Annotated in this window: 62 protein-coding genes (2 of these 62 only partly in view); 5 read left to right on the top strand and 57 right to left on the bottom strand. The window is 48.7% G+C overall.

Translation table 11 applies throughout. The features are described from left to right. From GPK90_RS06410 to GPK90_RS06395, 4 genes are all read right to left on the bottom strand, one after another. Positions 1-257, bottom strand: partial view of an HD domain-containing protein gene (locus tag GPK90_RS06410; RefSeq protein WP_118298154.1) — the 5' portion only. 250 nt of this gene lie to the left of the window's left edge; the window shows 257 of its 507 coding nt (coding positions 1-257); it begins with the start codon at positions 255-257; its stop codon lies off the left edge, out of view. 21 nt (positions 258-278) lie between these two features. Continuing rightward, complete coding sequence (gene recG / locus GPK90_RS06405) at positions 279-2,342, bottom strand: ATP-dependent DNA helicase RecG (protein WP_483879999.1); 2,064 nt, start codon at positions 2,340-2,342, stop codon at positions 279-281. 211 nt (positions 2,343-2,553) lie between these two features. Further along, entirely contained in the window at positions 2,554-4,260 is a 1,707-nt protein-coding gene (locus GPK90_RS06400; RefSeq protein WP_118514091.1) for a DAK2 domain-containing protein, read from the bottom strand. A gap of 16 nt (positions 4,261-4,276) precedes the next feature. Beyond that, positions 4,277-4,633, bottom strand: a complete 357-nt coding sequence (locus GPK90_RS06395) for an Asp23/Gls24 family envelope stress response protein (RefSeq protein ID WP_015554579.1) — start codon at positions 4,631-4,633, stop codon at positions 4,277-4,279. A gap of 252 nt (positions 4,634-4,885) precedes the next feature. Here GPK90_RS06395 and rpmB point away from each other — a divergent pair, with 252 nt between their 5' ends. Next, on the top strand, positions 4,886-5,071 hold the full coding sequence (rpmB, locus tag GPK90_RS06390) for a 50S ribosomal protein L28 (RefSeq protein ID WP_015554580.1): 186 nt from the start codon (positions 4,886-4,888) through the stop codon (positions 5,069-5,071). Between the two features lie 110 nt (positions 5,072-5,181). Here rpmB and GPK90_RS06385 read toward each other — a convergent pair whose 3' ends face one another. From GPK90_RS06385 to GPK90_RS06245, 30 genes are all read right to left on the bottom strand, one after another. Further along, positions 5,182-5,439: a hypothetical protein gene (locus GPK90_RS06385; RefSeq protein WP_118532737.1), complete on the bottom strand. Its 258-nt coding sequence runs from the start codon at positions 5,437-5,439 to the stop codon at positions 5,182-5,184. 347 nt (positions 5,440-5,786) lie between these two features. Further along, positions 5,787-5,924: a hypothetical protein gene (locus tag GPK90_RS06380; RefSeq protein ID WP_021904979.1), complete on the bottom strand. Its 138-nt coding sequence runs from the start codon at positions 5,922-5,924 to the stop codon at positions 5,787-5,789. A gap of 807 nt (positions 5,925-6,731) precedes the next feature. Continuing rightward, on the bottom strand, positions 6,732-6,929 hold the full coding sequence (locus tag GPK90_RS06375) for a hypothetical protein (protein ID WP_118532741.1): 198 nt from the start codon (positions 6,927-6,929) through the stop codon (positions 6,732-6,734). Positions 6,930-6,990: 61 nt separating this feature from the next. After that, positions 6,991-7,989, bottom strand: a complete 999-nt coding sequence (locus tag GPK90_RS19535; RefSeq protein WP_147352741.1) for a DUF4367 domain-containing protein — start codon at positions 7,987-7,989, stop codon at positions 6,991-6,993. Positions 7,990-7,992: 3 nt separating this feature from the next. After that, positions 7,993-8,478, bottom strand: a complete 486-nt coding sequence (locus GPK90_RS06365) for a sigma-70 family RNA polymerase sigma factor (RefSeq protein WP_346011216.1) — start codon at positions 8,476-8,478, stop codon at positions 7,993-7,995. 177 nt (positions 8,479-8,655) lie between these two features. Further along, on the bottom strand, positions 8,656-8,793 hold the full coding sequence (locus GPK90_RS06360; protein WP_166462275.1) for a hypothetical protein: 138 nt from the start codon (positions 8,791-8,793) through the stop codon (positions 8,656-8,658). 103 nt (positions 8,794-8,896) lie between these two features. After that, complete coding sequence (locus GPK90_RS19530; protein WP_346011214.1) at positions 8,897-9,388, bottom strand: PD-(D/E)XK nuclease domain-containing protein; 492 nt, start codon at positions 9,386-9,388, stop codon at positions 8,897-8,899. After that, on the bottom strand, positions 9,385-9,813 hold the full coding sequence (locus tag GPK90_RS19525; protein WP_346011213.1) for an AAA family ATPase: 429 nt from the start codon (positions 9,811-9,813) through the stop codon (positions 9,385-9,387). Before GPK90_RS19525 ends, GPK90_RS19530 begins: the two co-directional genes overlap by 4 nt. 99 nt (positions 9,814-9,912) lie before the next feature. Next, positions 9,913-10,314, bottom strand: coding sequence for a GerW family sporulation protein (locus tag GPK90_RS06350; protein WP_015554583.1), 402 nt, complete (start codon positions 10,312-10,314; stop codon positions 9,913-9,915). A 17-nt stretch (positions 10,315-10,331) separates the two neighbouring features. Beyond that, complete coding sequence (locus GPK90_RS06345) at positions 10,332-11,498, bottom strand: hypothetical protein (RefSeq protein ID WP_118532745.1); 1,167 nt, start codon at positions 11,496-11,498, stop codon at positions 10,332-10,334. Further along, positions 11,495-11,815 carry a hypothetical protein gene (locus GPK90_RS06340; RefSeq protein ID WP_118532747.1) on the bottom strand — a complete coding sequence of 107 codons (321 nt, stop codon included), beginning with the start codon at positions 11,813-11,815 and terminating at the stop codon, positions 11,495-11,497. The genes GPK90_RS06345 and GPK90_RS06340 overlap by 4 nt, the downstream gene beginning before the upstream one ends. Before the next feature lie 53 nt (positions 11,816-11,868). Continuing rightward, entirely contained in the window at positions 11,869-12,606 is a 738-nt protein-coding gene (locus GPK90_RS06335) for a nicotinamide-nucleotide amidohydrolase family protein (protein ID WP_021904975.1), read from the bottom strand. Next, positions 12,606-13,148 carry a CDP-diacylglycerol--glycerol-3-phosphate 3-phosphatidyltransferase gene (gene pgsA, locus GPK90_RS06330; protein ID WP_015554586.1) on the bottom strand — a complete coding sequence of 181 codons (543 nt, stop codon included), beginning with the start codon at positions 13,146-13,148 and terminating at the stop codon, positions 12,606-12,608. The genes GPK90_RS06335 and pgsA overlap by 1 nt, the downstream gene beginning before the upstream one ends. Continuing rightward, complete coding sequence (gene rimO / locus GPK90_RS06325; protein ID WP_118532749.1) at positions 13,132-14,469, bottom strand: 30S ribosomal protein S12 methylthiotransferase RimO; 1,338 nt, start codon at positions 14,467-14,469, stop codon at positions 13,132-13,134. Before rimO ends, pgsA begins: the two co-directional genes overlap by 17 nt. A 182-nt stretch (positions 14,470-14,651) precedes the next feature. After that, the gene (gene rpoZ / locus GPK90_RS06320) at positions 14,652-14,969 is read right to left on the bottom strand and encodes a DNA-directed RNA polymerase subunit omega (protein ID WP_118298144.1); all 318 of its coding nucleotides are present in this window, start codon (positions 14,967-14,969) and stop codon (positions 14,652-14,654) included. 148 nt (positions 14,970-15,117) lie between these two features. Next, entirely contained in the window at positions 15,118-15,744 is a 627-nt protein-coding gene (gene gmk, locus GPK90_RS06315) for a guanylate kinase (RefSeq protein WP_118298143.1), read from the bottom strand. An 85-nt stretch (positions 15,745-15,829) separates the two neighbouring features. Continuing rightward, positions 15,830-16,708, bottom strand: a complete 879-nt coding sequence (locus GPK90_RS06310) for a YicC/YloC family endoribonuclease (RefSeq protein ID WP_118298142.1) — start codon at positions 16,706-16,708, stop codon at positions 15,830-15,832. Between the two features lie 262 nt (positions 16,709-16,970). Beyond that, on the bottom strand, positions 16,971-17,636 hold the full coding sequence (locus tag GPK90_RS06305) for a cupin domain-containing protein (RefSeq protein ID WP_243022350.1): 666 nt from the start codon (positions 17,634-17,636) through the stop codon (positions 16,971-16,973). Positions 17,637-17,668: 32 nt separating this feature from the next. Further along, positions 17,669-18,556 (bottom strand): Rossmann-like domain-containing protein, encoded by an 888-nt coding sequence (locus GPK90_RS06300; protein WP_118532753.1) that lies wholly within the window; start codon positions 18,554-18,556, stop codon positions 17,669-17,671. 34 nt (positions 18,557-18,590) lie between these two features. Then, a complete protein-coding gene (locus GPK90_RS06295; RefSeq protein WP_118532755.1) occupies positions 18,591-19,391 on the bottom strand; it encodes an ABC transporter ATP-binding protein in 801 nt (266 codons plus the stop codon). Then, a complete protein-coding gene (locus tag GPK90_RS06290) occupies positions 19,388-20,416 on the bottom strand; it encodes a FecCD family ABC transporter permease (RefSeq protein WP_118532757.1) in 1,029 nt (342 codons plus the stop codon). Before GPK90_RS06290 ends, GPK90_RS06295 begins: the two co-directional genes overlap by 4 nt. Further along, complete coding sequence (locus tag GPK90_RS06285) at positions 20,413-21,615, bottom strand: ABC transporter substrate-binding protein (RefSeq protein ID WP_118532759.1); 1,203 nt, start codon at positions 21,613-21,615, stop codon at positions 20,413-20,415. The genes GPK90_RS06290 and GPK90_RS06285 overlap by 4 nt, the downstream gene beginning before the upstream one ends. A 279-nt stretch (positions 21,616-21,894) precedes the next feature. Further along, a complete protein-coding gene (locus GPK90_RS06280; protein ID WP_182426843.1) occupies positions 21,895-22,449 on the bottom strand; it encodes a Crp/Fnr family transcriptional regulator in 555 nt (184 codons plus the stop codon). A gap of 217 nt (positions 22,450-22,666) precedes the next feature. Continuing rightward, complete coding sequence (locus tag GPK90_RS06275; protein WP_118532765.1) at positions 22,667-24,148, bottom strand: leucyl aminopeptidase family protein; 1,482 nt, start codon at positions 24,146-24,148, stop codon at positions 22,667-22,669. After that, the gene (locus GPK90_RS06270; RefSeq protein ID WP_118532767.1) at positions 24,145-25,080 is read right to left on the bottom strand and encodes an ABC transporter ATP-binding protein; all 936 of its coding nucleotides are present in this window, start codon (positions 25,078-25,080) and stop codon (positions 24,145-24,147) included. Before GPK90_RS06270 ends, GPK90_RS06275 begins: the two co-directional genes overlap by 4 nt. Beyond that, positions 25,052-26,155: an ABC transporter ATP-binding protein gene (locus tag GPK90_RS06265; RefSeq protein ID WP_118532769.1), complete on the bottom strand. Its 1,104-nt coding sequence runs from the start codon at positions 26,153-26,155 to the stop codon at positions 25,052-25,054. The genes GPK90_RS06270 and GPK90_RS06265 overlap by 29 nt, the downstream gene beginning before the upstream one ends. 13 nt (positions 26,156-26,168) lie before the next feature. Then, positions 26,169-27,149 (bottom strand): ABC transporter permease, encoded by a 981-nt coding sequence (locus GPK90_RS06260; RefSeq protein WP_118532771.1) that lies wholly within the window; start codon positions 27,147-27,149, stop codon positions 26,169-26,171. After that, a complete protein-coding gene (locus tag GPK90_RS06255; protein WP_118532773.1) occupies positions 27,149-28,093 on the bottom strand; it encodes an ABC transporter permease in 945 nt (314 codons plus the stop codon). The genes GPK90_RS06260 and GPK90_RS06255 overlap by 1 nt, the downstream gene beginning before the upstream one ends. Beyond that, the gene (locus GPK90_RS06250; protein WP_182426844.1) at positions 28,094-29,995 is read right to left on the bottom strand and encodes a peptide ABC transporter substrate-binding protein; all 1,902 of its coding nucleotides are present in this window, start codon (positions 29,993-29,995) and stop codon (positions 28,094-28,096) included. Positions 29,996-30,035: 40 nt separating this feature from the next. After that, the gene (locus tag GPK90_RS06245; RefSeq protein WP_207663840.1) at positions 30,036-31,940 is read right to left on the bottom strand and encodes a peptide ABC transporter substrate-binding protein; all 1,905 of its coding nucleotides are present in this window, start codon (positions 31,938-31,940) and stop codon (positions 30,036-30,038) included. A 328-nt stretch (positions 31,941-32,268) separates the two neighbouring features. Between GPK90_RS06245 and GPK90_RS06240 the strand changes: the two genes are divergently transcribed. Further along, positions 32,269-33,285, top strand: coding sequence for a LacI family DNA-binding transcriptional regulator (locus GPK90_RS06240; protein WP_118532777.1), 1,017 nt, complete (start codon positions 32,269-32,271; stop codon positions 33,283-33,285). A 397-nt stretch (positions 33,286-33,682) separates the two neighbouring features. Here GPK90_RS06240 and GPK90_RS06235 read toward each other — a convergent pair whose 3' ends face one another. From GPK90_RS06235 to citD, 4 genes are all read right to left on the bottom strand, one after another. Beyond that, a complete protein-coding gene (locus GPK90_RS06235) occupies positions 33,683-34,435 on the bottom strand; it encodes a hypothetical protein (RefSeq protein WP_118532779.1) in 753 nt (250 codons plus the stop codon). A gap of 84 nt (positions 34,436-34,519) precedes the next feature. Next, positions 34,520-36,088: a citrate lyase subunit alpha gene (gene citF, locus GPK90_RS06230; RefSeq protein ID WP_215702525.1), complete on the bottom strand. Its 1,569-nt coding sequence runs from the start codon at positions 36,086-36,088 to the stop codon at positions 34,520-34,522. A 1-nt stretch (position 36,089) separates the two neighbouring features. Then, the gene (locus tag GPK90_RS06225) at positions 36,090-36,989 is read right to left on the bottom strand and encodes an aldolase/citrate lyase family protein (protein WP_021904969.1); all 900 of its coding nucleotides are present in this window, start codon (positions 36,987-36,989) and stop codon (positions 36,090-36,092) included. Continuing rightward, entirely contained in the window at positions 36,989-37,288 is a 300-nt protein-coding gene (gene citD, locus GPK90_RS06220) for a citrate lyase acyl carrier protein (protein WP_118321028.1), read from the bottom strand. Before citD ends, GPK90_RS06225 begins: the two co-directional genes overlap by 1 nt. A gap of 285 nt (positions 37,289-37,573) precedes the next feature. On the opposite strand from citD, the gene GPK90_RS06215 reads away from it, so the two are divergent. The 3 genes from GPK90_RS06215 (at position 37,574) to GPK90_RS06205 (ending at position 40,933) form a co-directional block, all read left to right on the top strand. Continuing rightward, positions 37,574-38,467 carry a LysR family transcriptional regulator gene (locus tag GPK90_RS06215; RefSeq protein WP_118532785.1) on the top strand — a complete coding sequence of 298 codons (894 nt, stop codon included), beginning with the start codon at positions 37,574-37,576 and terminating at the stop codon, positions 38,465-38,467. Positions 38,468-38,474: 7 nt separating this feature from the next. Continuing rightward, positions 38,475-39,071 (top strand): citrate lyase holo-[acyl-carrier protein] synthase, encoded by a 597-nt coding sequence (gene citX / locus GPK90_RS06210; protein ID WP_252197357.1) that lies wholly within the window; start codon positions 38,475-38,477, stop codon positions 39,069-39,071. Between the two features lie 119 nt (positions 39,072-39,190). Beyond that, on the top strand, positions 39,191-40,933 hold the full coding sequence (locus tag GPK90_RS06205; protein WP_215702524.1) for an Rqc2 family fibronectin-binding protein: 1,743 nt from the start codon (positions 39,191-39,193) through the stop codon (positions 40,931-40,933). Between the two features lie 7 nt (positions 40,934-40,940). Here GPK90_RS06205 and GPK90_RS06200 read toward each other — a convergent pair whose 3' ends face one another. From GPK90_RS06200 to cobJ, 19 genes are all read right to left on the bottom strand, one after another. Next, on the bottom strand, positions 40,941-41,624 hold the full coding sequence (locus GPK90_RS06200; protein WP_252197372.1) for a precorrin-8X methylmutase: 684 nt from the start codon (positions 41,622-41,624) through the stop codon (positions 40,941-40,943). Further along, positions 41,624-43,243, bottom strand: coding sequence for a cobyric acid synthase (locus GPK90_RS06195; protein ID WP_215702523.1), 1,620 nt, complete (start codon positions 43,241-43,243; stop codon positions 41,624-41,626). Before GPK90_RS06195 ends, GPK90_RS06200 begins: the two co-directional genes overlap by 1 nt. An 84-nt stretch (positions 43,244-43,327) precedes the next feature. Beyond that, positions 43,328-43,867: a hypothetical protein gene (locus tag GPK90_RS06190; RefSeq protein WP_243022352.1), complete on the bottom strand. Its 540-nt coding sequence runs from the start codon at positions 43,865-43,867 to the stop codon at positions 43,328-43,330. Position 43,868: 1 nt separating this feature from the next. Continuing rightward, positions 43,869-44,270 (bottom strand): ATPase, encoded by a 402-nt coding sequence (locus GPK90_RS06185; protein ID WP_118532791.1) that lies wholly within the window; start codon positions 44,268-44,270, stop codon positions 43,869-43,871. Next, a complete protein-coding gene (locus GPK90_RS06180; protein ID WP_215702522.1) occupies positions 44,260-44,712 on the bottom strand; it encodes a DUF4869 domain-containing protein in 453 nt (150 codons plus the stop codon). Before GPK90_RS06180 ends, GPK90_RS06185 begins: the two co-directional genes overlap by 11 nt. A gap of 19 nt (positions 44,713-44,731) precedes the next feature. Continuing rightward, positions 44,732-45,727: an adenosylcobinamide-phosphate synthase CbiB gene (gene cbiB, locus GPK90_RS06175; protein ID WP_215702521.1), complete on the bottom strand. Its 996-nt coding sequence runs from the start codon at positions 45,725-45,727 to the stop codon at positions 44,732-44,734. A gap of 92 nt (positions 45,728-45,819) precedes the next feature. Beyond that, on the bottom strand, positions 45,820-46,110 hold the full coding sequence (locus GPK90_RS06170; protein ID WP_118298130.1) for a hypothetical protein: 291 nt from the start codon (positions 46,108-46,110) through the stop codon (positions 45,820-45,822). A 13-nt stretch (positions 46,111-46,123) separates the two neighbouring features. Further along, positions 46,124-46,756 (bottom strand): histidine phosphatase family protein, encoded by a 633-nt coding sequence (locus tag GPK90_RS06165; protein WP_215702520.1) that lies wholly within the window; start codon positions 46,754-46,756, stop codon positions 46,124-46,126. Then, entirely contained in the window at positions 46,757-47,509 is a 753-nt protein-coding gene (locus GPK90_RS06160) for an adenosylcobinamide-GDP ribazoletransferase (RefSeq protein ID WP_215702519.1), read from the bottom strand. Further along, complete coding sequence (locus tag GPK90_RS06155; protein WP_252197356.1) at positions 47,506-48,681, bottom strand: nicotinate-nucleotide--dimethylbenzimidazole phosphoribosyltransferase; 1,176 nt, start codon at positions 48,679-48,681, stop codon at positions 47,506-47,508. Before GPK90_RS06155 ends, GPK90_RS06160 begins: the two co-directional genes overlap by 4 nt. A gap of 14 nt (positions 48,682-48,695) precedes the next feature. Beyond that, on the bottom strand, positions 48,696-50,273 hold the full coding sequence (locus tag GPK90_RS06150) for a cobyrinic acid a,c-diamide synthase CobB (protein WP_215702518.1): 1,578 nt from the start codon (positions 50,271-50,273) through the stop codon (positions 48,696-48,698). 130 nt (positions 50,274-50,403) lie between these two features. Next, positions 50,404-50,805, bottom strand: coding sequence for an ATP-binding protein (locus GPK90_RS06145; protein WP_252197355.1), 402 nt, complete (start codon positions 50,803-50,805; stop codon positions 50,404-50,406). Positions 50,806-51,005: 200 nt separating this feature from the next. Then, complete coding sequence (locus tag GPK90_RS06140; protein WP_142411514.1) at positions 51,006-51,671, bottom strand: 3'-5' exonuclease; 666 nt, start codon at positions 51,669-51,671, stop codon at positions 51,006-51,008. Between the two features lie 103 nt (positions 51,672-51,774). Beyond that, a complete protein-coding gene (locus GPK90_RS06135) occupies positions 51,775-52,281 on the bottom strand; it encodes a hypothetical protein (protein ID WP_215702517.1) in 507 nt (168 codons plus the stop codon). A gap of 138 nt (positions 52,282-52,419) precedes the next feature. Next, entirely contained in the window at positions 52,420-52,566 is a 147-nt protein-coding gene (locus GPK90_RS06130; protein WP_215702516.1) for a hypothetical protein, read from the bottom strand. Between the two features lie 72 nt (positions 52,567-52,638). Further along, positions 52,639-52,944, bottom strand: a complete 306-nt coding sequence (locus GPK90_RS06125; RefSeq protein WP_346011215.1) for a DUF5684 domain-containing protein — start codon at positions 52,942-52,944, stop codon at positions 52,639-52,641. Between the two features lie 177 nt (positions 52,945-53,121). After that, positions 53,122-53,919 carry an HAD-IIA family hydrolase gene (locus GPK90_RS06120; protein ID WP_118513382.1) on the bottom strand — a complete coding sequence of 266 codons (798 nt, stop codon included), beginning with the start codon at positions 53,917-53,919 and terminating at the stop codon, positions 53,122-53,124. After that, on the bottom strand, positions 53,906-56,152 hold the full coding sequence (gene cobK, locus GPK90_RS06115) for a precorrin-6A reductase (protein ID WP_215702514.1): 2,247 nt from the start codon (positions 56,150-56,152) through the stop codon (positions 53,906-53,908). Before cobK ends, GPK90_RS06120 begins: the two co-directional genes overlap by 14 nt. Next, positions 56,149-56,757: the 3' portion of a precorrin-3B C(17)-methyltransferase gene (cobJ, locus tag GPK90_RS06110; protein ID WP_118321017.1), read on the bottom strand. The gene runs 132 nt beyond the window's last position; 609 of the gene's 741 nt are visible here — the last part of the coding sequence; its start codon lies beyond the right edge, outside the window; it ends in the stop codon at positions 56,149-56,151. The genes cobK and cobJ overlap by 4 nt, the downstream gene beginning before the upstream one ends.

The following is a 56,757-nucleotide window of genomic DNA, read 5'->3' as shown; positions in this document are numbered from 1 at the left end:
ATCGTCCGTGCCTCTCCCGGACCTTCCATCTCCTGATATTTTCCGGTATTCCGTCCATATTTCTCTTCTGCCTTGTGAATTCCGATATCATGAACGATCGCTGCGGCCTCCAGGACCTCCTGGGTGTATGGATCGAGGTTCTCCGCGAGACCGATCAGTCTCGCAAACTCATGCACCTTTAAAAAGTGCTGGATCCGTCGTACATCCTTATCGTCATAGCGTGTCATTTCATATAAGAGTTCATCAAGTCTCGTCATGTGTGTCATTCTCCTCTTTTTCTATAAATTCAGCTTCTCGTACTTCTCTTCCATAAACCGGTCAAGCCGCTTTCTCAGTTCCCGGTTTTCTTCCTCTTCCAGGTTCTCATCCCTCGCCAGAAGCCGGTTCACATCCTCGGACACCTTTTTCAGTGTCACGGCATCCGTATAGATATCCGCCAGCTGGAATTCGAGATCGCCGCTCTGGCGGATCCCGAAGAGATCCCCCGGACCCCTGAGTTTGAGATCCTCGGAAGCGATGTAAAAGCCGTCGTTGGATTTATTTAGGACCTCCAGACGCCGGTTCTTCTCCTTGTTTCCGGACGCGTTGACCATGATGCAGTAGGACTGCTTGTCTCCGCGCCCGACGCGCCCCCTAAGCTGGTGGAGCTGTGCAAGACCGAACCGTTCGGCATTCTCGATCATCATCACCGTTGCGTTCGGCACATTGACGCCGACCTCGATAACGGTGGTGGAGACTAGGACCTGGATATTCCCTGCGGCAAATTCTTCCATGATCTTATTCTTCTCTTTTCCCTTCATCTTTCCGTGGAGGTATTCGACCCGGATCCCCGGCAGATTTTCCCTTAAAATCTTCGTGTAGTCCAGGACATTCTCCGCCTCGATCATCTCGCTCTCCTCCACCATCGGGCAGATCACGTATGCCTGGCGCCCATTTTTTACCTCGTTTTCGATAAAACGGTAGGCGCGCGGGCGGTAGCTCTTGTCGACCACGCAGTTTTTGATCGGGAGACGGTTCGCCGGAAGTTCATCAATTACAGAAATGTCGAGATCCCCGTACAGGATGATCGCCAGGGTCCTCGGGATTGGCGTCGCGCTCATGACGAGCACATGCGGCAACTGTCCCTTGCTTCCAAACATTTCCCGCTGGGCGACGCCGAAACGGTGCTGCTCATCCGTGATGACGAGCGCCAGATTGTCATAGACGACCTTCTCCTGGATCAGGGCATGCGTGCCGATGATGATATCTGCTTCGTGCGAAGCAACCTTTTCGTAGGCAAGCCGTTTTTCCTTTGCCGTCATGGATCCGGTGATGAGCACCACTTCCTTTTCGACTCCATGTGCGGCAAACAATTCCGCCACAGACTCATAGTGCTGTCTCGCGAGGACTTCAGTCGGGACCATCAGCGCGCCCTGATACCCATTTTCACAGACCGCCAGGAGTGCCAGGACCGCGATGATCGTCTTGCCGGAACCAACGTCTCCCTGGATCAGGCGGTTCATGACGGAGCCGCTCTTTAAGTCTCCCAGCACCTCCTCCAGGGTCCTCAGCTGGGCATTCGTGAGCCTGTACGGCAGATCTTTCAGGAGTCTTCTGCATTCTTCCTGCTTTTCTACATGAAACGGGCTCCGGATGTTCTGGCGTTTTTCCTTTAAATGGCGCACAGCCAGAAGAAAGAAGAAGAACTCGTCATAGACGAGCCGCTTTCTCGCAAATCTCAGGTCTTCCTCGTTTGCCGGAAAGTGGATGTGCTCGATCGCAAAATTATACTCCGCAAGTTCGTTGGAGATCCTTAAGCTGGCCGGAAGATAATCCCTCTCCAGGGTGCGGATCGCGAGCGCCTGTTCGACTGCGGAGGTGATCGTCTTATTTCCAAGACCTTTTGTCTGTGCATAGACCGGGCGCATGCTGGATAAAAGTTCCTCATATGCCTCCGGTTTAAACATCTGGGGCTGTTCCATTGTGAGACCGTTCTTCTTCCGGATCACACGTCCGCGGAAAATAAAGTGACTGTCCGGACGGAGCGTATTTTTCAGGTACGGCATATGATACCAGACAAGGCGCAGTTTCCCTGTCATGTCGCTGATCGTCGCCTGGACGATCGAGAGCCCATTGATATGGACGCCGGTCGCTCCGCTCTTTAAAAAGCCCTCTACAGCGCCGGTCTCATCCTCGGAGAGCTCGCCGATCGCCTTCGGCTCCCCGTACGTGTCATATCCCTTCGGATAGTAATGGAGCAGGTCATCGATGGTGCGGATCCCGACTTTCTCAAAAAGTTTTGCTGTTTTTTCTCCGATCCCTTTTAAGGTCTCTATGGACTGGTCGTTTGCCATCGGTTTCATGCTCCTTTCTCATTTCTTCTGGCCTCATATCTGCATGCCAGGATCCGCCGCGGACTATTCCTTTCAACCGGGCGGCAACGGAAAAAGCTGCCTCGTCAGGTCTCTTGACCAAAAGGAGCAGCTTTTTCTGTCGTTGTACATATGTCGGGAAATACAGGATCGTACAGAAACACTCTGAGCGGTTCCTGCAATTTCCGGGACACTTTTCTGCTTACTCTACAGAGAGCAGGTAATAATAGATCGGCTGACCGCCGTCGTTTAATTCCACTTCACAGTTCGGGAATGCTTCCTGCGCCTTCTTTACGAGCGCTTCGGCCTTCTCTTCCGTTACATCTTCGCCGTAGTAGACGCTGATGAGTTCTGATTCATCATCCACCATGCGTTTTAAGGTTTCAAGAACCGTCTCCTCCACATCCTGACCGACTGCCAGCATGCCGGAATCGCCGATTCCCATGATATCGCCCTCGTGGATCTCCATTCCGTCAATGTTTGTATTACGGACTGCGTAGGTGATCTGGCCGGTACGGATATGTCCCATCTCAGCAGTCATGTTCTCAAGGTTCTCTTCCGGAGAAAGATCCGGGAGGAAGTTGATGAGAGCTGCGATTCCCTGCGGTACGGTCTTTGACGGAACGACGAAGATCTTCTTATCTTCCACAAGACTCTTTGCCTGCTCTGCGGCAAGAATGATGTTCTTGTTGTTCGGAAGGATATAGATCACGTCAGCGTTGACCTTATCGATGGCATTTAACATATCTTCGGTACTCGGGTTCATCGTCTGGCCGCCCTCGATCAGATAGTCGGCACCGATCCCCTTAAAGATCTCGCCGAGACCTTCGCCGATGGAGACAGCGATAAATCCGTATGGCTTTCTCGGCTCATCGGCAGCCGGAGCTTCTTCTTTTGCCTCCGCCGGGGCATCCGGTGTCTGGGCAACGTTCGACGCGTTCTGGATCAGACGCTCGTGGTGTTCCTCGCGCATATTGTCGATTTTCATTCTGGAAAGGGAACCGTAGGTTAAGCCTTTCTCGAACGCGAGACCCGGATGGTTCGTGTGAACATGGACTTTGATGATATCGTCATCGGAGACAACGACAACACAGTCACCGATGGATTCCAGATATCCTTTAAACTTCTGCTCTTCCTCCATATCGTACGGTTTTTCCACGTTTACGATGAACTCAGTGCAGTAGCCGTATTTAATATCCGATGTGGAAAGATCATCACTTCCTGCAGCCACCTTCGGCTTTGCGGATCCTTCATTTCCGGAGGCCGGAGCGACCGCATCAAACGGGATCCCTTTTCCTAAAAGACCGTCAAGACCGCCTTTCATGACCTGCATCAGACCCTGTCCGCCGGAGTCAACTACACCCGCCTGTTTTAATACCGGGAGCATCTCCGGAGTCTGGCTTAATACATAGTCACCTTCCTCGATCACCTGGGTCAGGAAGTCGATCACATCGTCAGTCTGTGTCGCAAGATCAACGGCCTTTTCTGCCATTCCCTTTGCAACTGTTAAGATCGTACCTTCCTTCGGCTTCATAACTGCTTTATAAGCAGTCTCAGTCGCGCGGGTAAACGCGTTTGCCAGAGTTGTCACGGTAATCTCATTGGATTCCTTGATCTCCTTTGTAAAGCCGCGGAATAACTGGGATAAGATAACGCCGGAGTTACCGCGGGCGCCTCTTAAGGAACCGGATGAGAGGGCTTTCGCGATGGATTCCATTGTCGGATTTTCGATCGCTGCCACTTCTCTCGCAGCCGCCATGATCGTCATGGTCATATTCGTGCCCGTATCTCCGTCCGGAACCGGGAATACGTTTAATTCGTTAATCCATTCTTTTTTTGCCTCAAGGCCTTTCGCTGCGGCCAGAACCGCTTTCTGTAAGAGAGCGGCATCTACGGACTTTAATTCCATGGATTTTACTTCCTCCTTAATCTATCACTCGAACGCCTTCAACAAAGATATTGATCTTTTCAACCGGCATTCCCGTGAACTCTTCTACTTTGTATTTCACACTCTCGATCAGGTTATCCGCTACGGTCGAGATGCTGACGCCATAGGATACGATTACGTGGAAGTCGATTTCAATTGCATTATCATTGATCGTAACATTGATTCCGTGAGTCAGGCTTTCTCTCTTTAAAAGCTTTACCAGACCGTCTTTCATACTTACTGCAGCCATTCCCACGATTCCAAAGCATTCTACCGCTGTCGTGCCGGCATAAAGAGCGATAACATCGGTGTCGATCTGGATCTGTCCCATTTTATTGTTAATACATCCCTTCATACGCTAAGCCTCCATTCCTACTGATTATAAGCGCCGTATCCTGATATCAAGGCGCAAAAGTTCCTTTCTTATTGAACTTTGATAACCTTAATATACCATATCCCGTTTTCTCTGTCCATGGGATTCCACCTATTTTTCAAAAAAATGTGAAATTTTTAAAAATTTTGCTTGCAAAATACGCAATCTTCTGCTATGATATCCATGTTATGGATTTTTGCATCCAACCGTATGAATGATTAAGGAGGTGGAATCATGGCTAAATGTGCTATTTGCGAAAAGGCGGCTCACTTTGGTAATGGAGTAAGCCATTCCCATAGAAGATCCAATAAAATCTGGAACGCGAATGTAAAATCTGTAAAGGTTAAGGTTAACGGCGGCTCCCGCAAGATGTATGTATGCACTTCCTGCTTAAGATCCGGTCTCGTTGAGAGAGCTTAATCCTCCTTTTACAAGATAGGGAAATGAAATGAAGGCATCCTCATGTGAGGGTGCCTTTTTCATGTGCCCGCATATTTTTTTATTCAGATCTGAATTCCCAACAGAACGATTCAGATACCTTTTCCAATAAAATTCCCGACCAGCTCTCCAAGCAGCGAAGCGACCATAAGGGCCACTACTCCTCCCACGAAAATTTTTTTCGAGATCCGCTTTGGTTCCGGCCCGTAAAACAGGGCAAAAATCAGTGAGATCATCACGATTCCCGGGAGTCTCAGTTGATCTGACAGCCAGGGAATATCCGCTAAAAGCTTCGAAACAATGATCGCTATCACGCAGAACCATCCATCACCCTCAAAAATTGGTCCCATAAAAGTCCTCCTCTCCATCTTTATACTTCCGTGTTGTAACTATTCAGTACCTTCATAGTTACACGCAAAAATCCATTCCAAATCAGCTTCGCTGATGGGATTTTTGCCCTCCAGCCTATGTTTTCTTACGGTCAGCGCAGCAAGTGCGCAGACCTACTGAACAGTTACTCCGTGTTTACATTATATCAAAAACATTCCTATATATCAAACGTCTGCTCTGCGTCTTGATAAAAAATTTTGGCACACCTGCTCATCACGAAAGTAACAAGAATGCGGTGTGCCGTTTTTTCGACTCCTTTGCCCGAAAAATCAGAATTGAAGATCCGGCATCACTCATCTGTCCTGTTTTACCCGCAAAACAGATTATATCCCACGATCATAAGCGCTGCCGCCGTAATCACAAGAAAAAAGGTTGTCGGCAATATCAAGGCCCAGGTCATACCGAAACCTACGCAGAACAGCATAAGACCGCATAATCGCTTCATACCCATTCTCCCTAAACAAGATAGGGAATCGAAATAAAGGCATTCTCAAATGAGGGTGCCTTTATTTTTCGTATCTATAAAACTTCTGTGAGCATCTATTATTAGTAGCTCGATCTTTTTATTCATTCTTTACCAGTATTCGCGACTTTCCATCGCAAAACCTATTATATTATCCGAAGGATATATGATATACTCTTGTTTCTGCACTCATATCCGAGTTATTGTCAGGCATTCCCTTACTTTTCTTTTTTTGCTTGGAGCATTAACGGAAATATTTCTATGCAGTATACTAATAACGGAAATATTTCACACATTTTCGTTGGAAATCCTTTATAATATAATAATAAACATGCTATCGATACACCAAAAGTGAAAAACAGAAGTTTTCTTTGATATTGTAGAAGTTCTATCCATAAAAAAAGCGCTATTATTATTATAGTTGCCATATAACCACTAGGAATATCCTTATCTAAATATAGCATATATGGAATTATTGTACCAAATAATATTAGAAAATACGAAAACCATTTAGTACGATTTGCATATATCCGTTTCCATATCATCGTCTGTATAATTTCTTGAAGCAATACAATTATAATTCTCGTTATTGTGAACTTTGTTTTTGCAAGCAAGAAATGGACAATGGGTGTGATTATTAATAAAAAAAGCATGTATCTCCTTCTTAATTAGATTTAGAAAAACTGATTTTTGCTTTAATAGCCTTCATAGAAAACTAATATCATATCAGCAAAACAGATCTCAATAGGAATAAATAATTTTGCGATATTAGCAGTTAGCATAAGCGTTTTAATTAATAGTATATTTAAAATATGAAGAGTCTGTCACATATCCCAAAAACCAAAATCCACCATCAGAATAAGATGGATCAGACTCCCACACCTCTTTGCATTTATAACGAAAAGTCATTGTAACCACGTCATCACTAGCAGCTACGTCAATCAGTGCTTTTATAGATGCCGCACATTTGCTGTTGTGTCTTTTCATAAACACGTCCTCCTTTATCTTTTTCATCTATATAACGGTCAAATGAGACTTTAGGGACATGTCAATTACAATAATTTATATTTTCCACAATTTTGAATACTTCATTAAATGGAAGTTCTGTGACAACGCTTATCAGCCATTCCCCTTCCTTAATCACACACATTCGGACTCCATCTTTTTCCCAATATAATACATTTTTCTCTCCGATCATACATGACTTTATTTCTGAATTCTCCGTATTATAATTATTTGACCCATTCCCAGGTGAAACTTGTATTGTAATACTGGTATTTTCTGAATTTTTATATCTGAATTTTTTCATTAATGGGAGATTGCTCTGATATACCAATTGATATCCATCTGGAATATAGTTAATCTGGAAAGAACCTAAATTATTCCCTTCCTCTATGACATGCTTATTTTGTATACCTTCCAACCCGATTTTAGAATACTTCGGATATGTCTCCACGATCCATTCCAAAATTTTTCCACGAAATTCCGCATTTGTGACCATTGCTGTTGAAAATCCGAGAGAAATCGCAAGAAAAACAGCTGCAGCCCGCAAAATTCCACGAAATAAATGATCTGTCGGTTGTTGTGTAATATGAATTTTCCGTAATTGTTTTCTGAAACGTCTAGAATACACATGTTGGATATCCTCTGTTGTATTTATCTCAGCCATTAGCTTTGTCAGTGATATTGTGCATATCTGAGAAATGCTTTCTGGACATGCAAATATTTCTGGAGTACTTGTCCATTTTTGAAGGTAATTCAACATACTAATCCGCATTCCATGAGCATACGGAATCATGAGAATTTCATTAATCTGCGAGTCATCTAAGTGAAAAGCATAATAAAGATGAAATACAGCCTGTTCCGGGAATGGGAGTGCAAGAATTTTATTTGCTGCCTTATCCAAAATGTTTTTTCTAATTTCCCCTTCGTCAATCAATTTACTTTCTTTTGACATCACATTTTTGTAATTATCTAGACTCTTATCAGCTTGTGCCCACTCTTGATTCAATCTTTCTCGACAAACTTCTCTTAAAATACTTGTCACTTTTTACCTCTCAATTTCTTCCAGTTTTTTCTTCAGTTTTTTTATTGCCCGCTGGCTCCTCTTTTTAGCTGTCTCTTCCGAGATTCCCATCAGCACTGCGATATCTTTTAATGACATGTTACGACCAAATCGAAACATAAGAAGTGTTCGATCATTTTCTTCTAAATGTTCTAATGCCACCGCCAACTGCTCCTTCTTGAATTTTTCAAAGAAAGCTTCTTCTACTCCAGAATCCGTCCTTGTTTCATAAAACTCTTCCACCGGAATCATCTTTTTCTTCTTACGAAGAATATCATAGGATGCATTCTTTGCAATAATAACACTATAGGGAATCTGGTCGCGGCGTGGTAACTGGCTGATTTTTTCAAAATGTTCCATTATATTTAAAAATGCCTGTGCAACAGCGTCTTCCGCGTCTGTTTCTGATTGAAGCAACTGATAAGAAACTTTATATAAAAGGGTGTGATTTTCATTAAATAATTGTTCGATCCAAACCTGCTCATCTTCTGAAAAGGTGCATAATACTAAGAATAGTATAAATCCATCTCCTGTGCTTCTTGTTATTTATTTAATATATAAGGTGCAGTGCATTCAACAAGGGACAATATTTTGTTTGGTTTTTATGTCGACAAAAATAAGAATCTAATACTAACGGGCTTAATATTTTTACCCACAAAACAGATTATACCCCACGATCATCAGCGCCGCCGCCGTGAGTACAAGGAAAAATGTCGTCGGCAGCACTAACGCCCAGGTCATACCGAAACCTACGCAGAACAGCATAAGACCGCATAATCGCTTCATACCCATTCTCCCAAAAAGGAATGTCTATGACAGATTATGCGGTCTTTTAGATAATGATTCGCAACAGTTCTGTATCTTTCCAGTAATCATGAATTTCACGAGTTCACGAGTGAATTTTCTTTACCAGACAGCGTTTCTTATAGAAAGAAATTCCATAGCAGAGAACCTGATCATAGCTGTCTTCAAACTCTTTTGCATACATGCGTTCATCGATCTGGCGCAATGCCGTTTCACAGCTTTCTTCCATTTTCTCAAGTGCGGCAGAACACTTAACCTCAAAGACAGCGAGCCGTCCGTTTTCCGAATCGCATACGATCACATCACTCCGTCCCTCACCGTGTTCTCGGTTGGATTCCACCATATACCCCGCACCGGCGAAGATTCCAGCAAGGAATGCATGATAAAAATCTTCTTTATAATCATGATAGCTGATGGTCATTCTCAACAGCGTGCTCATCTCACGCGTCAAAAGTTCACTGTCACCATTCCATACTGCATGGAACAGAGTTCTTCGGTCAGTTCCTTTCGCTTTGTCCTGAAACCACTTTACGACAGTCGACTCGAAGATCTCCCGGATCTCCGCGTTCGGAATCATAAGGCTTCTTTGTCATAATCATTTACATTTTTGCTGTCCAGAAGGTCTGTATATTTTCGAAATAATTCAGCAATCGTTGCTTCCAACATTCCGTAGGCACTATCGAAAGTCAGGCCATCCACATCTTTAAACGAAAGGAAGATCGTCGGACACTGATTCATCCATTTCTGACAGAGCGCCGAAGCATTCATGATCCCCAGTCCCTGAAACAATACCGCACTGTCTTTTCGGATACTAAAGAAATTTTCCAGAGTACTCATCCCCAATGTCTTTCCGAATCTCCTTGGACGGGTAATCAGTGTCACTTTTACTGCCTGAGCTTTTAATACCTCGGCAATAAGGCCTGTCTTATCGACATAATAATATCCATTCTGCCGGATCTCAGCAAAATCAGAAATTCCTACCGGGATATTTAAATGTGTCACGCTTATTCCCTCCTCTCATACCCCGAAATCGTTAAAACCATTTTATCATAAATGGCGTTCAGATACAACAATTCCCCGGATCGCTCCGAGGAATTGTGTTCATTTCTCTTTCTCCATCTCAGCTGCCATCTTCTCCGCTTTTGCCGCCGCGTCCGGAGTAATATCATTGCCGCCGGTGAAGCGGTTTACGATATCCGGGACCATGTCGAGGACTTTGGTGACTGCATCCTGATGTTTGATATTTACGAGCTTTGTCATGCCGTTCTGGATCACGAGGATGGCACTGGGGCTCATCTTCGCGCTCATACCGCCGCCGCCATTTGTCTTTGCGGACTGGGCAAAGGAACCGGCTGCCATGCCGCAGGTCACGTCCACAAGCGGAATGATCGTCGTGTTCTCATCCACCTTCACAGGCTCGCCCACAACGGTTTTCGATGTAATGAAATGATCCATCCCCTTAAACAGTGCGTCCACGGTAGATGGAAACTGATTTTCTGCCATACCGATTCCTCCTAAATCTATGCTTTTTTCGTCCCAGAATCTCTTTTCCTCAAGAAACGAAGTAATCTTCTGAAATCTTTACTGATAAACAGTCTTGCTGCCGTCCAGAGCGGATACCACAGGGCGATCCGCCCCTTAAAATGAAGTTCTCCGTCAAGCGCCGTTCCGGTGAAATCCGGCTCCAGAGTCAGTGTTCTCGCGTATAAGCCATAAAACGGACTGACCACCGTAAGAACCTGCCCCGTATCGTAGGGATCATCGAAACCGAAGTGAATCCGTCCCTGCACCTTTTTCGGAAGAACGTAGCGGACAAGTTTTTTTGCGCGCTTCCAGACAAGGCGAAACGCCTTCTGGTTCTGCCCGTCGTGCCAGAACATCGAGATGCTGTTCCAGGTCTTTTCCAGAGAAATTTTCTTCTTTGATATCCCGTCAGCCAGCTTTCGGATCTTTCCGGGCAGTTCCCGGATTCTATTCCAAAGAGTTCTGGCTTTTTTTATAAGTCGAGCCAATTTTTCTTTGATCTTCGCACCGAAACAGTTCTTAACCTCCTCCACGCGCTCCTCTTTCACAACGGGTTCCTTAAAATTTTCCTTTGAGGAGTTTTTTAAAGCATCCGCCGGCAGTACGCTGGGAGAAGAAGATTCATTCGATTCTGAAATAAGCTCCGTTGCATGGACAACAAGTTCATCATCTTCCGCAGGGACAGCCGTCCTGTCATCCCCGGCAGTTTTTTTCTCTTCCGCTTTCGATGTCTCCGCAACTGTTTCCAAAGGTATTTCCTGCTGCTCGTTTTCAGTTAAAACAGATACCTCTGTGTTTCTGATTTCAGAATCATTTTCTGACAGTACCGGTGTTTTTTCAAATTCCGCAAAAACCGGCTCCGTTTCTGATTTTGTTTTTTGTTCTTCCTCATCCTCCGGCGGCCACAATCTCACATCAAACAGCTTAAACCACAGCACCCGCCCGGATACATCCGCGTGTTCGTGATAACTCACCCGGATCCGCACGAGATGTAGAAGCCAGCTCACTGCCGCCTCCCCGTCCGGTTTTCCTTCGAAGGAGACATCCGCCCGGTATCGCACCGGGACGAACAGGATCAGCAATACCGCAGCGAGGATCAGTCCAAGGATCACTAACAGGATGACTCCGATGACCTTTAAGATCATCAGCAAAATATGGATCACTCGCAGCACCCCTTTCCGAAAAGAAAGGAGTTCACATCATACCCGCCGGTCTTTTTGTAGACCTCACAGATGATCCGCCCCGCAAGCGCCGCCGCATCCTCAAAATCCGCAGCGATCCCTACGATCAGAAGATCCTGCTTTTCATAGTAAGGAAGCTTTAATGTCAGCGCCGGATAGATATCTAAAAGGTTCCGCTCCCCAGCCGCCGGAGTCAGGACATAAAAGCCCATTGGTCTTCCATTTCGGACCGCCTGGATCGTTTCGTATCTGTGCTTTTTCGCTTGTTCCCCGACATACAGTTTTTCATACCAGCGCATGATTCACCTGCTCATCCCTTAATATTTATGACCAGGTCACGCCTGGACCCGGTCTACTGTCTAGATCTGATGATCATTCTTCTCAAAAGGTCCAGCGCCGTGACCGCGGCATGTTCCCGGATCTCCTGTCTTGTACCGTTGAAGTGGCATTCCTCCACAATCACTTCGTCCTTCATGCAGCAGGAAACGTATACGAGTCCCACCGGCTTCTCCTCTGTTCCACCGTCCGGACCAGCAAGCCCCGTTACAGCAACGCAGGCATCCGCATCAGCCGCGAGAACACCGCCGAGTGCCATCTCCCTTGCGGTCTGCTCACTGACTGCCCCGTATTTTTTTAAAGTTGCCTTGCTGACATCGAGGATCTTTCTCTTTGATTTGTTCGAATATGTGATATAACCCTGATCAAATACGTCAGATGCACCTGGCACATTGATGATCTTTGCAGCCACCATGCCGCCGGTGCAGGACTCCGCCGTTGTCACCGTGAGTCCGTACTTTGTGAGGAGGCGCACAACGGTCTCTTCCATCGTCTCATTCTCTTTCGTGGAATAATACATGTCGCCCAGTGCCTTTTTTATCTCCTTGGCAACAGGTTTTAACGCCGCCTTGGCGGACTCCTCATCCTCCGCCTGTGTCTCCGCGAGAACATGGACATCTTTTCCGCGGCGTCTCGTGTAGATCACGACAGCGCCGCCGCACTTTAAGAGGTCCTGAAGCTTTTCCTTTACTTCCGTCTCGCTTTTTCCGTAAATTTTAAATATCTGGGCATAACCCTGTTCTGTTCGAATCATCACATTTTTCCTTCCGTAAGAACGCCGGCGTTCTTCACAATGTAGTCAACAAGTGAAATTACTGTCAATGCAAGAGCGATCCAGACAATGATCGTCGTCAAAGTTGACAACGCCGGAATATTAAAGATCAGAAGAACCACACCGATCATCTGGAATGTGGTCTTAAATTTTCCCCAGTAGCTCGCCGCGATGACAACACCGTTGTCGGATGCCACCAGACGGAAGCCGCTGATAATGAACTCACGGCTGATAATGATGATGACCATCCAGGCCGGAAGCTCACGAAGCTCGATCATACAGATCAGTGCGGAGCAGACAAGCAGTTTATCCGCCAACGGATCCATAAATTTTCCAAAATTTGTTACCAGATTATACTTTCTCGCGATCTTTCCGTCCAGCATATCGGTCAGGCTCGCGATGATAAAGAGCGCCGCCGCCACATAACGCATGTTCTGGTTTGCGCCGCCGTCATAAAGAAGCGCAGCTACGAAAAACGGGATCATGATCACTCGTAATATTGTCAGTTTATTCGGTAAATTCATTCTCTGCCTCCCCAATCAGATCATATTCGGACGCGCCTGTGACGCGTACCTTAAGGAAATCTCCGGACATCAGGGAAAGTCCGGTGTTTACAAAGATAAGTCCATCCACGTTCGGGCTGTCCATGTAGGTACGTCCGACGTAGGCGTTCTCATCAGCAACCTTGCCCTCGATCATGACTTCAAGGGTGCGTCCCTTCATTGCCTCAGACTTCTCAAAAGCGATCTCCTGCTGGAGTTCCATGATCTCATCGCGGCGATCCTGTTTTACCTCCTCCGGAACCTGATTTTCAAAGCTGAATGCCGGGGTATCTTCCTCCGGGGAATATGCGAATACGCCGAGACGGTCAAATTCCATATCATCGACAAACTGCATCAGGATCTCGTGGTCTTCCTCCGTCTCACCCGGAAATCCGGAGATCAGAGTGGTGCGGAGCGCGATGTCCGGAATCTCTTTTCTGAGTTTCGCAATCAGTCCGCGGATCTCTTTGTTGTTGGTTCTTCTGCCCATCCGTTTTAACACGGCATCGCTTGCGTGCTGGATCGGGATGTCCAGATAGTTACAGACTTTTTCTTCAGTTTTGATCGTCTCGATCAGCTCATCGGTGATCTCCTCCGGGTAGCAGTACTGGAGGCGGATCCACTGGATACCGGATACAGCTGCCAGACGTCTTAAGAGCTCCGGAAGCTTCTTCTCGCCGTAGAGGTCTTTTCCGTAAAGAGTTGTCTCCTGGGCTACCAGGATCAGCTCCTTCACGCCTTTTTCTGCAAGCTCCTCCGCTTCCTTCACAAGCTGCTCCATCGGAACGCTGCGGTATTTTCCGCGAAGATACGGAATGATGCAGTACGTGCAGCGCTTGTCACAGCCCTCCGCGATCTTTAAGAACGCATAATGTCCGCCTGTCGTCACAAGACGGTCTGTAGTCTTGCTCACCGGCGCATCGATGCTCTCGAAGACCTCCGGTGTTTCTCCGTGCATGACTTCTTTGATCGCCTCCCCGACTGCCTCATAGGAAGTCGTTCCAAGGATCGCATCTACCTCCGGGATCTCATCAATGATCTCCTGCTTGTAGCGCTGTGCGAGACATCCGGTTACGATCAGCGCCTTTAAGCGGCCTGTTTTCTTTAACTCCGCCATCTGAAGGATCGTGTTGATGCTCTCTTCTTTTGCATCGCCGATAAAGCAGCAGGTATTGACAACGACGATATCTGCCTCATTTTCATCATCCACGAAGGAATAGCCCTCTTTCCCGAGGATTCCCAGCATTTTTTCCGTATCGACAAGGTTCTTATCACAGCCCAGTGATATGAAAAGTAAATTCATTCTGTTTGTTTTTCCTTTCTCTGTATAACTTCGCGGTCCGCAGCTGTATCCGGCATTTTTGGAACCGCCAGCGAAAAAAAGAGGAAACTAAAGCCAGATTCAGCCGTTTTCCTCCCCTTTCCAACATATTTCTCCGGTTCGTCCGTCCGTGGCTTGGCATCACACGGCCGGGCGGATCGCTTTTATTCTTCCGCGTACTCTTCTTCTTTTTTGATCTCTTCCGGAGTTCTCTCCTTCACCTCGAAATCAGTCTCGATCTCCGGCTCCTCGTCCTCTGTGAGGATCTTTACTTTCTGCTCATAAAGCTCCTGGACAGCGGTGGACAGCGGTTTCTTTCCGGCAGCGCCTGCTACGAGCGGTTTGTCACCAGCGATCAGCTGTCTCGCACGCTTGGATGCTGCGATGACGATGGAATAACGGCTCTGAACGACCGGCTGCTCGCCCGGCTCAACGTCGCTGTTTACGGCTTCGATTAAGTCTGTATAAGACGGATGTAACATAAAATATACCCCTTTCAGATCATGAGTTTCCTGGTTGCAGCTTTCCTCTCCATCTGTAAAGATGCGAGAAGTTTTGCTGTTTTTTGTTATAAATTTTAAATATCTGAAGTATCCGGTTTTGCATGTAGCATTTTTACGGATACATTCTTTATTTTGTCATATCGTGCAGCTCCTGCTTCATTCTCGCCACAAGATCCGTATTCGCGGACTCTTTAAAGTGGCTGGAGCGGATCAGGCTGTGGAGATCTTCCACGCAGGTATCAATATCGTCATTGACTACGATATAGTCATAGGAATCCATTCCGTCGGACTCCTCCGCGGCACGGCGGAGACGTTTTTCGATCACTTCCGCGCTCTCAGTTCCGCGGCCGGTAAGACGTTTTTTCAGGTCCTCCGCAGTCGGCGGTACGATAAATACGAGAAGCGCGTCTGGGAATTTCTTCTTGATATTGAGTGCTCCCTGGATCTCGATCTCAAGGATCACGTCTTTTCCTGCAGCCATCTTTTCTTCCACATATTTTTTCGGTGTTCCATAATAATGATCTACATAACGTGCATGTTCGATCAGCTCGTCATTTTTGATCATATCCTCGAACTGGGATTCGGTCAGGAAAAAGTACTCTCTTCCATTTTCCTCCCCCGGTCTCGGATTTCTCGTGGTCGCCGATACAGAAAGCGCGTAATTATCATATTTATTCAAGAGCGCCTTCATCACGGTTCCTTTTCCTGCTCCGGAAAATCCGGAAACTACAACGAGGACTCCTTTTGTCTGCATTACAAATGCCTCCTGATTACTCAATCATGTATTCTGCTGGTTTCGCGGACCGCGGATTGCTCCGCATTCCGTACTAACACAATCTTTATTCGATGTTCTGGATCTGCTCTCTTACCTTCTCGACCTCTGTCTTTAAGAGGATCGCGCGGTCGGAGATCTCGAGATCCGTTGATTTTGAGAGGATCGTGTTTGCCTCACGGTTCATCTCCTGGGCGATAAAGTCGAGCTTTCTTCCGACACTTCCGCCGGCTAAAAGTTCCTTCTTCATTCCCTCAATGTGGCTTCTTAAGCGGACGGTCTCCTCATCCACACAGATCTTATCTGCAAAGATCGTAACTTCCGTTGCGATCCGGGACTCGTCCACGGATGCAGTCGCGAGAAGTTCTTTTACCTTGTCTTCCAGCTTCTGGCGGTACTCCGCGATCACCTTCGGGGAGCGCTCCTCGATAAAGTCGACAAGTGTCAGCATATATTCGAGCTTTCCTACGAGATCGTTCTTTAAATTCTCGCCCTCGCGGATCCTGGACTCCACGAATCCCTCACAGGCTCTTGAGAGCGCATCTTTCAGGAGCTCCCACATATGGTCTTCATCTTCCGGAACTTCCTCCATCGTGAGGACTTCCGGGCATCTTGCCAGCATGGACACTTTCACATCATTGTCGATATCAAAGTCATCAGCCATCTTTTTAAAGCTGTCCATATATTCCTGTGCAAGAGACTTGTTATATTTGAGGAATACCTTTGCGTCGGTATAATCCTCGTATGTCACAAATATATCTACTTTTCCTCTCTGGATATAATCCTTTAAGAGGGTACGCATGGATGCTTCGAAGTAATTGAATTTCTTCGGCATCTTAATTCCCAGATCAAGATACCGGTGGTTTACCGCCTTTATCTCTACTGAAATCTTACACTCGTCCGTCACTAACTCGTGGCGGCCGAATCCGGTCATGCTCTTAATCATCAGACATGCCTCGCTTTCCCATAGATAACCATTATTATACGGCAAATAAAAATTACAGTCAACCAGATTTCTGTGCAAATATTCTGTTATATGCGTTTATTCCTACTGCAGACCAGATATAACGGATTGGATCCTTCATGAAAAGTAAGCGTTTGCTATCACAAAATGCAGGACTGCATGAATGTAAAAGGGACCCGGAATTCTGTTTTAAATCCCAGGCCCCTTTCTTTACACGGTATGTCTCCATACAGTTTTCTTTCCTTTATTCCGCATCCTTCACCAGCAGCAGTGCCATCTTGAATCTTCCGTCTGCCGCCACGCTGTGAAGCCCGTTCTTCTCAAAACGGAAATTCTCTCCTTCCTGAATCGGATACTGTTTTCCCTCATATCCGATAACTGCTTTGCCTTCCAGTGCAAATAAGAGGGCATCTCCGGGTGCGCGGTGTTCGGAAAGAGCGCAGCCTTCGTCAAAGGAAAGGATCATGAATTTCAGATTTTTCTCCGCGACCAGGTCGATGTTTGCAATGCTGTCCTTCTCATAATCGATCATGTCTTTTAAGCGGAACACCTCCGCTGCTTTCAGTAAATTGTTCATTGAAATCTCCTTTTCTCCATTTAATAAGATTTCTGTATACACGAATCCGTTCTCCCCTCCGGCGGAGCCGCAGAGTGTCCCGGGCGCCACATAAAGGATCTCGTTTTTCCGGACTGTGACATGTTTCTCCTGCTCTCCGAGGAGAAATTCCCCGGATCCGCCTGCTCCGATATAAAGGATCGGGCAGTCGTATGTCTCCGCACTGATCGTTGTGGCGGGACCAAGCGTAAAATAGTGAACGGGATCCGCCTTCCCCATGTGAGCGGTGGTGGACACCGTCATTGCCTCTTTCGGAATATGTTCATTCGCGATCACAAATACACACGGTTTCAAATCCTGACCTCCTGTCATATGATTCAGCAGTTTCATGGCTGCGCGCAGAAATTCTCCTGTCGACCGCCAGCTGCCTCCGGCAGCCGTTTTGTAAGCTCATAGATATCCATATAACTCAGGTCATTTCCCTTCGGCAGCGCGTCGAAAGTTGCATTCAGATACTCCTCTTTATTTCTGACGGAAGCGCTGAAAATATAGTTGTACCCGAGATCAAACAGATAATCCGGGCTGAGTTCGGAACTTGGTCCGTAGATCCCGCGGATCTCAGCGTTTCTGCATGCATTCAAAATCCCGCGGTACGTGTCGTTCACGATGGTACAGCCGGTCATAATGACAATATCCAGTGTTTCCAGCACATCAATGTGTTCCAGGGCATTCTCCCCGAGATGCCAGTGAATGTTCTGCGGATAGAATGTCTCCTCTTTTCCGACCCGGATGCTCAGGAGATCCTTTTCCTTCCGGAAATCAAATGCGTGAAATTCGGCGCATTTTCCGAGAAAAAAGTTATTGTAAAGGCCGTATCCGATGATCCCGACCTTCTTTCCTGCGACATCGTAAGGAAATTTCTGCCCTTCTGTGCGGAGAATCCCGCGGTCCACAAGCCGTTTCGTTGTATTAAACGGCTTGCTCATCAGATTTGACAGGGCTACCGCTATGGTTCTCTTTTCCGGATCATTCTCATCAATGATCTCTTCCAGAACTTCATCGGCCGGACGATCCAGAAATTTCTTTAAGATTGCTGCCTGCTCTCTTGCCGGTTTCTCCTCGCCGACCCGCAGGGCCAGGGAAATCCGCTCATCCTGATCTGCTGCCATGAGCCAGCGATAACCCATGACAAATTCCGAGAGATACGGCATTTTTTCATGATATTTTTCATACAATGCCCGGTTGCGTTTTAATACCTCTCTTAAGTCTTCCATATTTCGTCTCCTTCTATTCCGAAATTCTGCCTTTTTATGCGCTCTGCCCGGTAATCGACACCGGAATAATGCTCTTTACGATCCGGTCTCCGAATCGAGCCTGATTGACGACCACATTCACGTCAAAGGATCTGGAAATATTCTGCTCTGTCAATACCTCTTCCGTGTTTCCGTAAATATAGCTGCCCTCCCGGTTCAGCATGAAAGCGTCGTCCGAGATCGAGAGTACATTTGTCGGATAATGCGTGTTCATGACCGCACAGATCCCCTCTTCATGCGCCAGCCGTCCGATCAGATCCAGAACCAGGATCTGGTTGTGGAAATCAAGTCCGGTCTCCGGCTCATCGAGAATGATGAGCTTCGGCTCATTGATCAGCGCTCTTGCGATCAGGACCATCTGCAGTTCCCCGCCGCTCATCCGGTTGCAGTCTTTTTTCGCAAGTCTCGTAATGCCGATGCGCTCCATCATCTCCTCCGCCATCTCCAGCTCTTTCTTTCCCGGCTGTTCAAAGGTTCCCAGATGGGCGCTGCGCCCTAACATTACCATCTCAAGACCGGTAAACGAAAAGACAAAGCTGTGGGTCTGCGGAATATAGGATAGGGAGGACCAGATCTCTTTTGAGGAGAGTTCCCGGACATTTTTCCCGTATAAAAAGCTGTCCCCGCTTCGCCAGGATAAAAGCCCGGTCATGCACTTCAACATGGTTGTCTTTCCGACACCATTCGGTCCGAGGATCGCAAGGATCCGTCCCTCTTCCAGACTGAGGTTCGCATTTTTTAAGAGATCCGGCTGCTTCGGATATCCAAAACAGCCGTTTTTCACTTCCAGGATCATTTGAGAGTCCCCCTGTTCTTCTTTAATAATGAGATGAACACCGGTGCACCGATGATGGCTGTCAGAACAAAAAGCGGCAGTTCGATAACACTGATACTCCGTGATAAGGTATCGATCACGATCATGAAGCTGGCGCCGAGGCTGATGCTTACTGGGATCACAAACCGGTTGTTGCTTCCCGTGAGCATTCTTGCGCAGTGCGGGATCAAAAGCCCGATCCAGCCAACCTGTCCGCACATGGACACGCTGGAGGCCGTGATCACGGTAGCAGCCAGGATAAATGCAAGTCTGGTCTTTTTCAGGTCGATCCCGCTGGCTCTCGCCTCATCTTCGCTCAGCGAAAGGATGTTTAACTTCCAGCGGAGCAGATAGATCATAATGATCCCGGCAAAGATCAGCGGGGAGCCAATCATGATCTTCTGATAGGAAGCGCTCGTGAAGCTTCCCATGAGCCAGTAGGTGATCTCCGGCAGCTTATCCGACGGATCTGCGGTGTACTTTAAAAGAGAGCCGATCGCGTTGAAAAGTGAAGAAATGATCACACCGGACAGGACCAGAAATACGATCGATTGTCCGTCCTTATTGCCTGCGAGGCGGATCGTCACCCAGACAGAGACAAGACCGAAGATCAGGGCAATGATCTGTGTCTCTAGAATTCCTTTCGACAGTAAGATCGCCAGGATCGCACCCACGCAGGTCCCGCTTGTGACTCCTAAGATGTCAGGAGTCGCAAGTGGATTGGAAAACAGGGACTGGAACGTGTCGCCGGCACAGGTAAGACCCGCGACGACGATCACCGCCATCAGGATCCTCGGAAGTCTCAGGTTTACAACAATGGAATAATTCTGGCTGCTCCTGTCTCCGCGAAGAAACACCCGGATCAGTGTATCCGCGACATCACCAACCGAGAGATTCATTCTTCCGATGCAGAGGCAGATGAGCGCTGTCGCAAGCGGAAGAACGATCATCATGATCATCGCAAGCGGGGTAAAATGATTGTTTCGAATCCAGATCGTATTTTTCATCGTAAGTGAATCATTTCCTCCAGTTCCTCATCGGTCACCTCGTATCCGTAGCACTCTTTGTAGTAATCGCGGATCGTGTCCTCGAGCGGATAATCTACAAACTGCTCCGGGTAGGTGTTGCATGCCAGCCATGCGAGGACAAGCGGGGCATCCGGATTCGGTGTAAACCAGTTCCACATACCGAGTGTCGTGTCATAGACGCGTCCGTCTTTCACAGCCTGGATCGTCGAGAGATCCACACCTTCGATCTTATTTTCAAGAATATCCGTCTCTGTGACCTTGAAGAGTCCAGGTCCGTTCACGAACATGACTTCCGGATTCCAGTCATAGATCTGCTCAAAGCTTACCTGCGCGAATCCCTGCGCCTCTTCTGCCACGTTTTTGACGCCGAGATGCTGGAGCCAGTAATCACCGAAAATTCCTTTTCCGGCTACCTGCGGAACGCCGTCGTTGACTTTATATAAGATCATGGCTGTCGGCCGCTCATCCTCCGGGATTTTGGCGATCCGTCCTTCCACATCAGCAACGATCGCATCCCCTTTTTCAAAAAAGGCATCCATCTTTCCGTCTTCCCCGAACACGTCTTCCAAAAGGGAAAGCCACTGTTTGTAGCGCTCCAGCGGATCAGCCGGACTGTCGGAACCTACTGTTGCGAAAGCGACCGCCGGGATCCCGCTTGATTCCAGGACTTTCGCGTGTTCTTTGTTGTTTGCATTGTAGAGGATTACATCCGGCTGAAGCCTCATGATCTCCTCAATATTCAAGTCCGACTGCGCATACACGGTCTCGGATGACTCCATAAGTTCCGGGGCGATGTTTTTCAGTACCGTCTCGGAGATTGTGTCCTTGAATGATCCGCAGTAGCCGACGATATTCGGCGCGGAACCTTCAAAATATGCCATGTACGTGGAAAGGATCGGAATCTGGTCGATTACGACGCGGTGGATCTGGATCTCATTTGGGACCTGAACATGATTGCCTGCGTGGTCGACCACCTCATGGGTCCCTTCTGCGTCCGCCTGTTCCGTGTCTGCTGCTTCCGTGCCGGCTGCCGCACTGCTCTCTGTCTCTGCAGCCTGAGTCTGTACGTTTTCTGCTGCCGTTGTCTCTTTTGCTCCTGCGTTGCTTCCGCATGCGGAAATTGCCAGGGATGCAGCAAGGATCACTGCTGCACTTGTCCATTTATTATGTCTCATCATAACTCCTCTTGATTTGGTTAGCTATATCTAACCTTCGGGTAGTATAGACTAACTTGCTTCAAAAATCAGTTGCATCTGCAACGGAATCTATCTTTTTTAAGAATATATTCCCAGCTGCATTCCCGCCCGCTGCTTCCCTACGTTTCGCACGACGGTATATCAGGAAATGCCTGTCAAACGTCCCCGAAATATAAAAAGTCCGCAGGATGTCTGCACCGATGATCGGATCTGCACACATTCCTGCGGACTTTTTATGCTGTTTGATAAAGGATCGTGATCTCATTTTTCCGGTAATCGATCAGTCCCTCTTTTTTCATGCGCGCCATCTCGCGGGACAGTGCGCTGCGCTCTACCCCCCAGATAATCCGCAAGTTCCTGCCGATTCATCGAAAGCACGGCACTTTTTCCATCTGTGGAAAACTGTGCCAGCATAAGCTTTAGTTTGTCGCGGATCGATTTCTGGCTCATGATATGGATTCTGCGACTCTGGGTCAAGTTTTCTGCTGCAGTCTGTTTTAAAAGGTTTACGGTAACCAGTCCCGCATAAGCACAGCCCAACGCTTCTCTGCGAAAAAGTTTTGAAAGATTTACAAACAGGAGCTTCGTTTTCTTTTTTGCCATAACCATCATAAGCGCCGGTTGTTCTGCCAGGCAGGAATTGGAACAGCCGAAAGACTCCGACGGTCCAACGAGCCGGATATGGGACTCCTCCCCGTCTTTTCCCGGTGCCACCAGGGCCACTTTTCCATCCAGAACAATCCCTCCCCACGAGATTCTTTCCCCATAGTGATAAATGATCTCTCCTTTTCCATAGCTGCAGACGTGAGCTTCCATACATCGTAATATGTGCTCCAGAGCACTCCTATCAACTCCCGAAAACAGGTAGGATTTTTTTAGAATTTCATAATATTCCAACATTTTGCAATCCCCTTAATTTTATATGTTAGTTTAAGCTAACTTATCATAAATGATTCATAATGTCAACAAACCGCCCTGAATTGCCAAATTCCGGCAAATACAGGACGGTTCGTTTTTTTATGGATCTTATTTATTACTTTTGTGACGCGATCTTGACGGTTTCGTACAACAGGCTTACACCATATCCGGAACCTCCATGGACGCAATACGCATTTCCATCCGCAAGCCAATTGACCGGAGCCATATCAATATGACACCACGAGTGGTTCTCCGTGAATTCCTGGATGAAAAGCGCTGCAACGATCGTTCCTCCTCCCATGGTATTTCCCGGACAACTGCTCTTTAAATCTGCCACTTCAGAACGCAGAATGTCAAAGAGTTCCCTGTCTGCCGGAAGTCTCCACACTTTCTCGCAGGAACTTACCGACGCCTGTCTGACTTTCTCAAACAATGCATCATCATTTGCAATAACTGCGGCACTTCTTCCACCGACTGCGCCCTTCGCAGCGCCTGTCAAAGTTGCAATATCAATGAGCGTTCCCGCATTTTCCTTTCGGATCGCGTAAGTGATCGCATCCACCAAAGTCAAACGGCCTTCGGCGTCCGCATTCAGCATCTCGATCGTTTTTCCGTTCATGGAAAACAGGATATCTCCCGGAACATACGCTTCACCGGATACCATGTTTTCGCAGGCTGCAACGATTGCTACGATATTCACCGGGAGTTTCCGGACCGCAATGGCGCGGATTGCACCAATAACTGCGGCAGCACCTCCCATGTCATCATGCATCGTAGCCATCTTGGATTTTAAGCTGTATCCGCCGCTGTCAAACATGACGCCTTTCCCGATCAGACCGATCGGTTTCTCTTCTCCGCCGCCGTGATAGCGCATGACGAGGACCTGGGGTTTTGCGGCAGCACCTTTTGCTACGGAAAGAAACGCCCCCATTCCGAGTTCTTTTGCCTGATCTTCGCCAAAAGCCTCCACTTCGATCGGAAGTCCTTCCTTTGCAAACCGCCCCGTTACTGTCTCAACCAGCTTCTGCGGCGTCATATACATGGACGGATGATTGACCAGATCTCTCGCGAACATTGTGCTCTCCGCAACACATGCCGCCTCATCTGCGATCTCCTCCATCCCGTCAATCTTTGAGACGATCACGGTCTCCTCCATACAATTGGAGATCGGTGCTGTCTTATATGCATGAAACTCATATGCCACAAGGTGCGGAAGCTCCGCAAATTTTTCTGCCAGATCCGGGCGGTCCCCCAGTTCAGGGACATTGTCAAAAAGGACGCCGATCACCGGAGTTTTTGATTCCTTACAGCTCTTGAACGCCTTTGCCATGGCAAGAAAGCTTTCCCGGTTTGTGTTCGACTCACCGCCAAGATATACAAGTACGATCTTTAAAAATTTTTCCCCGACAAACAGGTTCATGGAATACTGGCTTCCGTAAACAGCCTTTAATTTTTCATTCTGCAGAGCACTCCGGATTGCATCCGAAGCGACCGGATCAAGGCCGGAAAGAGAGGTTTTGAGTGCTGTGTCCCTCATAAACGGAATGATCAGCGCGTCATATTTACCCTGAATTTCTTTTGTTATCGATACCTTCATGATTTACCCAGCCTTTCTCTGTATTTTTCCTGTTCCTCTTTGTTTGCGAGAACATAATGCCCTGTCTCCATCTCCACCCATTCCGGCTTATCCGTCTCGTAATGATGACAGGACGGATCGTACACTTCCACCGTGCGCGTCCTCTCTGTGATCGGGTCGGGCTGCGGGATTGCAGACAACAGTGCTTTCGTATACGGATGAAGCGGATGACTGTAAAGTTTTTCGGTTTCCGCGAGCTCTACGATTTTTCCTTTGTGGATGACGGCTACACGATCAGAAATAAACCGCACGATCGACAGATCATGAGCGATAAAAAGATACGTGAAGCCCTTTTTCTGCTGAAGGTCCATTAAAAGGTTTAACACCTGTGCGCGGATAGAGACATCCAGAGCAGAGATCGGTTCGTCCGCAATGATCAGTTTCGGTTCCATGACTAAAGCTCTCGCGATCCCGATCCTCTGGCGCTGTCCTCCTGAGAACTCATGAGGGAAACGGCTCGCAAATTCGGGAAGCAGTCCTACCTCCAAAAGTGCTTCCGCGACGATCTTCTTTCGCTCTGTTTCATCTTTAAATTTATGCAGATTATAAAGACCTTCCGAAACAATATAATCAACTTTCGCACGCTCATTTAGAGAAGCCATCGGATCCTGGAAAATCATCTGAATGTTTTCGATGACTTTCCGGTCCATCTCCTCACTGATCTTTCCGCTGATTCGTTCTCCGTCGTACAAAATCTCTCCGCCGGCAGCCTCATTGATACGGATAATCGCGCGGCCAATCGTAGTCTTTCCGGAGCCGGATTCACCGACAAGGCCTAACGTCTCACCTTCATAAATGTCAAAGCTGACATTGTCGATGGCTTTAAATTCCTTTTTGCCGGAGCCGAATACTACGTCCAGATTTTTAACTTCCAGAAGCTTCTTTCTGCTCAAGGACCTCGCCTCCTTTCCATTTTTCGAACATGCGCCTTACAAGCGGCGGCGGATCGATCTTCGGTGCTCTCGGGTCGAGCAGCCATGTTTTTGCCTTGTGAGTCGGACTGACCTCGAAATACGGCGGCCGGATCTCAAAATCGATCTTTAACGCATGCGGATTTCTCGGGGCAAACGCATCTCCCTTGATCTCATTGAAGAGGTTCGGCGGCGTGCCCTTGATGGAATATAACGGCTGACCTTTAATGCCGAGCTGCGGCAGGGATGACAGCAGCGCCCAGGTATACGGGTGTTTTGCATTGTAGAAAATCTCTTCACATAAGCCGACTTCTACGATATCTCCCGCATACATCACTGCGATCCGGTCCGCAACATTCGCAACAACACCCAGATCATGGGTAATATAGATGATAGTCAGGCTGTACTTTTCCTGCAGCTCGTGGAGAAGTTTTAAAATCTGTGCCTGGATCGTTACATCCAATGCCGTTGTCGGCTCATCGCAGATCAGGACTTCCGGATTGCACGCCACCGCGATTGCGATGACAACTCTCTGGCGCATACCGCCGGAAAATTCATGCGGATACTGTTTGTATCGTCTCTCCGGCATTGTAATTCCGACATCCTTTAAAATTTCGATGGTCTTTTCTTTCGCAGCGTTTCCTCTCAACCCCTGGTGAAGTTCTACCGTTTCCTGGATCTGCTTTCCAACCGTCTTTAACGGATTTAAGCTTGTCATCGGATCCTGAAAAACCATAGCGATCTCTTTTCCGCGGATTCCGAGCCATTCTTTTTCTGTCTTATATCCGGCCAGGTCTGCCGGGTGATTGCGGAATGTCCCGCCGGAATACAGAATGGAGCCGGAATCGATCCAGCCATTCTGATCAAGAAGACCCATAAAAGTCTTTGTAAATACGGATTTACCGGATCCGGACTCTCCTACGATCGCAAGGCTTTCTCCTTTGTAGAGTTCCATGGAAATGCCGCGGATCGCAGTCAGTGTCTTTCCCCTCAGGTTGAATTTAACTCTTACATCCTGGGCGTCCAGGATCTTTTCGGCGTTTTTGTAATCAAACATATCCTTTCCCTCCCTAGACGTGATTTCGCGGATCAGCCGCGTCAGCAAAGGAATTTCCCATTACATAGAAGGAGATCGTGATCATGGAAAGGATGATCGATGGGAAGATCAGCTGATAGCGCAGGGACGGGCTCATCATAACGATACGGCCTTCATTGATCAGGTTTCCAAGGGATGGAACACTTAACGGAAGTCCGAGACCGATATAGGTAAGGAATACTTCCTGTCCGATCGCTAACGGAATCGCTAATGCAACACGCATCATAATGACAGATACCACCTGCGGAAGGAGGTTCTTTGTGATCACGCGGCCGGTCGGAGTTCCAAGACATCGGGAAGCAAGATTAAATTCCCGGTCACGGATAATAACGATCTGGTTGCGGATGAATCGCGCCGTCGGAAGCCATCCGGTAAGACACATTGCAAGAATGATTGTGCTGACACTCGGCTTTAACAGATAAGATGCCAGGATCAGAATGATCGAACTGGGAATGTTATGTACGACGTTATACACTTCCGTTATGAGCGGATCCAGCTTTCTTACATATCCCCAGAGAGAACCGATCAGAATCCCCATAAATGCATCCCATAAACCGACTGCAAGGCCAATAAAGAGAGAGGTTCTTGTCCCGCTCCAGATTCTCGCCCACAAATCCTGTCCGATGGAATTGGTACCGAACCAGTATTCACTGCCAGGCGCCTGATTTCTGTCCTGCTTTCCTGTCTCCTGGTTGATATAAACTTCGATCGGGTCCTTCTGGGACGGGAGGTACGGCTGGATGAAGGTAAATGTCATCAGTCCGATCAGAAGCACGAGGAAAAACATCGCCACCCTGTTTTTCGTAAATACTCTCCAGGTGGAAGCCCAGTATGAGTAATTGGAGTAACCGGTTCTTTCTGCTGCTTCTGCATCATATTCTGCAAATTCGAACATGTCCTGGGTGATCTTTCCCACTTCCTGTTCCAGCGCATCGATTTTTTTCTTTGCTCCCATTATCTTCCACCGCCTTTCTTTCCAAGCTTGATTCTCGGATCACAAAGGGCCATCAGAAGATCTCCCAAGAACAATCCCATAATTCCGACGCAGGAATAGATCAGAACAAGCGCCTGTACTAGGGTATTATCCTGTCTCTGGATCGCGGAAACCAGAAGACCGCCCATTCCCGGAATCGAGAACAGAGATTCTACATAGATGGATCCGGAGATTGTCATCAGCATCTGTGTCGGAAGCTGCTGCGCCATCGGGACAAAGGCATTCCGGATGACATGTCTGGACATCACAAGAGAATTTTTTAGTCCTTTGGCTCTTGCAAGCTTGATATAATCTTTATTCAGTTCGTCGACCATGTAGCGGCGGATCCACATTGCATAAGTCGCTGTGCCGCCCAGGGACATACAGATCGCCGGCAGGATCCAGCTCACCGGTTTTCTCTCATCAAACAGCATCGGTACATGAAACGCTCCCGATACATAAAGCTGAAGGAAGAGATAATAAACGGCAGCAGGAACTGCCTTGATGAGCACTACATATCCTGTCCCGAGATGATCAAAAAACCTGCCCTTAAACCTTGCCATCATCATTCCGAGAGGAATTCCGACAACGAGAGAAATCACAATGGATGCAAGTCCAAAATATACGGAATACGGAACTTTCGGTCCAATGATCTTTGTGATCGGGACCTTCGGACGGAAAACGATCGATTTGCCAAGATCCCCATGCATAAGCCCGACAAAGAAATTTTTCAGCTGTACCGGCAGTGGATCCCGAAGTCCCATCTCAGTCAGGGCCGCTTCGATCTGTACTTCGTCCATTTTATCATATCCCTCAGCGAAGTATCCTTCCTCCGGCATAAGCCGGAGGAGTAAGAATACTACAGTTGCTACAACAACCAACGTCACGAGGGACTGAAGAATTCGTTTACAGATGTATTTTGCCATCTACTTCTTCATCCTTTCCGCTCTGTCTTTTTCATACTGCTCTTCTGCTGCCTCATACTCCGACATTCCCATCGGTTTATCCATGATCACAGCTCCTTTTAACTTGATCGCCGCATTTCGTCCCATCTGGCTGGTATAGCCGGAGAATGGATCCAGGTAGGAAGCACGGTATCCGCCGCCTGATGTATAGAACGGGATCAGGATTGCTTTATCGAGAAGCATGCATTCTGCATCTGCAAACAGCTCATATCTCTTTTTCAAATCTTTTGTCTCCGCATTCGCCTTATCTAAAGCCGCTTCAAAGAGACTGCTGCCATTTTCATCCTGAAGATCTTTCGCCATGCTGACACGCATATACTTGCCATCCAGAGAACCTGTATGTACCGGATTCATCATTCCGAGCGGATCCGCAAAGTCCGGTCCCCAGCCCATCTCCATCATGGAATAAGCACCCGGTGTACGAACCTGTTTTGTGAAGCCTGTAGACGGATGAGATTCCAGAACGATATTAATATAATCCGTTCCGAGAAGTTTCTCGAGCTGCTGCTCCATAACCTGCATACGGTTTGCGGTATCAACTTTTGCGGTGCTGAACGGAACAAGGATCTGAATCGGAAATGTCACCTGTCCCTCTAACTCCGCCATGGCCTTTTCCTTATATTCGAGCGCCTTGTCGGGATCAAAAGAATCTCCCTCTGTGTAGGCAGCCAGTCCGCCCATCATGGTATAATCCACACCGTCTGCCTGAACAAGATTTCTTCTTGTAAAGGTATTTAACAGTTTCTCTTTTGGATTATACGGCTCAACCGTCAGGATTGCGGCTTCACGATCGAATCCATGGAAAATCGATTGTCTGAAGTTCTCATTATTGACTGCGATTTTCCAGTCTTCCGGCTTATAAGTTTCATCGTAATTCGGATCAAAGTTGAAGCCGATAAAGTAAGACATGTTTGTCAGGTTGTTCGGACGAATCATCTCTTTCTTTTCCGGATCTTCCATCCACTCATCGAGAATGCTGCCCGGAAGCAGGAAATCATTGATCTCTCCGCGGGTGAATAACTCTGCACCGATGGAGTTTGCCTCGGAATTATATTTATAGTTGAGGCGGCCGATGGAAATCACATCGTAATTCCAATAATCCGGGTTTGCCTCAAGGACACGCTCGCTCTGCGGTTCATAACTGGTCAGGAGGTAAGCGCCGCAATACAGGATCGACTCTTTGTCAAGACCGAACATTTCCCCCTGTTCTTCAAGGAAGTCTCCGTCAACCGGGAAGAAACACGGGAAGGAGAGTTCTTTGATAAAGTACGGAGTCGGCTGATATAAGGTATACTCCACCGTTGTATCGTCGATTGCCTTGACTCCGACCTGGGAAAAATCAGTAATATCTCCTTCGTAGAACTCTTTCGCGTTTTTGATGACATCATAAACCGTTTTACTGTTGCTGGACGCATGATCCGGATTCAAAATCCATTTGATGCCGTCCACAAAGTTCTGCGCCTTTACGGTTCCGACTGCATTTCCTTTCCAGTCATACCATTTTACATCATCACGGAGATGGAACGTGTAAGTCAGTTCATCATTAGAAACCGTCCAGTCCGCTGCAATGCATGGGATCATCTCTCCGAACCGATCAAATTCGATCAGTCCGTCCATAATGCTGTAGAACAAAGCGATGCCGTCGCTGTTTGTGCTTTTTAAGTAATTCACGGAATCAATTTCAGACGTATACACGGTGGAATACTCCGTTAGAGTCTTTTCTTTCTTCTCTTCCTGAGCTTCCTGAGTTCCCTGGGATCCACTGCCCTGGGACGGAGTGTCAGATTTCTGACACCCTGCAAGCTCCATGAGCAGAGAGATGGCACATGCCGTACTGACGATTCTCAACATTGTTTTCTTCATACACCATTCCTCCGTTCTTTGCATTCTGCGTATTCAGGTTTTACTGATTTTTTAAAGCTGCGATCCTCTCTTCCTGATACTGGGCCTCTGCCGCTTTATATTCTTCCTGGCTCATCGGCTGATCAAGAACCTTTGCCCCTTTGTACTTATCAAGGTTTCTGCCGAACTGTGTGCAGTGTGCGGAGAACGGATCCAGGTAAGTTGCGCGGTATCCTCCGCCGGATGCGTAAAGCGGGATTACCAGAGCATGTTCGATCAGATATGCCTCTGCCTCAGCAAAGAGTTCATAACGTTTTCCGATATCAGTTGTCTCAGCTTTTGCTTCTTTGATCATGTTCTCATAAATGCTGTTTCCGTCGGCATCCTTTAAATCTTCTGCCAGATACGGTCTGCTGTACTTTGTCCCGATCGAAGTATCGCTCGTCATAACCTCTGTATATCCTGCCGGATCTGCATAGTCCGGTCCCCAGCCCATTTCCATGAGAGAGAATTTGCCGGAGCTTCTGGATTCCTTCAGGTAGTTGGTCGGCGGGTACGGAACCAGCTCAATACTGATATAATCACTTCCAAGAAGATTTTCCAGCTGCTGTTTTTCGACTTGAACCCGGTTTGTCAATGCAAGTGTGCTTGTATTGTACGGCATGACAATTGTTACCGGGAATGTCACGGTTCCCTGGAGTTCTTCAAGCGCCTTTTCCTTATATTCAAGAGCCTTATCTTCCTGGAACTGATCCGTGTTCGTGATCTCCTTTAACGGTTCAAGTTCCGTGTAATCAACCCCGTCCACATTTACGAAATTCTTTGTCGTGATGGTATTTAACATCTGTTCTTCGTATCCATACGGATAGCTTGTCATCACCGCCGCTTCACGGTCCACTGCGTAGTAGATGGACTTACGGAAGTTTTCGTTGTTGACTGCCTTGCTCCAGTTATCCGGATCATACTCCTCCTCGTAAAGCGGTTCAAAGTTGAATCCCAGGAAGTTGCTGCTTGTGCTGGATGGTTTTTCGATCAGCATGTTCTTTCTGGTATCATCGTTGATCCACTCATCTAAGATCTCTGCCGGGATATCAGCCTCAGATACCTCGCCTCTTAAGAAAAGTTCCGGTGCCAGAGTCTTTGCCTCTTTATTGTAGTTGTAGTTGATCCTGGAAATGTAAATCTCATCCTTATCCCAGTAATCCTCGTTCATCTCAAGGACTCTGCGGTTCTCCGGCTCAAATGTTGTGAGGATGTATGCGCCGCAGCTTAAAACCGTCTCGGCACCTGTTCCGAAGGACTCCCCGCACTCTTCTAAGAACTTGCCGTTCGCCGGGAGGAAGCAGCTGTACGCGGTCATCTTCAGGAAATATGGAGTCGGTTTCACAAGTGTATATTCCAGTGTATGCTCGTCAATGGCATGAATGCCGACCTGATCAAAATCCGTGATATCTCCGTTAAAATAATCTTCTGCATTTGCGATGACATTATAAAAGATATTGGCCGTTGTAGACGCATTGTCCTTTGTTAAGAGCCATTTTGCCGCATCCACAAAATCCTGTGCCGTAACCGGTGCATAAACCTTTTTATCGCTTGTATACCAGTTTACTCCATCTCGTAAATGGAACGTGTAGGTCAGCCCATCGTCGGATACCTCCCAGCTCTCCGCCAGACACGGAATCGTAACTCCATATTTGTCGAAATCCACCAGGGCATCCACGTAGTTCTCTGTGAATCTCGTACAGGTACTCAGCGATGATTTCAGGTAGTTGATATGGGCGAGTTCGGCAGCATACACAACCGTATATTCTTTCCTTTCGATCGGCTGTTCGCTCTCCTGCGCCTGTGAGGTCCCATTGGTACCGGATCCGCCGTCTCCGGCAGGCTGACCGGACTGCCCCGCGCAACCGGTAAACAGACAGGCTGTCATTACTAATGCTGCCATTCGTGTCATTTGTTTTTTCATACGCTCTCTCCTTTTTCGACTTACTTGTTTTTGGCTTTTATATCTTCAGACCGGCGATCAGTCTGCCCCATAACGTTTTCGTACTTTCGGTTAGTCGTTTATACGTTTAACCATTGATAAAAAAAGAAATTTATGATAAAGTTAGTTGTCGCTTTTATGATCAGGGGTCAAACTTCGGATCGTTTCTTAAATTAACAAGCGAAAACACGCTTCGCGAGTTTCCCCTTGTTATCGCGGCAGCCGCCAGGGCCTCGCGCAAGCGCGGACTTTGGCTCGTTGTTCGCGTAAATTAAACAGGCGGTGTATCCGCCTCTACAGGGATTTCATCATGAAAAAGAATCAACAAGTTACTGCGAAAGATATCGCAAACGCCTGTCATGTTTCTCAGGCAACCGTTTCCTATGTGATCAATAACACTGCGGGGAAACGGATTAGTGAAGAAAAACGTCAGGAAATTTTGGAAACTGCCAGACGTCTCAACTATTTTCCGAATGCCTCTGCCAGGAATATCCGTCAGAAAAATTGTTTTTCCATCGGACTTCTTCCCGGAAACAACTATGGAAACTCCGGTTTCGGCAATACGCTGAATGGGATCAAAAAGTATCTGGACAGTGTCGGTTATACGCTCACGCTGTTAAGCGATCATCGGGATCCTGCAAACGAGGAGATCGTCCGCTATTACTATTCCGGGATCATATCCGGAGTGATCCTGATCGTCTTTGACAAACAGACAATCTATACGGACTCTCTGGAAGCAAATAAAATCCCCTATGTCGTCATCAGTGAAAACGGTGTCTCCGGTTCCGGACTTGCCGGGGGGAAGGCGTTTGAGCATGTCATTGAGGACTGTGTCCGTTTCTGCAGGGAGCAGAATTTTCAGCGCATCCGGTATTTTACGAGGTCCATCAACGGCCGCCAGCCTCACAATAAATATGACCTGATCATTCATGCAGTCCGGACCATTTATCCATCCTGTGATTTTGAACGAATCGTCTGCGACACAACCTCTAACGGCCCTGATTCAGAGATTATGGAACCAATCTCCTCCTATCTGGCTCAAAATACTTTCGATATCGCCCTGACATCAAACCAGCGATTCGGACTATTGATGCAGCGATGTATCCTGGAGCAGAATTTTGAGATTCCTCAGCGCATCAAACATATCTGCCTTGCGTCGTCTCCGTTTCTGTTAAATGTGTATCCTCAGATCTCTTCTCTCTATATCCCGCTTTATGATATGGGATATTATGCAGCTGAGACTCTGATGCACATGATCAAGGACGAACCTTTTGAGAGAAAAGACTTTGAATGCCTCTTGATTCACGGGGATACAACAAAGGTCTGATTTAAGTTAATCGTATAACCACAAGATAAAAGAGAAGCACGGATTATATTCCGTGTTTTCTTTTTCTTTACCAAAAGTATATGCCGTATTTACATTTCTGTCAAGCAAAAGTGCGTATTTTATCTGAATTATTGATAATTATTGCGTTTTTATAGTTTTTACTTTCATTTATTCAGATCATTTTCTGATGTTCTTTTTATTCTCGTATGATTTCTTGCTTTTTGTCCTTCTGTAAAAATTTTCATATTCCATCACTTCTTCTCTTCTTCCTGTTTTATGCGGATAGCCCGGATCTGTCATCAGAAAAAGTCCCGAAAACCAAGTCATTGATCTCCGGGACTTTTCCTATGGGGTTCTATCTGAATTTTAAAAGAAATTGTCGAATTTACAAATATTCCTACACCGGAATGATCCCAAACAGGATCGCGGCGATCATGCAGATAAAGGAGAATCCCCATACCCACAAGAAGTTGCTCTTGATGTGCTGGTTGATGTCCACATCCGCAAGGCCGACTCCGAGGAGTGTTGCCGGTACCATCGGGCTGATGAAGGTCGCGCAGTTTCTGCAGACTGCCATCGCTGCGGCGATCGGGAGCGCCGGGATCCCGAAGCCCTCTCCGATGCCGATCATGACCGGAAGCATTCCGTAGAAGTAGCTGTCGGTGTCGAACGCGAGTGCGAGCGGCACGGAAAGGATACCGATGACGAGCGGCAGATGACGGCCGAGGACTGCCGGGAGGAAGGTACTGATCAGTCCGGACATGCAGGTGATGACGCTCGTGGTCCCTTCGACCTCTTTTACAAGGACACCCATGAGGACAGCCGCCGCCATCAGAGTCGAACACATGGTCAGTGCCGGACCCGCATGATTGTTGATGATGACATCAAACATTCCGGCATCTGTCATGATCCCGAAGTACAGGACGCTGAATACGAACAGTGCCGCTGTCGGGCCGGTGCTGGAAAAGCCGCTCTTGATGAGTTTTGCAAGGTTGTCCCAGGTGTAGTATCCGGAAAGAACGAGGATCACACCGAGGATCATCGGGAATGTGATAAAAGCAATACTGGGGAGTGTCTTGCTCTTAAAAAGGGTAATGACGATGGCAATGATACATACAAAACCAAGAATACCGACTAACATTTCAGACATACTCAAAACCTCCTTTATCTAAGGGGGTATACACTGCGAAAACATGTCTGGGGAAACTGTTTTCGCAGCACCGGGACGGGCAGATTACTGTTCATCCTCAAATTCATAGTCTTTGATCTTTCTGACCACATCGATGATGGTGCCGTCGCGGGCCTCGATCACGCCGACCACGCGGTCGTCAAACTGCACCGGATCCGGAGTTCCGACCATGGCGTACGCCTTATCGCGGAGCTCTTCGATCGTACAGAACGGAAGGTCAACGCCTTTCATGCACTCGATGAGGTCCTGTCTTCTCGGGTTAATGGCGATTCCGTAGTCTGTGATGACAACGTCAACGGACTCACCGGGAGTCGTTACCGTTGTAACATTTGTACAGATTGCCGGGATTCTTCCCTGAAGCAGCGGAGCAATGACGATCGTACACTTCGCTCCTGCTGCCGTATCCGGATGTCCGCCCTGGGCACCTGTGATCATGCCGTCGGAACCGACAACGACGTTACAGTTAAAGTTTACGTCAACCTCAAGAGATGCAAGGATCACGAAATCCAGCTTATTGACATAAGCGCCCTTGTTGAACGGGTTCGCGTACTCGGACGCAGAGATCTCGAAGTGGTTCGGGTTTGTCTTGATGGACTCGATGGCACCCTGATCGAAATCCTGGGTATCAACGAGCTTGTTTACGAGGCCTTTCGCCAACAGCTCACACATCGGAGTTGTGATTCCGCCGAGGCCAAGTCCCATATGGATGCCTCTCTCTTCCATGATCTTTCCAAGGGAGATCGTGGAGGCGATGGAAGCTCCGCCGACACCTGTCTGGTAGGAGAAACCTTCCTTAAAATACGGGGTGTTGACAACAAACTTTGTGCAGTAATCTGCCATCATGATCTTTCTGACATCCGTCGTCGGTTTTGCAGCACCTGTCGCGATCTTTGCCGGATTTCCAATCTCATCTACGACACAAACGTAATCCACATCTACCATGGAGATGCTTGCCGGAATGTTCGGGAACGGAACGAGACAGTCTGTCACGGCAACAACCTTATCTGCATACTGGGCGTCGACCGTCGCGTAGGATAATACGCCGCAGTCGCTCTTTCCGCCGTTTGCGCGCATGTTTCCATATTCATCACATGTCGGAGCACCGATGAAGGCGATATCGATATGGACTTCGCCGGACTCGATGGCGCGGACACGTCCGCCGTGGGAGCGCATGATCGCAAGGTTTTTTAACCGTCCTGTGGAGATCGCCTCACCGATCTTTCCGCGGACACCGGAGGACTGGATTCCTGTGATGGTGCCATCCTCGATGTACGGAACGATCGGATCGTGAGCTTTTCCTAAGGAGCTTGCACAGATCGTGATGTCCTTGATGCCCATCTTATGGACCTCTTCCATGACCATGTTTACCACATAGTCACCCTCGCGGAAATGATGATGGAAGGAAAGGACCATGCCGTCCTTAATGCCGCATTTTACGAGGGCATCATGGATGTTCTCGACAAGCTTGCTTCTTGTCGGATCGTTTAATGTACGGACGGTCGGAGCCGCCTTTGTATATTCGTAATTATCGTAGGCATAGACGCCCTTAAACGGCTCCTTGCCTGTTGCTTTTAAGACCTCTTCGGGAATTTCTCTTCCAACTGCATTGATCATCTTATAAATCCCCCTTATAAACGCCTGCTGCTTTCGCCATGGCGAGTGTTCTCTTTGCTCCGTCGTAGAATGCGATGTCGATCATCTTTCCGTCAACGGTGAAGACTCCGATTCCCTTTGCCTTCTTGTCATCGATCTCGCGGACAACCTTCTCCGCAAAGATGATCTCTTTTTCCGACGGTGTGAAGACCTTATGGACGATGGCGATCTGTCTCGGGTTTACGAGAGACTTTCCGTCGAAGCCCATCATCTTGATCATTCTTGTCTCATTCTCGAAACCTTCCATGTCGTCAAGGTTTGTGAACACTGTATCCCAGCACTGAACGCCTGCCGCTCTCGCCGCCATGATCATGTGCTGTCTCGCTCCCATGAGCTCCACTCCGGTTCCTGTGATCGTTGTCTGGAGGTCCTTTGTGTAATCTCCGCCGGATAAAGCGATTCCGATAAGTCTGTCAGAAGACTGACATACCTCCAAGGCATTTAAAACACCTTTGCAGGACTCTAAGGCTGCCATTAAGAGCGTGCTTCCCTCCGGGCGTCCAAACTCTTTCTCTGCCGCAAGGACATGCTCCTCAACGGTCTTAACATCCTGTGCTGTCTCGGTCTTTGCGATACGGATCGTGTCGGCTCCGCCCGCGACACAGACGCGGATATCTTCTTTCCAGTGCGGAGTGTCAAGACCATTGATCCGGACGACCCGCTCTACGCCGCGGTAATCGATCTCCTGAAGCGCATGATATAAGGAATATCTCGCTGCGTCCTTCTGGTTCTCCGCGACCGCGTCCTCGAGGTCTAACATGATGGAATCCGGTTTGTAGATGTACGGATCCTTGATGAGACCCGGTTTCTGGCAGTTTAAAAACATCATGGATCTTCTTAAGCGTTTTTTATTCGGATGCATTATCGGATGACACCTCCCCACGGAAGATTTTCGGTGATGCCGTTGGAACGGTAGACCGCACACTCCACTCTCGCCTTTAATGTACAGTCGAGCGCTCCTTTGTCAAAGATCGTGACCTTTGCACTGTCCACGCCGAGACGCTCCAGGGTCTCCAGTGTGACTTTCCGGATCTGTCTGCCGTACTGGTGGATCACGCTGCTCTCGATCGTGAGCTCGATCTTTCCTTCACCCGGCTCCACGGTTACCTGGGCGTCACTGGATTCCAGTGTGCCGGCCATAGCTGTCTTCTTGATTTCCATATATTCCCTCCGTTTCTCATTATGCAGGATGCACAAATTTCGTTTGTTTTCCCACCTGAGTTCTATAACTTTCTATTGCATTACTATATCACTTGTATTTTTTTTAATCCAATACATATCCCTCTATAGCGAATATAGGGAAATTCTTATGGGGCATCGGCTCGGTCCGGCGGCAGGAACGCTCCGGTTTCCCCGCGTTGTCTTTTCCGACCGGATGTGATAGAATAGAAAGGAAAAACAGGAGTTTTATCTAACTGAGATAAAAAGTCAGGGGAGGACGCCTCTATGAATGAAAAACACATGCAGTATGTTCTGACCGTCCTGAAGGAAGGCAGCTTTACAAACGCGGCAAAAAAGCTCTACGTTTCCCAGCCCTCTCTGAGCCAGATCATAAAGACCGCCGAGAGCAATCTCGGCGCCCCGATCTTTGACCGCTCCACCGATCCGATCACCCTGACGCCGGCCGGACAGCTCTACGTGGAGGCGGCGAGGCAGGTGACAACGATCTCCACAAACTTGAGAAAACAGGTCGAGGAGCTGAGCAAGGAAGAATTCGGGACCATCCGCCTCGGGATTTCGGTCCAGCGCGGTATGGAGCTGTTACCGGAATTATACCCGCGTTTTAAGAAACGATTCCCCCATGTGGGGCTGGAACTCCATGAGCAGGGATCTGCGACCATGGAAAAAAGCGTCCTGGAGGGGGAAGTCGGGATCGCACTTCTCACGACATTCCCGCGCCACGAGGAACTGGTCTACGACCTGATCCAGGAGGAAAAGCTTGTCCTCATCGTGAACCGCGAATGCGAACTTGCGAAACGGATCGCGCCCGGGACACCGATCGATATCCTGGAGGCGCGCGATGAGACCTTCATCTCCAGCCAGTCCGGTCACTCCGTCCGGACGATCCAGGACTCCCTCTTTATCACGAGGGACATGAAGCCGAAGATCGACCTTGTCACGATCAGCATCGAGGTCGGAAAACATGTCGTTGCGGCGAGTCCTGTCGTGATGGCCTGTCCGGATTCCTATGTCGAGACTGATAACTCGCCGGATTCCGCCTACTTCTCCTATCCGATCCTCGGTGTGGAGAATCCAAGACATTTTTACGCCTGCTACCGGAAGGACATGTATCTCACAAAATATATGAAAGGATTTCTTGAGATCCTGCATGAGATCTGAGGTTTTTATGGAAAAATTTTTATGGAATGATCCAGAAATAGAACAGTTATTATTAAATGACGCAGAAAAAGAAACATTAGAAAAATTCATCGGTGCCGATGCCGAGCTTCCGGATATGTTAAACGCCAGGGAACGGCGCGTCTGGATGCAGGAACAGCTTCTCTCCGAATTTCCCGGCGTTCTCGTCTCCTTCACCTTAAATATTCCGGGGCCGGTCAAGGTCCTGCCGCTTGTTCCGGAGGCATTTGCCTTTGCACTTTCGGAGATCGTTTCCGCGTTGGATACCGCAAAGATCCCGGTCTTAAAGCGCAGCCTAATCCTCGATAAGACCGGTCCGGAGGCATTTCTCTGCGTGGATGCGGATGCGCTCGCTGTAAAACGCCTTCTCGTGCCGTTAGAGGACGCGTCCGAGCTCGGAAGACTCTACGACATCGATATCATCGGGCGGGATGGAAAAAAGATCTCAAGAAGTGACATCGGGCAGCCGGGCCGGACCTGTCTCCTCTGCGGCCGCCCTGCGCGGGAATGTTCCAGAAGCCGGGCCCACTCGGTCGCGGAGCTGACGGAACGGATCAACGCGATCTTTCATGAACACTTTTCATGAAGCAGATCCGATCCGCCCATTCCCACACTCGGGAGATACTCTTAGAGAGTCTCCCGAGCGTATACATATCAGACAATCTTAGAATTTATGATCGATAAAATGAAAGGAACTCATACACCATGGCATTTGACGGAATCGTGATCGCGAACCTTGTCCGCGACCTGAACGAAAAGATCGTCTCCGGCAGGATTTCAAAGATCGCCCAGCCGGAAAAGGACGAATTACTCTTTACCATTAAAGGAAACCGGGAGAACGTGCGTCTGCTCGTATCGGCGAACGCCAGTCTCCCGCTTCTCTATTTTACATCAAACAACAAACCGAGCCCGATGACGGCTCCGAACTTCTGCATGCTTTTAAGAAAGCATATCGCAAACGGCAGGATCATCTCCGTGACCCAGCCGGGACTGGAGCGGATCGTCCGGATCGAGGTCGAGCATCTCGATGAGATGGGCGATCTCCGGAGAAAATTCATCGTGATCGAGCTCATGGGAAAACACAGCAACATCATCTTCTGCGATGAGAACAACGTGATCCTCGACAGCATCAAACATATCTCCGCACAGGTAAGCTCTGTCCGAGAGGTACTCCCGGGACGCGATTACTTTATCCCGCACTCCGGGGAGAAGAAAGATCCGCTGACGATCACGGAGACAGAATTTAAGGAACTCCTGCACAACACCCCGCAGAACCTCTCAAAGGCCCTCTACATGGATCTCACCGGTTTAAGCCCGGTCGTTGCCGCCGAGATCTGCCACCTTGCATCACTCGACGGGGATGTCTCCGCGAAGGAATTTTCCGATGCGGAACTCACACATCTCTTCCACGCGTTCACCTGGATCATGGACGATGTCCGCGAAGGCAATTTTACGCCGAATATCATCTATGAAGGCGAGAAACCGGTCGAATTCGCATCGGTACCGCTCACGATGATGGAAGGCGGCAATTATAAGACCGTGAACTTTTCCTCCATCAGTGAACTTTTAGAGCGCTACTATGCGGAAAAGAACATGGTATCCAGGATCCACCAGAAATCCACGGACCTCAGAAAGATCATCTCCAACGCTTTGGAGCGCAGCGTCCGGAAGCTGGATCTGCAGACTAAGCAGTTAAAGGATACGGAAAAGCGGGAAAAATACAGGATCTACGGAGAACTTTTAAATACCTACGGGTACGGTCTCTCCGGCGGAGAAAAGAGTTTTAAGTGTCTGAATTATTACGACAATACAGAGATCACGATCCCGCTGGATCCGACGATGACGGCTCAGGAGAACGCGAAGCGGTATTTTGACAAGTACAATAAACAGAAGCGGACTTATGAGGCCGTCACCGAGCAGCTCGCACAGACGAAGGCGGAGATCGCCCACCTGGAATCCATCAGCACATCGATGGACATCGCAAGACTCGAGGAGGACCTTGTCCAGATCAAGGAAGAGCTCACGGAGTATGGCTATATCAAGCGCCACTACACAGGCGGCAAAAAGGTGAAGATCACAAGCCGCCCGTTCCACTACCTTTCCAGCGACGGATTCCACATCTATGTCGGAAAAAACAACTACCAGAATGAAGAACTCGACTTCAAGTTTGCGAACGGCGGTGACTGGTGGTTCCACGCAAAAGGAATCCCGGGCTCCCATGTCATCGTAAAGACTGAGGGAAAAGAGCTCCCGGACCGCGTATTTGAGGAAGCCGGTGCGCTGGCTGCCTACTACTCCAAAGGCCGCGGGAATGAGAAGGTCGAAGTCGACTATATCCAGCGGAAGAACTTAAAAAAAGTTCCCGGAGCCGCACCAGGTTTCGTTGTCTATCACACCAACTACTCTCTGATGGCAGTTCCGGGAATCCCGGTGCAGGAAGTAAAGTAGCGAACCGCTATCGTCCTCCCGCCTCATATAACAGTGCGTTGCAGATCGCCGCGGCGATATTGCTCCCGCCTTTTCGTCCTCTGGCGACGATCGCCGGGACATCCGTCCGAAGGATCAGTTCCTTTGCCTCGACTACGTTCACGAATCCGACCGGTACTCCGATGATGAGCGCCGGCCGGATCTTTTTTTCTTCGATCAGCTCATAGAGGCGCATTAACGCCGTCGGCGCGTTTCCGACTGCATAGATACACTCCGAATAAAGTCGCGCCGCCTTTTCGGCGCTGACCGCGGATCTCGTCATCCCGCTCGCCTTTGCAGCTTCCTTCACATCCTCATCCCCGATAAAGCAGTGCACATCGATCCCGAATTTTCTGGCCGCCGTCTTGTTGATCCCGGATGCCGCCATCGTCGTATCGGTGATGATCGGAAGCCCCCGATGGATCGCCTCTTTTGCCAGTCCGATCGCGCCTTCTGTGATCGTGAGGGTGTCGCGGTAGGAGAAATCGGCGGTGGTATGGATCACACGGCAGAGAACCGGAAGGGCATCAGCCGGATACCGGGAAACAAATTCCTCGCCCAGCTCTCCTTTTATGATCTCAAAACTCTTTTTTTCGATCTCCATCGGGCGGGTTGTCAGGAAATCGATCCCCGTCCGCTTTTTTAATTCTTCGGTCCAGTCAAGTCCACTCATCATCTCACATCCTTTCGTTCCAGGATCCGGTAGATCATATCCATATCCAGATTTTCCCGGATAATCTTAGCCATCTTGTCATACTGCTCTTCTTTATACTTTGCCATCGAGAAAGTTTCCCCGTTTTCATATGTCTCCGGACGAACACCTTTTCTCTCTGCGAGGAAATAGCGGATCGCATGCTGCATCTCTTCTGTGTCGAATACTCCGTGGACATAGGTTCCGAATACGTTTCCGCTGATACAGCCGTCTTCTTTCCCACCGGCCGGAGCTCCATTCGGATTCGAATCCGTTTTATATCCTGAACGCGCATCGGAATCCGTCGCCATCGCTGCGATATTTTCCCCATTTTCGTACTGGATCCACGAAAACGGCTGTCCGCCGTCCCGGATCGTCTCTCCCATATGAATCTCATATCCGTTGATCTTTACCGGTACTCCATCGTTTGAAAACCCGGCTGCCGTTCCATTTACTCTCGTCCTCGTCTTCTTCTCCGCAAAGATCGTGCGGATCGGCAGGAGCTCCATGCCGCGCATCGTTCCGCCTTCTTCCACACCATGCGGATCGGAAAGACTCGTTCCCAGCATCTGGAACCCGCCGCAGACGCCGATGACCGGGATCCCTTTTCCCGCCATCCGCGTGATTACAGCTTCCAGCCCGTTCTGGCGGAGCCACTTGAGATCTCCCATGGTGTTCTTTGTCCCAGGGAGGATGATGAGATCCGATCCGGTCAGTTCCTCCGGACGGCTCACATAAGAAAGCGCGATCCCCGGCAGTCGCTCCAGTGCATTAAAGTCCGTGAAATTCGAGATCCTCGGAAGCCGGATCACGGAGATCTTCGCAAAAGCCGCATGGCTGGAGCGGTCAAGAAGAGGTCCGGTTCCATGTTTTTCTGTCAGGCGCTCCGAGAGGCTGTCCTCATCGTCCACGTCCACATCCATGTACGGGATCACACCCGCAAACGGGATCCGGATCCGCTCATAGAGCATGGAAAGACCCGGTTTTAAGATCTCTTTATCCCCGCGGAACTTATTGATCACGAAGGCGCGGATCCGCTTTTGCTCCGCTTCTGTGAGCAGGGCCGCTGTCCCGTAGAGCTGGGCGAAAACGCCGCCCCGGTCGATGTCCCCGGCGAGAAGTACCGGCGCATCCAGCATCTCGGCGAGTCCCATGTTCACGATATCGTTTTCCCTCAAGTTGATCTCGGCCGGACTTCCCGCGCCTTCCACAACGATCACATCGAAGCGGGATGCCAGGGAATTGTAGGCATCCATGATGTCCGGGATTAGACTCTTTTTCATCTTAAAATACTCCGCCGCCGGATAATTGCCGCGGACCTCGCCGTTCACGATGAGCTGGGATCCCATGTTCGAGGTCGGCTTTAAAAGGATCGGGTTCATCGCCGCCTCCGGCTCGATTCCGGCTGCCTCCGCCTGCATGACCTGGGCCCGTCCCATCTCAAGCCCGTCCCGCGTAATATAAGAATTCAGGGCCATATTCTGGGACTTAAACGGTGCAGTCCTGAGCCCGTCCTGCTTAAAGATCCGGCAGAGCCCCGCCGCAAGAAAACTCTTCCCCGCATTCGACATGGTCCCCTGGATCATGATCACTTTTGCCATTTTGATTCCTCCACTGTGTGGTGTTTCACTTTTTCAGTCATGTTGTCTTCCTGCGTGAATTTGCATCCACTCGGGAATATTATTTTAGCTCTCTCCCAACAAAGCTCCCCGAATTGACCACTTTTCATTTTCAGTCAGCTCACCTGCCAGTGATTTCATAACACGCTCTGTTGAAAACCTTTTAAATCCAGCTAAATACTGTAATGTTTTTTCGTCTTTAATTTCTGCCAGGTTGATCCTATGATTTTCCACTGCTGCAAGAATCTCTTCCCGCATCGCAATCTTATCCTTCTTCCCTGTACCTGTCCAGGAAATTAATTGATCGAATGCCAATATCAGATATTCAAAACAAATCATATCCAGGATTATGACATGACCAGCTGACCGATCAGCGAATGATCTCAGAATACGATATTTATTCCGGATATCCTGATTATCTACTACATAATCAAATACAATATAATAGATATCTCCTGTATCCGGCTGCAGCTGATAGATTGCATCCAGAATTCCTTGATTGCTCTCTTTACTTTCGACAATAAGTTTACCCTCGAAGAAAAGCTGATTTACTAATTGCCAGAAATGAAGACCTGCACCAGTGTCCTCTGTCCATAAATACTTCATATCAAACTTCCTCTTCTAGAGTTATCTTATTATCTGCCAGTTCCAATACCTTAAAGCTCTTATCCGAAACATTCAGGCCATCGCAGTTCCTTAAGAAAAGCATATATTGATTTGAAAACTCAAAGTTAATAAATCTTCGGATCTCGTCATTGATCAGAATATCAGCATTATCGATCACAATAAAATTATTTCTGCACGTTTCAAGATCCTCCTGGATATTTTCCGACCGATAATTAAATAATTTTATAGCATGATATGCGTCAGTTTGTCTCAAGTCCTCAAGCATTTCATAAAGGACTGTTTTTCCGGTTCCGCTGTCGCCTCCGACAAGAGTAATGCGATCGTCAAAAGACAGATCATAGGAAAAAGGAGCTGCCTGAAAAGTAATATTTTTATAGATCATTTTTCTCTCTCCTTTCATACTCTCTGGTCCACCAGGTCTGATATCCAGCATTTCCTGTCACCACATCTTTCTCATTAAAACGAATTTCTGCATTGTCCGGAATTTCAACAAAACTTGGACGTGACATATAAATCTTTATGTGATCCAGCTGAAATATCATCTTCAAAACATTGGGACCACACTCTTCAACACATACCACTTTTTCTGGATGTTTTACAATATTCAGCAAGGTTTTACACCCAGAAGATAAGTTTCGGATTGTTCCCAGTCCATACTTTGTTTCTATGTGCTTATCAAGTGTCAGGATTGCATCATCCGCTTGAAAAATCAGATTTTTATCCTGTTCTGTCATTTCTTCATTGCTTGTGTTTAAATTAAAATAGAGATCATTTTTCAGAATCCAATTGGAAGATTCTTTTTTTTCTGTATAAATATCGATCATGTCAATCCTAGCTCCTTACTTATAATTTCGATAAAATCTCCATAGCTGCTTCCCACACCGCACAGATCCCCATCAGGATCCACGACGTCCGGTAAAGAAGTCTGTTTGCCCGGCGGATATCCTCCGGTTCCACCGGCCGCAGATCATCTCCGATATATTTCTTCTTTACGAGTTTTCCAAAGTACCACGCGTCCCCGGCAAGGCGCACCCGTAGCGCTCCGGCACAGACCGACTCTGTCTGCGCGGAATTCGGGCTCGCATGGTTGAAACGGTCCCGCAGGAAGATCTTTTTCGCATTTTTTCCGTCAAATTCGTGCCCTTTGGACGGCAGATACGCCGCAAAGATCATGATCCAGGCGCAGAGTCTCGATGGAATAAAATTCAAGACATCGTCCAGTTTCGCAGCCGCCCGTCCAAGGTACAGATATTTGTCATTCTTATACCCGACCATTGAATCCATCGTATTGACTGCCTTGTATACCCAGCCGAGGACCGGTCCGCCGATCGCCATGTAAAAGAGCGGTGCCGCAACACCGTCTGACGTATTTTCCGCGACTGTCTCCACCGCCGCCTTCGTGACACCAGTCATATCGAGCACTTTAGTATCCCGCCCAACGATCATCGACACCGCATACCGCGCCGCTTCAAGGTCGTCCTTTTTCAATTCCCGGTACACCTTCATGCTCTCATCCTTCAGGGATTTTACCGCAAAAAGCTGATAACACAGGATCACAGATGCCAAAAACCGGAGCCACGGGGAGATCCTGCCGCAGGTGTATAAGATCCCGCCGGATACGACCGCCGTTGTCCCGGTCACGAGAATAACAAGTACCACACCGCCAGCTAAGAGCGCACTCTCTCCCTCTCCAAAAAGCTTCCGGATCCCTTTCTCCAGAAATGAAATATAAGCCCCGATGAGCCGCACCGGATGATATAACCAGTGCGGATCCCCGAGGACCTGATCGAGCAGAAATCCGAGTGCGACCACTGCAAGTAATTCGAGTCTGTCTGTCATAAAAATCTTCCTTTAATGTTTGTTCCGTTCGTTGTCTATCATACCGCAAAACCGGCATTCCTCATATAGTGAACTGGTCTGATTTTTCTGCGTCATTTTAAATACTTTCCATTATTCTTATAAGCCATGATGATGATCACGATCGTCAGCACAAGAAACAGTCCAAGCCATAAAAATGCCGGAAAAACACGGCAAAGATACATTACCAAAAACGCAAGATCCAGCCCCCAGAGCATCTTTGTGACGCCCTCCGTATGGCACCATTTCGCCCGTTCCTCGTCCTCAACCAGAATTTTCGAGCTGATCGGCGTATAGATCCCACTGACAACAAGTGCACCGTAGATCAGAAATCCGATGCTGCATACCGATAATAAAAGAATCATGATTTTACACCCCCTATGATATTGGATTGTTCCGAAGAAACCGCACCTGACCGATCCGTCCATCCGGCGTTTCGATCTCCCCAAAGATCCCCTCGCCGTTCCCGACCTGCCAGTCATAGTAACTCTTCCGTTCTTTTGCAAGCGCCTCCATGACGGCCATGATCGTTCCCCCGTGGACGACGAAGACGAGTGTTTTGTCCGGATCCTCTGTCTCCCGGAAGAATCTCGCAAGGATCTCCCGGAACGCCTTCACAGTCCGCGCTTTAAACGTTTCCGTGCTCTCCCCGCCCGGGAATCCCTCAGCTCCCATCGTGTCAATAAAATGCTGATATTCCATGTCCCCTGAGAGTTCCAGATAGTTTTTATATTCAAACTTTCCAAAATCACACTCGGAAAGATCTTCGACCCGAACCCTCGGGACCTGCGGATAATCATGTTCCGGAAATAGTGTTTCCGCAGTCTCAAGGCAGCGTTTCATCGGGCTTGTGATGATCGCCGCAGGTTTTCCGGCAAGTTTCCGGATTTTTTTTGCCTCTTTGCCAAGCGTTTCGAGGGATTCCTGCGTCAGACTCTCATCCGTCCTGCCCACATATCGTTTCTCCAGGTTCCCCGGCGTTGCCCCATGCCGGATCAGTAAAAGTTTCACTTAAAACACCGCCTTTCCGATCACCGCCGCGAGCAGGATCCCAAGCTCACAGATCTGCAGGAAGAAACCGGCAAGATCTCCGGTCACACCACCGAATTCCTGTACTGCCATGTGGCGATACCAAAGGAAGATCAAAACCGTTGTAATTACAACAACACCGCCGCAGATACCGCCAAAGAGCAGTTCCAGAAATGCCGTCATGAAAAAGATCACGAGCATGCAGACTGCCACGGTCTTCTTTCTCGCATCCTTCATAAAATCTGCCAGCATCCCATGTTTTCGCGCCTCCGGAAATGTTGCGGTGGAAAGACCGCTGAGCGCCCTGGAAAGAATAAACCCGATCGCTGTGAGGAGCGCACTTCCCTCATCAAGTTCCGTGCACGCCGCCGCGTAGAGGATCAGATACAGTCCTCCGAAGATCACCGCAAACGCTCCTGTGTGCGTGTCCTTTAAGATTCCCAGCTTCTTCTCCCGGTCGCCATATGACGCTCTTGCATCGCAGGTGTCCATAAATCCGTCCATGTGGATCCCGCCCGTGATAAAAAGCGGCACTGCGAGGAGGATCCCCGCTGCCAGGATCTTTCCCGTCAGGATCCTGTCAAGTAGCAGATACATTCCAAAAAACACCGCTCCGATCACTGCCCCGATCGCGGGAAAAAAGCACATGGCGTATTTCATGTCCTCTTCCTTCCACTCAAACATCGGCATCGGGATCCTGGAATACATCGAAAACGCTATGATCGCCGCTCTCATGTCCGGACCTCCTTCTCATAATCCACGTACTGCTCGACGGAAATGTCGGAAAATGTGCTCATCTCTTCGTAAACACTCGCCCCCATCTTTAAGAGCGGGATCATCGCCACAGCCCCGCTTCCCTCGCCGAGATGCATCCCGAGATGGAGCGGCGCCGGAAGTCCAAGCATTTCAAGAACCGCTTTTCCGGCCGGTTCCCTGGAAATGTGCGAGGCAAAGAGATAATCTTTCGCCTCCCGGCGGATCAGGACCGCGAGAAGTGCCGATACAGTCGAGAGGAACCCGTCCATGAGGACCGGAAGTCCGGCCGCCGCCCCGCCTAAAAAGAGCCCGGTCATTCCCGCAAGGTCAAAACCGCCAAGCTCCGAAAGGACTGTCACAGCCGAGAGCGCCCCATTCTCATAATCTTCCTTCGTTCCGCCCCGGTACTGCGGATATGTTTCATAAAAGCGGCCGACCGCCATCGAAACCGCCCTTTTTTTCTTTTCCAGCCCGGCATCCGAAAGTCCGGCTCCCCGTCCGGTCGCTTCCTCCGGGGAAAGTCCCGTGAGCACTGCGCTCATCGCGGCAGCAGGCGTCGTATTTCCGATTCCCATCTCACCTGCAGCGAGAAGCTCATATCCCATATCCCGGAACGTAAACGCAAGTTCGATCCCGGAAACAAGCGCCTGCAGGCAGTCCCCTCTGCTCATCGCAGGTTCTCTCACGATATTTCCGGAACCTCTCGCAATCTTTCGGTCCATGATCCGGTGCGGATCCGGCTGTTTTACTCCGATCACTTCACAGTCCATCCCCATGTCCACCGGATAAAGATCTGTTCCGGCAATCCGGCACATTTTGGAAGTTGAAGTCTCCCCCCGCGTGAAATTCTCCGCCACGATCCGGGTCACTTCCTTCCCGGTCTGGGTCACGCCTTCCGAAACGACGCCATGATCCGCGCACATGACTGCAAGTGCGGACTTATCAAGCGTGATCCCGGACGCACTCCGCCTGATCCCGGCAATCCTTATAATATCGTCCTCCAGGATCCCGAGACTGCCGATCGGCTTTGCAACGGAATCCCATCGCTTTTTTGCGAGTTCCATCGCATGGCGGTCGGCTGGGACGATCTGTTTCAGATAGCTTTGAAATTTTTCTTCGATTGTCTCTGTTGTCATCGTGTTGTCACTCATTATCTTTCCTTATGTCATTCTTTTTGGATTTCCCAAATGGCTTCTCTCCAGCTTTGTGCCTGCTTTACAAAATGCTCCGCGATCTCCGGATTGCTGTAAAAATACAGATGTGGGAAACCGGCATAGAAGCTTTCTGTTGTGTATCCGCACTCCCAGCCGCGGGTCCCGACCGGTTTCTTCGCCTGAAAATCAGTTCCATTTTCCGGTGAATCCCAGTGGTGGAATTCATGGGCGCGAAACTGAGTTCCCTCCGGTCCGAGAAGTCCGTCCTTTTTCGCTGTCACGGTAATGTAGCCGAATCTTCCAAGTTTCCCTGTATCCTGGCTGTTTCCCGGAAGAACACCGGCCATTTCCCAGCGCTTTCCAGCCGGATCTTCGATCGACTCCTTCAAATAGAGATACCCGCCGCACTCTGCGATACAGGGAATCCCATTCCTGATCGCCTCCCGAATCGAAGAAAGCATCATTTTATTCTCTGAAAGTGCCTTCACATGAAGCTCCGGATATCCGCCACCAAGATACAGCGCAGATGTCTCCGGCGGGATCTCCTGATCCCGGATCGGGGAAAAATATTGGATCCTGGCTCCAAGTTTTTTTAAAAGATCCAGGTTGTCCTCATAGTAAAAACAGAACGCCTCGTCTCTTGCAACTGCGATCACGGGGATGCAGGAGTTTTTATTATCTTCTACAGGCGCTTCCAATTCTCTTTTTCCCTGAAAAATTGCTCTGCTTCCATCAAAAACCGCATGACACGCAGTATGGACAGCTGCTGCTCCTGATATTGTTTTTCCTTCCTGTTTTTTTATGATTTCCGGAATCTTAATTAGAAGTTCCGGAGCTTCCTCCGCTGCTTCCAGTATCCCATCCAGATCGATCCCCGCCCGGATCTTCTCCTTTACAAGCTCCAGCTTTTCCCTGAGCCCCGGGATCTCCTCCGGCATGACAAGCCCCAGATGGCGTGATTCCAGAGTCAGATCCCTGAGTTCCGGAATATATCCGAACACGCGGATCCCCAGCTCCTGCTCTGCCTTTTTCTTAAGTCCCGGATATATCATCGAAGACAGCCGGTTAAAGATCACGCCTGCAACATGGCTCCTCTCCTGATACTCCATAAAGCCCTTGATCGAGGCAAGTGCCGAAAGACTCCGTCCCTTCATGTCAACGATCAGGATCACCGGTGTATCCGTAAGATCCGCCACTTCCCATGCGCTGGCGCGCTCCGAAACACCGCCGAGACCATCATAAAATCCCATCACACCCTCAAGGACCGCGATCCGGCTCGCCGGAAGCCCCTTATTCTCCAGAACTTCCCGTCCCAGCAGATACCGCAGTGTATCCGCCCCCACAAAAAAGCTGTCCAGATTTCGCGATGGAATCTCCAGCACCGTCCGGTGAAACATCGGGTCGATATAATCGGGGCCACACTTAAAGGCGCGCACCGCCTCAATCCGCTCCTTTAGGAGTGAAAGAAGCACACAGGTGAAAAATGTCTTCCCGCCGCCGCTCTTTTCGGCGGCGATCATGATGCGGGGGAGACGGATGGAAGTTGGAGTGCTCTCTTCTGATAATCCATTTTTTAACATATTCATCATTCCAGATCTTGCCTCTCTAGTCTAAAAAGAGCTATTCTCAATCAAAATTTTCCAATATCCTTTTTGACTGGTTCCAATGCGCTGAATAATATTCTGGCTTTTCATTTTATCAATCTGATATTTTACACGATTAATTTTCCACCCCAATTGAGCTGCAATCTCTCTCTGTAATATCAGGCTGTTCTTTAATCAATGCCAGAACCGCTTTGCTCTTGTCTGTCAGGTTGTATTCCGTATACACGGAAATTTTCACAGCATCGTCGGTAAGCTTTTGAATATCTTGGTCGACTTTCTGAACATCTTGGTCGATTCCAATTCTTGTCTCTTCCATATTACGATAGAGATTAATGCGAAATCCAATCTCCATATCGCGAAACTCCGGCTCGCGTAATCCGTATTCCTGCATTGCTTCCATCAATTTCGGAATACCGCTGCCCCACGCCTCAATCAAGTATTTTGCGCTGTCTTTTGGACGCTGTGCCTTAAACTCAACATTTTTAGATTCACCTACAAGAATTTCCTCGATGTTCAAAATGTTACGTTGCTGTATTTTTCTGTTATTCTCGATTTTACCATTCTTACATCTAAATGGCAAGTTAATGACACTTTCGTTCTGAAGTTCTGAAGTTGAAAAGCTGGATTATATTCCCATTTCAGAATTTATTTTCACTTTATGTAGATTTGATTCCGTGTTCGGAATCTATTTCTGCAAGTGTTTGGCTTTAACCTGCATCACCCCACCACAAACCCCGAGAAATCAATCATACTCCCCAGCGTATTCCCCAGCGGCGTCGGGTCCATCGCTTCTTTGACTTTGCGGAGAGTTTTCTCGAAGAGATCACGGTCGCGGAAGACGTGGAGGAGGTCGGCGGTGTTTCTGGCGTCGTCGAGGGCGTCGTGCTGTCTGCCGGAGAAATCGATTCCGGCCATGTCGAGGGCGAGTTCCAGGGAGATCCGTCTTTCGAATCCGATGTGCGCATCGAATTCATTCTGGAAATCGGTCCACTCGGTGTCGATCAGGCCGTGTTCTTCGTCGGAAAGCTCGTATTCTTTTAAGAGGATCTCTTTTACGACCTGGTTGTAGTCAGAGTCACTCCAGGCATAGATCGTGACCTCATCTCCGGTTCCCAGGCACCAGTTTGTGAACATCCGGAATGCTTCCCTGAATACCGGTGCATTCGCTACCATCGCGTCTGTGATCCCGGTCAGATTCCGGATCTCCGCCGCGATCTTATCGTTGTATTCCGGTTTTACATATGTACGGAAGTTCCCGATCTCCTGCAGGTTTTCATCCAGCATAACGGCTCCGATCTCTATGATCTCGCTTTTGCAGATTTTTCTCGCTTCTGAGCTGCGCGCGATCTTGTTCATCTCCAGGTCGATTACAATATGTTTCATAAACGTTTCCTCCTGTACTCTGTATTTTCATTCCATTTGTTTCTATATACCATCAGTAATTTCATAGCGCCAGACATGGTTTGCAATCTTCTCCGCTGTTTTTCTAATCATCCCCCAGCTCGTCCAGCGCATCATCGACGCCATCCGCGTAGTCGCTGTCCCTGGCATAACGGTCATCGTCGTAATCCCCGTCCATATAGACGTCATCGTATCCGTCGTCGTAGGAATCCGCTGTACTTTTTCTGTAGCTGCTGGTTCCATAAGAACTTTTCGGCTTGCTGTAGGAAGAAGAGCTTCTGGATGCTGCAGAGCTGCTGCCGGAAGTACTGCTGCTTTTATAGCTGGATGATCCGGATGAGCTGCTTCCCGATGACTTTCCGTAGGACGAGGACGAACTGCTGCCCGAACTCCCCGACGGGTAAGAACTTGTATAAGATCTTCGGTACGGTTTGTGGAGATAACAGTAACTGCTCTCCGGTGCCCGCTTGTTGCTGCACCCGGTCACGATACATTTCGGTTCTGCTGCGTCGCTGACTGCTCCGATAAAACAGAGAAGTCCGATGATCGTACATAAGCCTGCTAAAAATCCTCCAAATGTCATATTTCTCATATAGATCCCCCTTTTCCTAATTCCGGATATTCCTGTGGATGATGCCGCAACCTGTTCCATGTGTTTTTTTCTTCGGTTTAAGTATTCTGCCTGCATCTTTCCTGTTTGACATTTTTATTATATCATTTCACCTGTCCTTTAAATATCCCACGTGTCCTGAATTTTCGTTCTCATTTCTCTGCTCCTGCCCCACTCCTTATTTTCACTCTCCATCTGAAGTATGATTTTATTATATCTGTCTGTCCTCACATTTTTTGGACAGGTCCTCCTGGATAAAAATTTCATCGCTATTTCCTCTGCATCAAAAAAAGCAGGAGCCGCCAAGTGCCCCTGCTTCCCATCTTTTATATTCTGTTTTTATGACTGATTTCCCTGGTACTGGTCGCTTCCGAATCCGAGGATCATTGAGAAGATCGGCTGGAGGAAGAAAAGTCCTACGCCAAAGCCGAAACCGTGTCCAAATGCTTTGGAAACATGCTGTTTTTCCTTGAAATCAATTACAAGGTAAGCAATCGTGCAAATCAGACCACCGAGGAACATCAGGGCGCTTGTCCCTGTGTTTTCGAGAAAGATATCTGCGAAAACTCCCAGTCCGATGTAAGTCCACGCGAGCTGCGGTTTCCACATCAGCTTATACTCCGTATAAACATTGTAGAACGGGATCAGGGATTTCCAGCATTGTCATATCTGTTTCCATGTGTCATCCACTTTTCTTCTTTTGCTGACCGATTTCGCATATGTCCGCCTTATCTGAAAGCCGGGTCGGTTTCCGGTCTCCGGCATTTATGCGGATTGGTTATTTTTAGTGTATCATATGGATGGGTACAAAATGGACACTGTTCATTTTTCTCCGAGCAGTTCTCCCATCTCTTTTAATCCTGTGAAAACAGCATCCGGAACAACGTCAGACTTCGGAATGTCTTCCGGCTTTGTCTCTCCGGTCAGGACCAGGATCCCATGTGCGCCGTTTGCCACTCCGGTCTTTACATCTGTATAGATACGATCTCCGACGAAGGAGACTTCCTCGCGCTTCGCTCCGGTCAGTTCCAGGACCATGTCCACTGTCTCTTTAAATGGTTTTCCGACATACTTCGGTTCTTTCCCTGTCGACAGGGAGATCGCCGCACATATGGCACCGCAGTCCGGAATAAAACCGTCTTTTGTCGGGCAGTTGATGTCCAAATGGGTTGCAAGAAAAACAGCACCGTTCCGGATATATGTGCAGGCGCGTTCCAGCTTTTCATACGTCAGTGTCATATCAAAGCCGATCACCACCACGTCCGGCATCTCTTTCGTCAGCCGGATCCCATTTTCGCGGAAATTATCTTCGAGATCCGGCGTCCCGACAAGATAGACTTCTTTTCCTGGATAATACTCTTTCAGATACTGGATCATCACATCGCCGGATGTGATGATCTGTTCTCTGCCAATATTGCATCCCATTTTTGCCAGTTTATCAATATAGGTTCCCGGTGATTTGGATGAATTGTTTGTAAAAAACACAAATCGTTTTCCGGCTTTTTTCACTTCATCCAGAAAATCCAGTGCTCCGTCGATCACATCATTGTCCAGATAAAAAGTCCCATCCATATCCAGGACAAATAATTCCGTCTCCTTCAAAATCTCATATTTCGTCATGTTCTTCTCCCTGTTTCTTCCCTTCAAAGCTCACGATCCACACCGGATTCAGTCCCATCATCAGGTGGCTGTTTCCGGCTTTTTTTGATCTGGCTGCTGTCAGGGTCACGAGCTCCGGTTCCGTTACCGGAAGTGTCTTCACCGCCGCAAGGACAGCTGCAAGAGATTCCGGTGTGATGAGGTTTACGACAAATCTTGTCTTAGGATTCTTCTTGAGACAGAGCGCAATGACTTCCTCCATCTTTCCGCTGCTCCCGCCGATGAAGACGTGCGTCGGAGCAGGAAGGTCATTCAATGCCTCCGGGGCATTTCCTGCGATGATTTTTGCATTTGTGAGTGCAAATTTCCGGAAATTCTGCTCCAGAAGTTCCACTGCTTCCGGGTTCTTCTCGATCGCAAAGACTTTTACCGAGTCGGAAAGTCCCGCGCACTCCACGGAGATCGATCCCGTTCCGGCCCCGACATCGTAGAGAACGGAATGTTCCGTCAGCTCCAGCTTCGATACGGAAACCGCGCGGACTTCCATCTTTGTCATCGGGACTTTGCCGCGAAGAAATTCCTCATCCGAGAGACCATGTGACAACGGCCGGAGCGGACCGTTCCATTCCGCATAGAGGACCGCCAGCGGCGGAGCCTTCCGCTCCCTGAATGTCTCCAGGGATCCGGAGAGGACCTGCTCCCCGTCCAGAGAGAGATTCTCACCGATAAAGAGCTTTGTCTCCTGCATTCCGAGTTCTTCCAGCTGTCCGCAGATCTTCCCGTAGAAATCGGTTCCGCCTCCAAGGACGAATGCGCGTCCGGTGCGTTTCAGTTCGGACGCAAAATTTGTCTCCTGACCATGCATGCTGAAGAGTGTTACATGATCCCACGGGCGCCGGATCTTTGCGAAAAAGTATCCGACCGATGAAATCCCCGGAATGATCGTGACTTCATACGATCCGCGCTTCTCCAGGACTGTGGAGAGCTTCTCCGCCGCACTGTAGAATCCGGTATCGCCTGACATGGCTCCACAGATGATCCCTGCTTCCGGATGGCTGTCCAGATAATCTGCGATCTTTTCCGGCTGATATGCCTCGTAGACCGACTTGTGGAAATCGGCAAGCTGTCTAACACAGCGGGATGCGCCGACGATCAGGTCGCACGCCTCAAGACGTTTCTTTGCCTCGCCTGTAAGCCAGGATGAATCTCCCGGGCCGGTTCCGATGAGGAAAACCTGGCGAATTTTTTCGTTTTTTATGTTTTCTCCGACCGCTGATCCGACGGAGTCTTCCTGTGCAGGAGCGGGCTGGTTCCGATCTGCTTTCTCCGGAGCGATATGATCTGTGTTTATCAGATCTGAACCTGTTTGGCAGCTTTCTCCTACCTGTTCCGGTCTGTCGTCCGCATCGTCTTTTTCATGCCCATCGGAAGCTGCGAGTGAAAAATTTTTCTCCAGATATTTGATTCCATCTTCCAGCGAGATCCCATCCTCCGCCGGACGCCCGATCACGACGAGTCCGACTCCGGCTTTCTTCGCTGCGCTGACTTTCTCCCCGAAGCCGCCGGCTTTCCCTGATTCCTTCGTCACCATCCATTTCGCATGGACGGATCTCATCATCGCGACATTCAGCTCTTCCGAAAACGGTCCCTGCATCGCGATCAGATGGATGCCGTAGAATCCCATGTCCGCACATGTCTTTACAACATCCGGCATCGAGAGGACGCGCGCGTAGACTCTCGTCTCCCAGTCCGGGAGCTCCAGAAACGCAGATAATTCCTTACTCCCGGTCGTGACAAAGACCGGTCCTTCAGTCATTTTCAAAAATTCGACTGCCGTGCGGACCGAATCGACAAATACCGGCTCATTTTTCCGGTCAGCCGCCATTTCCTGGATTTCCTCCAGCGTCTGGACCCGAATTCCGCTCCTGCCTCCGTCCCGCAGGATCCGCAAAAACGCCGTATCTGTCTTCTTCGCCGCCTCGCGGATATTTGCCGTAACGGCTTTCGCGAACGGGTGCGTCGCGTCCAGGATCAGATCGTACCCTTTTTCCCGGAACAGATCCTCCATCCCGTTCTCATCGATGCGCCCGTCATGGACATGGAGATTCGGTGCCTCCGGGATCTCCTCTTTTCCGTACTCTGTCGCGACGAAAACATCCGCCCGGACATTGCTCCCGGCCAGTCTCTCCGCGAGAAGCCGTCCTTCCGTGGTCCCCGCAAAGATCGCGATCTTTTTTTCTTCCTCTATTTTCATATCCGGTATCCTCTCGGTGTGACCATCCAGTCCTGTCCGCCAAGAACAGACTTTTCGGTCCGGCTGTTTCCGATAAACACAGTCGTGAACATGTCCGCCTCGTAGTCTTTTAATTCCGCGAGTGTCATGACTTTCTTCATTTCCCCGTCCCGTCCGATGTTTTTCACGATCCCGCAGACCGTTTCCGGAGATTTATACCTCAGGAAGATCTCACACGCACGTTTTAAATAGTCGGCGCGTTTTTTGCTCGACGGGTTGTAGAGGCAGATGGAAAAATCCGCCTTTGCCGCGGCATCGAGACGGGTTTCGATCGTCTCCCACGGGGTTAAAAGATCGCTCAGGCTGATCACTGCGAAATCATGCATGAGCGGAGCGCCGAGGACTGCTCCGCCGGAGAGCGCCGCCGTGATCCCTGGGATTACTTCCAGTTCCACATCCGGATATTTTTCTGCCAGCTCCAGGATCGGTCCCGCCATTCCGTAAACTCCGGCATCCCCGCTGCAGATCATCGCGACGGATCGTCCTTTTTCCGCCTCCGCAAATGCCATCTCGCAGCGCTCGATCTCCCGCTTCATCGGGGTCGTCAAGAATTCCTTATCGGGAAA

It is taken from the genome of Clostridium sp. MCC344 (genome assembly GCF_018785365.1).
In the GTDB taxonomy this organism is placed as follows: domain Bacteria; phylum Bacillota; class Clostridia; order Lachnospirales; family Lachnospiraceae; genus Pilosibacter.
This window is presented reverse-complemented; position numbering and strand designations above follow the sequence as displayed.

Excerpts from the sequence above, each read along its gene's own strand:
- GPK90_RS06225 (WP_021904969.1), bottom strand. The coding sequence starts at position 36,989 with ATGCATCCGAATAAAAAACGCTTAAGAAGATCCATGATGTTTTTAAAC.
- GPK90_RS06170 (WP_118298130.1), bottom strand. The coding sequence starts at position 46,110 with ATGATTCTTTTATTATCGGTATGCAGCATCGGATTTCTGATCTACGGT.
- GPK90_RS06135 (WP_215702517.1), bottom strand. The coding sequence starts at position 52,281 with ATGAGAAATATGACATTTGGAGGATTTTTAGCAGGCTTATGTACGATC.
- GPK90_RS06275 (WP_118532765.1), bottom strand. The coding sequence starts at position 24,148 with ATGAAGGTATCGATAACAAAAGAAATTCAGGGTAAATATGACGCGCTG.
- GPK90_RS06285 (WP_118532759.1), bottom strand. The coding sequence starts at position 21,615 with ATGATGAGACATAATAAATGGACAAGTGCAGCAGTGATCCTTGCTGCA.
- GPK90_RS06380 (WP_021904979.1), bottom strand. The coding sequence starts at position 5,924 with ATGAAGCGATTATGCGGTCTTATGCTGTTCTGCGTAGGTTTCGGTATG.
- recG (WP_483879999.1), bottom strand. The coding sequence starts at position 2,342 with ATGAAACCGATGGCAAACGACCAGTCCATAGAGACCTTAAAAGGGATC.
- GPK90_RS19530 (WP_346011214.1), bottom strand. The coding sequence starts at position 9,388 with ATGATTCCGAACGCGGAGATCCGGGAGATCTTCGAGTCGACTGTCGTA.
- GPK90_RS06195 (WP_215702523.1), bottom strand. The coding sequence starts at position 43,243 with ATGGCAAAAGTGATCATGATCCAGGGGACCATGTCGAATGCGGGGAAG.
- GPK90_RS06295 (WP_118532755.1), bottom strand. The coding sequence starts at position 19,391 with ATGATCCTGGAAGTGAAAAACGGCTGTTTTGGATATCCGAAGCAGCCG.
- rpoZ (WP_118298144.1), bottom strand. The coding sequence starts at position 14,969 with ATGTTACATCCGTCTTATACAGACTTAATCGAAGCCGTAAACAGCGAC.
- cobK (WP_215702514.1), bottom strand. The coding sequence starts at position 56,152 with ATGAAAATAGAGGAAGAAAAAAAGATCGCGATCTTTGCGGGGACCACG.
- GPK90_RS06350 (WP_015554583.1), bottom strand. The coding sequence starts at position 10,314 with ATGGCAGAAAATCAGTTTCCATCTACCGTGGACGCACTGTTTAAGGGG.
- GPK90_RS06130 (WP_215702516.1), bottom strand. The coding sequence starts at position 52,566 with ATGAAATTTTTATCCAGGAGGACCTGTCCAAAAAATGTGAGGACAGAC.
- GPK90_RS06205 (WP_215702524.1), top strand. The coding sequence starts at position 39,191 with ATGGCATTTGACGGAATCGTGATCGCGAACCTTGTCCGCGACCTGAAC.
- GPK90_RS06190 (WP_243022352.1), bottom strand. The coding sequence starts at position 43,867 with ATGAAGTATTTATGGACAGAGGACACTGGTGCAGGTCTTCATTTCTGG.
- gmk (WP_118298143.1), bottom strand. The coding sequence starts at position 15,744 with ATGCAGACAAAAGGAGTCCTCGTTGTAGTTTCCGGATTTTCCGGAGCA.
- GPK90_RS06180 (WP_215702522.1), bottom strand. The coding sequence starts at position 44,712 with ATGATCGATATTTATACAGAAAAAAAAGAATCTTCCAATTGGATTCTG.
- GPK90_RS06310 (WP_118298142.1), bottom strand. The coding sequence starts at position 16,708 with ATGATTAAGAGCATGACCGGATTCGGCCGCCACGAGTTAGTGACGGAC.
- citX (WP_252197357.1), top strand. The coding sequence starts at position 38,475 with ATGGAAAAATTTTTATGGAATGATCCAGAAATAGAACAGTTATTATTA.
- GPK90_RS06335 (WP_021904975.1), bottom strand. The coding sequence starts at position 12,606 with ATGATTCGAACAGAACAGGGTTATGCCCAGATATTTAAAATTTACGGA.
- GPK90_RS06155 (WP_252197356.1), bottom strand. The coding sequence starts at position 48,681 with ATGAGTGACAACACGATGACAACAGAGACAATCGAAGAAAAATTTCAA.
- GPK90_RS06260 (WP_118532771.1), bottom strand. The coding sequence starts at position 27,149 with ATGGGAGCAAAGAAAAAAATCGATGCGCTGGAACAGGAAGTGGGAAAG.
- GPK90_RS06400 (WP_118514091.1), bottom strand. The coding sequence starts at position 4,260 with ATGGAATTAAAGTCCGTAGATGCCGCTCTCTTACAGAAAGCGGTTCTG.
- GPK90_RS06215 (WP_118532785.1), top strand. The coding sequence starts at position 37,574 with ATGAATGAAAAACACATGCAGTATGTTCTGACCGTCCTGAAGGAAGGC.
- GPK90_RS06200 (WP_252197372.1), bottom strand. The coding sequence starts at position 41,624 with ATGAGTGGACTTGACTGGACCGAAGAATTAAAAAAGCGGACGGGGATC.
- GPK90_RS06375 (WP_118532741.1), bottom strand. The coding sequence starts at position 6,929 with ATGAAAAGACACAACAGCAAATGTGCGGCATCTATAAAAGCACTGATT.
- rpmB (WP_015554580.1), top strand. The coding sequence starts at position 4,886 with ATGGCTAAATGTGCTATTTGCGAAAAGGCGGCTCACTTTGGTAATGGA.
- GPK90_RS06140 (WP_142411514.1), bottom strand. The coding sequence starts at position 51,671 with ATGAAACATATTGTAATCGACCTGGAGATGAACAAGATCGCGCGCAGC.
- GPK90_RS06245 (WP_207663840.1), bottom strand. The coding sequence starts at position 31,940 with ATGAAAAAACAAATGACACGAATGGCAGCATTAGTAATGACAGCCTGT.
- GPK90_RS06395 (WP_015554579.1), bottom strand. The coding sequence starts at position 4,633 with ATGAAGGGATGTATTAACAATAAAATGGGACAGATCCAGATCGACACC.
- GPK90_RS06385 (WP_118532737.1), bottom strand. The coding sequence starts at position 5,439 with ATGGGACCAATTTTTGAGGGTGATGGATGGTTCTGCGTGATAGCGATC.
- GPK90_RS06255 (WP_118532773.1), bottom strand. The coding sequence starts at position 28,093 with ATGGCAAAATACATCTGTAAACGAATTCTTCAGTCCCTCGTGACGTTG.
- GPK90_RS06280 (WP_182426843.1), bottom strand. The coding sequence starts at position 22,449 with ATGGAAGCTCACGTCTGCAGCTATGGAAAAGGAGAGATCATTTATCAC.
- GPK90_RS06240 (WP_118532777.1), top strand. The coding sequence starts at position 32,269 with ATGAAAAAGAATCAACAAGTTACTGCGAAAGATATCGCAAACGCCTGT.
- GPK90_RS06235 (WP_118532779.1), bottom strand. The coding sequence starts at position 34,435 with ATGTCTGAAATGTTAGTCGGTATTCTTGGTTTTGTATGTATCATTGCC.
- GPK90_RS06340 (WP_118532747.1), bottom strand. The coding sequence starts at position 11,815 with ATGCGCTGGTATGAAAAACTGTATGTCGGGGAACAAGCGAAAAAGCAC.
- GPK90_RS06265 (WP_118532769.1), bottom strand. The coding sequence starts at position 26,155 with ATGTTTGATTACAAAAACGCCGAAAAGATCCTGGACGCCCAGGATGTA.
- GPK90_RS06150 (WP_215702518.1), bottom strand. The coding sequence starts at position 50,273 with ATGATGAATATGTTAAAAAATGGATTATCAGAAGAGAGCACTCCAACT.
- GPK90_RS06360 (WP_166462275.1), bottom strand. The coding sequence starts at position 8,793 with ATGAAGCGATTATGCGGTCTTATGCTGTTCTGCGTAGGTTTCGGTATG.
- GPK90_RS06185 (WP_118532791.1), bottom strand. The coding sequence starts at position 44,270 with ATGATCTATAAAAATATTACTTTTCAGGCAGCTCCTTTTTCCTATGAT.
- citD (WP_118321028.1), bottom strand. The coding sequence starts at position 37,288 with ATGGAAATCAAGAAGACAGCTATGGCCGGCACACTGGAATCCAGTGAC.
- GPK90_RS06120 (WP_118513382.1), bottom strand. The coding sequence starts at position 53,919 with ATGACGAAATATGAGATTTTGAAGGAGACGGAATTATTTGTCCTGGAT.
- pgsA (WP_015554586.1), bottom strand. The coding sequence starts at position 13,148 with ATGAATTTACCGAATAAACTGACAATATTACGAGTGATCATGATCCCG.
- cbiB (WP_215702521.1), bottom strand. The coding sequence starts at position 45,727 with ATGACAGACAGACTCGAATTACTTGCAGTGGTCGCACTCGGATTTCTG.
- rimO (WP_118532749.1), bottom strand. The coding sequence starts at position 14,469 with ATGAATTTACTTTTCATATCACTGGGCTGTGATAAGAACCTTGTCGAT.
- GPK90_RS06290 (WP_118532757.1), bottom strand. The coding sequence starts at position 20,416 with ATGAAAAATACGATCTGGATTCGAAACAATCATTTTACCCCGCTTGCG.
- GPK90_RS06160 (WP_215702519.1), bottom strand. The coding sequence starts at position 47,509 with ATGAGAGCGGCGATCATAGCGTTTTCGATGTATTCCAGGATCCCGATG.
- GPK90_RS06300 (WP_118532753.1), bottom strand. The coding sequence starts at position 18,556 with ATGGAAGACTTAAGAGAGGTATTAAAACGCAACCGGGCATTGTATGAA.
- citF (WP_215702525.1), bottom strand. The coding sequence starts at position 36,088 with ATGATCAATGCAGTTGGAAGAGAAATTCCCGAAGAGGTCTTAAAAGCA.
- GPK90_RS06250 (WP_182426844.1), bottom strand. The coding sequence starts at position 29,995 with ATGAAGAAAACAATGTTGAGAATCGTCAGTACGGCATGTGCCATCTCT.